The organism is Okeania hirsuta (assembly GCF_003838195.1).
GTDB classification, from domain to species: domain Bacteria; phylum Cyanobacteriota; class Cyanobacteriia; order Cyanobacteriales; family Microcoleaceae; genus Okeania; species Okeania hirsuta.
In genome coordinates this window covers 1-43568 of the sequence record NZ_RCBY01000042.1, presented here as the reverse complement: position 1 = coordinate 43568, position 43568 = coordinate 1, and the positions used below count along the sequence as shown (strand labels likewise).

The 43568-nt window shown below is 35.3% G+C and carries 34 protein-coding genes and 1 pseudogene; 13 read left to right on the top strand and 22 right to left on the bottom strand.

Going from position 1 to position 43568, the window contains the following annotated elements; all coding sequences use genetic code 11:
* Window positions 1-458: 458 nt before the first annotated feature.
* The gene (locus D5R40_RS09960) at window positions 459-1364 is read left to right on the top strand and encodes a vWA domain-containing protein (RefSeq protein WP_124145651.1); all 906 of its coding nucleotides are present in this window, start codon (window positions 459-461) and stop codon (window positions 1362-1364) included.
* A gap of 214 nt (window positions 1365-1578) precedes the next feature.
* Here D5R40_RS09960 and D5R40_RS09955 read toward each other — a convergent pair whose 3' ends face one another.
* The 6 genes from D5R40_RS09955 to D5R40_RS34950 all read right to left on the bottom strand — a co-directional run bounded on the left by D5R40_RS09955 (window position 1579) and on the right by D5R40_RS34950 (window position 11493).
* Window positions 1579-3732, bottom strand: coding sequence for an amylo-alpha-1,6-glucosidase (locus tag D5R40_RS09955; protein ID WP_124154581.1), 2154 nt, complete (start codon window positions 3730-3732; stop codon window positions 1579-1581).
* 531 nt (window positions 3733-4263) lie between these two features.
* Entirely contained in the window at window positions 4264-6030 is a 1767-nt protein-coding gene (locus D5R40_RS09950) for a hypothetical protein (protein WP_338043203.1), read from the bottom strand.
* Between the two features lie 726 nt (window positions 6031-6756).
* Window positions 6757-7164, bottom strand: a complete 408-nt coding sequence (locus D5R40_RS09945) for a glycosyltransferase family 39 protein (RefSeq protein ID WP_124145649.1) — start codon at window positions 7162-7164, stop codon at window positions 6757-6759.
* Window positions 7165-7432: 268 nt separating this feature from the next.
* Window positions 7433-9049: a glycosyltransferase family 39 protein gene (locus D5R40_RS09940; protein ID WP_124154580.1), complete on the bottom strand. Its 1617-nt coding sequence runs from the start codon at window positions 9047-9049 to the stop codon at window positions 7433-7435.
* A 516-nt stretch (window positions 9050-9565) separates the two neighbouring features.
* A complete protein-coding gene (locus tag D5R40_RS09935) occupies window positions 9566-11107 on the bottom strand; it encodes a DUF6798 domain-containing protein (protein ID WP_124154579.1) in 1542 nt (513 codons plus the stop codon).
* 197 nt (window positions 11108-11304) lie between these two features.
* Window positions 11305-11493, bottom strand: coding sequence for a hypothetical protein (locus D5R40_RS34950; RefSeq protein WP_124154578.1), 189 nt, complete (start codon window positions 11491-11493; stop codon window positions 11305-11307).
* 129 nt (window positions 11494-11622) lie between these two features.
* Here D5R40_RS34950 and D5R40_RS09925 point away from each other — a divergent pair, with 129 nt between their 5' ends.
* Both D5R40_RS09925 and D5R40_RS09920 read left to right on the top strand, forming a co-directional pair.
* Window positions 11623-11880: a hypothetical protein gene (locus D5R40_RS09925; RefSeq protein WP_124145645.1), complete on the top strand. Its 258-nt coding sequence runs from the start codon at window positions 11623-11625 to the stop codon at window positions 11878-11880.
* The gene (locus D5R40_RS09920) at window positions 11877-12176 is read left to right on the top strand and encodes a hypothetical protein (RefSeq protein ID WP_124145644.1); all 300 of its coding nucleotides are present in this window, start codon (window positions 11877-11879) and stop codon (window positions 12174-12176) included. The genes D5R40_RS09925 and D5R40_RS09920 overlap by 4 nt, the downstream gene beginning before the upstream one ends.
* A gap of 109 nt (window positions 12177-12285) precedes the next feature.
* On the opposite strand, the gene D5R40_RS09915 is transcribed toward D5R40_RS09920, so the two are convergent.
* Window positions 12286-14055, bottom strand: coding sequence for a hypothetical protein (locus D5R40_RS09915; protein WP_240039002.1), 1770 nt, complete (start codon window positions 14053-14055; stop codon window positions 12286-12288).
* A gap of 1071 nt (window positions 14056-15126) precedes the next feature.
* Here D5R40_RS09915 and D5R40_RS09905 point away from each other — a divergent pair.
* Entirely contained in the window at window positions 15127-15456 is a 330-nt protein-coding gene (locus tag D5R40_RS09905; RefSeq protein ID WP_124154577.1) for a cupin domain-containing protein, read from the top strand.
* 442 nt (window positions 15457-15898) lie between these two features.
* On the opposite strand, the gene D5R40_RS09900 is transcribed toward D5R40_RS09905, so the two are convergent.
* The 4 genes from D5R40_RS09900 to D5R40_RS09890 form a co-directional block, all read right to left on the bottom strand.
* Window positions 15899-17446, bottom strand: a complete 1548-nt coding sequence (locus D5R40_RS09900; RefSeq protein ID WP_124145641.1) for a glycosyltransferase family 39 protein — start codon at window positions 17444-17446, stop codon at window positions 15899-15901.
* A 599-nt stretch (window positions 17447-18045) separates the two neighbouring features.
* Window positions 18046-19020, bottom strand: coding sequence for a lysylphosphatidylglycerol synthase transmembrane domain-containing protein (locus tag D5R40_RS09895; protein ID WP_124145640.1), 975 nt, complete (start codon window positions 19018-19020; stop codon window positions 18046-18048).
* Window positions 19021-19075: 55 nt separating this feature from the next.
* On the bottom strand, window positions 19076-19246 hold the full coding sequence (locus tag D5R40_RS34945; protein WP_161564587.1) for a hypothetical protein: 171 nt from the start codon (window positions 19244-19246) through the stop codon (window positions 19076-19078).
* Window positions 19224-21041, bottom strand: coding sequence for an aspartate kinase (locus tag D5R40_RS09890; protein WP_124145639.1), 1818 nt, complete (start codon window positions 21039-21041; stop codon window positions 19224-19226). The genes D5R40_RS34945 and D5R40_RS09890 overlap by 23 nt, the downstream gene beginning before the upstream one ends.
* A 165-nt stretch (window positions 21042-21206) precedes the next feature.
* On the opposite strand from D5R40_RS09890, the gene D5R40_RS09885 reads away from it, so the two are divergent.
* The 3 genes from D5R40_RS09885 to D5R40_RS09875 all read left to right on the top strand — a co-directional run bounded on the left by D5R40_RS09885 (window position 21207) and on the right by D5R40_RS09875 (window position 24697).
* Window positions 21207-21416, top strand: coding sequence for a hypothetical protein (locus D5R40_RS09885; RefSeq protein ID WP_124145638.1), 210 nt, complete (start codon window positions 21207-21209; stop codon window positions 21414-21416).
* Window positions 21417-21475: 59 nt separating this feature from the next.
* The gene (locus tag D5R40_RS09880) at window positions 21476-22648 is read left to right on the top strand and encodes a zinc-dependent alcohol dehydrogenase (RefSeq protein WP_161564586.1); all 1173 of its coding nucleotides are present in this window, start codon (window positions 21476-21478) and stop codon (window positions 22646-22648) included.
* Between the two features lie 261 nt (window positions 22649-22909).
* Window positions 22910-24697, top strand: a complete 1788-nt coding sequence (locus D5R40_RS09875; protein WP_124154582.1) for a metallophosphoesterase family protein — start codon at window positions 22910-22912, stop codon at window positions 24695-24697.
* A gap of 230 nt (window positions 24698-24927) precedes the next feature.
* Here the strand turns inward: D5R40_RS09875 and D5R40_RS09870 are convergent, their stop codons facing one another.
* Entirely contained in the window at window positions 24928-26085 is a 1158-nt protein-coding gene (locus tag D5R40_RS09870; protein WP_124154576.1) for a DUF819 family protein, read from the bottom strand.
* 510 nt (window positions 26086-26595) lie between these two features.
* On the opposite strand from D5R40_RS09870, the gene D5R40_RS09865 reads away from it, so the two are divergent.
* Window positions 26596-27528, top strand: a complete 933-nt coding sequence (locus tag D5R40_RS09865) for a lipid kinase (RefSeq protein ID WP_124154575.1) — start codon at window positions 26596-26598, stop codon at window positions 27526-27528.
* Between the two features lie 142 nt (window positions 27529-27670).
* Here the strand turns inward: D5R40_RS09865 and D5R40_RS09860 are convergent, their stop codons facing one another.
* The 4 genes and pseudogenes from D5R40_RS09860 to D5R40_RS39380 all read right to left on the bottom strand — a co-directional run bounded on the left by D5R40_RS09860 (window position 27671) and on the right by D5R40_RS39380 (window position 28788).
* On the bottom strand, window positions 27671-28006 hold the full coding sequence (locus D5R40_RS09860; RefSeq protein WP_124145634.1) for a XisI protein: 336 nt from the start codon (window positions 28004-28006) through the stop codon (window positions 27671-27673).
* Complete coding sequence (locus tag D5R40_RS09855; RefSeq protein WP_161564965.1) at window positions 27994-28227, bottom strand: element excision factor XisH family protein; 234 nt, start codon at window positions 28225-28227, stop codon at window positions 27994-27996. The genes D5R40_RS09860 and D5R40_RS09855 overlap by 13 nt, the downstream gene beginning before the upstream one ends.
* Before the next feature lie 218 nt (window positions 28228-28445).
* A pseudogene (locus D5R40_RS09850) lies at window positions 28446-28569 on the bottom strand (element excision factor XisH family protein); the annotation flags it as partial.
* Between the two features lie 87 nt (window positions 28570-28656).
* On the bottom strand, window positions 28657-28788 hold the full coding sequence (locus D5R40_RS39380; protein WP_205127413.1) for an element excision factor XisH family protein: 132 nt from the start codon (window positions 28786-28788) through the stop codon (window positions 28657-28659).
* Window positions 28789-29080: 292 nt separating this feature from the next.
* On the opposite strand from D5R40_RS39380, the gene D5R40_RS09840 reads away from it, so the two are divergent.
* From D5R40_RS09840 to D5R40_RS09830, 3 genes are all read left to right on the top strand, one after another.
* Window positions 29081-29704: a 7-carboxy-7-deazaguanine synthase QueE gene (locus D5R40_RS09840; RefSeq protein WP_124154574.1), complete on the top strand. Its 624-nt coding sequence runs from the start codon at window positions 29081-29083 to the stop codon at window positions 29702-29704.
* A gap of 697 nt (window positions 29705-30401) precedes the next feature.
* Complete coding sequence (locus D5R40_RS09835; protein ID WP_124145631.1) at window positions 30402-30587, top strand: hypothetical protein; 186 nt, start codon at window positions 30402-30404, stop codon at window positions 30585-30587.
* Window positions 30588-30728: 141 nt separating this feature from the next.
* Window positions 30729-31307 (top strand): hypothetical protein, encoded by a 579-nt coding sequence (locus tag D5R40_RS09830; RefSeq protein ID WP_124145630.1) that lies wholly within the window; start codon window positions 30729-30731, stop codon window positions 31305-31307.
* Window positions 31308-31659: 352 nt separating this feature from the next.
* Here the strand turns inward: D5R40_RS09830 and D5R40_RS09825 are convergent, their stop codons facing one another.
* The 4 genes from D5R40_RS09825 to D5R40_RS09810 form a co-directional block, all read right to left on the bottom strand.
* The gene (locus tag D5R40_RS09825; protein WP_124154573.1) at window positions 31660-33420 is read right to left on the bottom strand and encodes a bifunctional serine/threonine-protein kinase/formylglycine-generating enzyme family protein; all 1761 of its coding nucleotides are present in this window, start codon (window positions 33418-33420) and stop codon (window positions 31660-31662) included.
* A 670-nt stretch (window positions 33421-34090) separates the two neighbouring features.
* Window positions 34091-35410 carry a HEAT repeat domain-containing protein gene (locus D5R40_RS09820; RefSeq protein WP_124154572.1) on the bottom strand — a complete coding sequence of 440 codons (1320 nt, stop codon included), beginning with the start codon at window positions 35408-35410 and terminating at the stop codon, window positions 34091-34093.
* Window positions 35411-35926: 516 nt separating this feature from the next.
* Window positions 35927-37351 carry an NADP-dependent isocitrate dehydrogenase gene (locus D5R40_RS09815; RefSeq protein ID WP_124145627.1) on the bottom strand — a complete coding sequence of 475 codons (1425 nt, stop codon included), beginning with the start codon at window positions 37349-37351 and terminating at the stop codon, window positions 35927-35929.
* Window positions 37352-37922: 571 nt separating this feature from the next.
* Complete coding sequence (locus D5R40_RS09810) at window positions 37923-38414, bottom strand: FxLYD domain-containing protein (protein ID WP_124154571.1); 492 nt, start codon at window positions 38412-38414, stop codon at window positions 37923-37925.
* Window positions 38415-38776: 362 nt separating this feature from the next.
* On the opposite strand from D5R40_RS09810, the gene D5R40_RS34940 reads away from it, so the two are divergent.
* A complete protein-coding gene (locus D5R40_RS34940) occupies window positions 38777-38938 on the top strand; it encodes a hypothetical protein (protein ID WP_161564963.1) in 162 nt (53 codons plus the stop codon).
* A gap of 110 nt (window positions 38939-39048) precedes the next feature.
* On the opposite strand, the gene D5R40_RS09805 is transcribed toward D5R40_RS34940, so the two are convergent.
* The gene (locus tag D5R40_RS09805) at window positions 39049-40686 is read right to left on the bottom strand and encodes a flavin monoamine oxidase family protein (RefSeq protein WP_124146079.1); all 1638 of its coding nucleotides are present in this window, start codon (window positions 40684-40686) and stop codon (window positions 39049-39051) included.
* A gap of 35 nt (window positions 40687-40721) precedes the next feature.
* Window positions 40722-42437, bottom strand: a complete 1716-nt coding sequence (locus tag D5R40_RS09800; RefSeq protein ID WP_124154570.1) for a flavin monoamine oxidase family protein — start codon at window positions 42435-42437, stop codon at window positions 40722-40724.
* A 120-nt stretch (window positions 42438-42557) separates the two neighbouring features.
* On the opposite strand from D5R40_RS09800, the gene D5R40_RS09795 reads away from it, so the two are divergent.
* Entirely contained in the window at window positions 42558-43448 is an 891-nt protein-coding gene (locus tag D5R40_RS09795) for a PPC domain-containing protein (protein ID WP_124154569.1), read from the top strand.
* The last annotated feature ends 120 nt before the right edge of the window (window positions 43449-43568 follow it).

Here is a 43568-nt window from a genome sequence, read left to right as displayed (position 1 = left end):
AGGGCATTATTGGGTTTTTAGTCATTTGTCAAAAAAATTAGATGCGTTTTCCCTGCTTCTACGGCAAATCTCTCCCCAATATCTTATGTATAAGTATTCAGCTAGACATGATATTACACCTTCTTTTTTGCTTCTCCTGACTCCTGATCATAAAATCCGGTTATACAATTATCGCACCTGCGCTTCTTTCCTAAAATTTAGACATTTCTTGGAGTATTCCTACTTCTTCGCACCGTTCATATTCTTAAAAGCCTTCCGGACACAATATTAGTAGATATACGGAGTTTTTAAAGATACTGTGAAGATACGCCAAAATGCTTGCATACATCCGTAGTTTGATTTATTTTTATATTAAGCACCTACAAATAATTAATCTCAAACCCTTGTCACCCCGTGAGCTAAAACTTAGTTTATGGAAATGTCTATCAGATTAAAAGTAATTCAAAAATTGAAATATCATGCTTAAAACTTTAGCCAACTTTAGCTCCCTTGCTGCCATAAGTACCACAATGCTTTCAATGGTAGGAGTTCCTGTCGCAACTGCTGTAACAACTGCTGATGTAATCGTGGTCGTTGATGAATCTGGTTCTATGTATAATGAGCACGAATGGCTTGGAAGTATGATTCCAGATCTAGATGAAGCTCTTCAAAATGATGGTGTCACAAACAACCGTTTTGGTCTTGTGGGATTTGGTAGTTCTCTCTCGACGGGTTATTTGGGGCGCTCCATACCTGTAGGTGGGAGCTTTTTCGGTACTTCTGCCCAGTTTGTCACAGCAACTAACACCTTGGTACATCCTGGTGGTTTTGAAGATGGTTATTCTGCAATTGACTTTGCCCTGAGTAATTATTCTTTCCGTCCAGGTGCTGCTGTTAAGATGATCCTGGTAACTGATGAAGATCGAGATAATGGTAACTCTAGCCTTAACTTCACCAACATACTGGCTGCGTTGCAGAGGGGTTCTAGTCCTGATGATGATATTCTCTTGAATACTGTAATTGATGCCAACTTTATCGGCGACGCACTTGGCATAAGTTCTAATGGCAAATCTTATACTGCTGATGGTATGGGTGGATTCAATACGACCCAACTCCCATCCTTAAGTGGTATTGTTACTTCTAGTTTTCGTAACACTCAAATGGACTATGTAGACTTAGCCTTAGCTAGTGGCGGTGCTGTATGGAACTTGAACAAGCTACGAGATGGTGGCTTAAATGCAACCTCTTTTAGTAATGCGTTTATTGACATCAAGGTAGAAGAGATAACTCAATCTCCAGAACCAGTACCAGAACGAACTTCAACTCTAGCTCTAGTAGGCTTGGGTGTTCTTGGATCTATGCTTGGCTTGCCAAAGCAAAAGTAAAGCCTTAATCTAACAAAAATCACACAAAATCATCTGTTCTAGTGAAACTTATACATTGTATGGTCAAACAATCGCTGAGAGTCATTCTATATAAGGGAATTACGTCAATGATTTAAATTTGTGTAAGTCCTATTAACTGAAGTAAAGCAACCTCATAATCTCAGAGATTGCCTTAATTACAAATATTCCTCTAAATACAGTTTCCTTCTGAATTTTAACTAACTTGATGAATTACCGTCCAAGCTCGCAAAACTTCTGCAACACTCCACGCTTGAGCAATACAACCACGGGGTGTCATCGGTTCATTACCATCAAAAATTTCACTGATGCTGCCAATACCATGCACTGTTAAATGCTCTGCCATCGGTTTTAATAACTCCTCAGCTTTTGCTTGGTTGTTATAAACTCGTAGATGCGCTACAGCATAATGACCAATCAACCAACCCCAAACAGTACCTTGATGATAAGCACCATCTCGTTGATAAATATCGCCTCCATAAACACCTTTGTATTCAGGGTCGTCACTAGCTAGACTGCGTAACCCATAAGGAGTCAATAGCTTGTGCGTGCATATATCCATCACTTGTTTTTCCTGCTCTGGAGTTAGTAGAGGTGGGTAACTAAATTTCCCGATCGCTGGTAATGATAAGGCAAATATTTGATTAGGTCGCAAAGCAGCATCATTACCATTGGGTGTATCAAGTACATCGTAACAATAACCTTCCTCTTGATTCCAGAAACGAGCAAAACCCTTTTGCTTAATCAACCTTGCTAACCTTTCATAATCTAGATTATCCTTACCCAACTGTTGGGCAAACTTATCCATGATTTGCAGAGCATAATCTAGATTATCCTTACCCAACTGTTGGGCAAACTTATCCATGATTTGCAGAGCATTATACCAAAGCGCACTAATTTCAATGGGTTTACCAATACGCGGTGTCACTACCCAATCACCTACTTTGGCATCCATCCAAGTAATCTGTGAACCTGCTTCTCCGGCATAAATTAAGCCATCATCAGTATCTAACTGAATATTGTAACGAGTACCTCGACGATAGTAGTCAATGATTTCTGCTAAAATTGGAAACAATTCTACTAAAAGTTGGCGATCGCCTGTAGCTTCATAGTATGCACGAACTGCTTCAAAATACCAAAGTGTGGCATCTACAGTATTATAATCTGGTGTACTACTACCGTCGGGGAAGCGGTTTGGCAACATTCCTTGGTCAACATACTCAGCAAAGGTGAGCAAAATAGACCGGGCGATGTCAAATTGTTTTGTACAAATAGTTAAACCAGGTAAACTAATCATTGTGTCGCGGCCCCAGTCTTCAAACCAATGATAACCTGCAAGGATAGTTTTGCCGTATGGATGTTTGGACGATTTGCGATCGACAATAAATTGGTTAGCTGCTAATACTAATTGGTTTATCCAGTCTGGAGTTGGTTTTGCAGTAGGTTCTGGTTTTGTCTGGGCAAATGATTTCCAGAATTTAACGACTGGATTTTTGACTTCTGAGTTAGATGTTTTGGTAGTGGCAAATTTTTGGATTATTTGTTGTTCGTAATTATGATGAAAAGCTAGTTCTCTCTCGCCATTAGTAGTAGCATTTTCTTTTGTGCTGGCAACTATTGTTAGAGATTTACCTACTTCAATTTGTGCATGAAAAGTAACAGCGTGTAGGTGGTCTTCTAATTCTTGTTGACCGCGATATTTTTCTACTGCTAAGTTAAATCCGTAATACCAATTATTGGCGGGTGTGGATACTAATTTTTTGTCATCTCGATGAGTATCTGTCAGTAGATATAAGGGTGTTGCTTCAGGAAAAGCTCGTATACAGACTCCCTGTTTAATTTTGTCAGTACTGATTTGCCAATCTTGAGCGTTGGTATGATGATGATGATCGCGATGGTTAATTAATGCTTTAATTTCCAAGTTTAAGGGTTGGCTACCATTGCGCAAATTATAATTAATATAGGTGGTGTTTTCTCCTTGCTCCATCCAGATCCGCTTCTCTAATACCACGTCTGCAAATTGAAATTTCCATACTGGTATTGTTCCTTCTAGGTAGAAGCTTTCTGTTTGTTTATAACCTTCTGGGTTTGCTGTGCCATCGGCCCAACGGTTGCAGTAAAGAGGATAGTCTAGACCTTGATAATTGGCAGTTTCGTCTAGTTTTGTTAGCAATAATGTACGCCCTAATGGGGGTTTGAGTGCTGCTATGAGTAATCCATGATAGCGACGGGTTAGGATGTTAGCTACTGTACCAGAAGCGTAGCCTCCAATACCGTTTGTGACTAACCATTCGCGGGATTCAGTTATGTTGAGATTACTACAAGTTTCTCGATCGAAACTGATGACCATAAAATCAAATATTCACAATATATAAGTGCAGAGGTTTTTGTTAAAACCCGATTTCTTTATATCATAAAGGAAGAGGCAAGAAGGAAGAGGCAAGAAGGAAGGAGAAAGGAGAAAAAAGAAGGGAATAAGCAAAATACTAATACTAATTTTCTTAATTTTTTAGACAATCCAGAAGCAATATTTTAGGTACAAAATTCTATTGATTTGAAACTGGTTTGAGTTTCCAACCACACTTATGATTTTTGGTTATATTAGTCAGGGCAAACGCATCTCGTCAATAAACTAGGGGTAATTATCAATAAACCGGGTTTTATTGCGCTTGTTGACAATAGACTTTCAACATATAGTGTCTATAAAATCAAATAAACACTACATATAGGGAACGGCAAAATAAGATGCGTTTGCCCTGGGCGAGTACCACCCAATAACAAAAGTGTATCAGAATTTTTGGTACCGCGCAACCCTAATTCCCTCCCGCGCCGCTTTTTTTTTAGTGCTTAATGCAATGAAAAATCTAGTAATTTCTTTTATTTAAGATTTAAGCTCTAAAATACATTTTGCTTCTAATAAAACTAAGTCTTGAACATCTAGAACTTGACAACTTTTCTGAGCATTTAACAAACTGGGAACTACACCATTTTCCATCTGCATCTTAACTACAGCAGCAGCAGTATTATTTAATTGCCTCAGACGATGATTTTTCGTGACATATTCTAAAGTCAACCCTTGAGAATCTAACAACCAAAAATCAATTCCATATTTTTCAATAAAATTTTGTACCTGTTTTAAATCAGGACTATATTGTGCTTGGATTAAATCCTTAGCTCGTTGTTTTATTTCTCGATAATATCCCTGATGATAAGGTAAAGCATATTCCGAACCTACCAATATTGAACGTTGAGCAAAAGTAGGAATATTATTAGCTTCTAATGCTAAAGAAGCAACCCGAATATCTGAAGGTTGTTGGGCTAAATATTCATAAAGTTGGGGTACTTTTCCCACAACATAATTAGTCACAGGAAAGTTGTTGGTTAAAGCTGGATATAAAAGGAGGAGAATTAGCACTATATATAAGTAAGGGAACAGGGAACAGGGAACAGGGAACAGGGATTTTATAGGATGTGTAATTAATCTTCTATAGGAACTTAATATAGTTTGATTTTTTTCAACTGGTTTTGTTTGGAAGGGATGGTTGAGTAGATGAAATTTGTGCCAGACAAAATCAATTATTAAAGTGAAGGCTATCCCACCAGCTAAAGCCATGATTATTCTGAGACTATGTTGACTGTAACGACTGGGATGATGTAACCGAAATAGTAAAAAGTGAGCAGCTAAAAATATTCCGGTTGATGCTAATAATAATTCTGGTAAAAGGATGATTTTATGAGTGATTTTTTTGGCTAGGGGAAAATATCTTGAGCTTAAGAAGATGAGTAATAATCCTGCCCAAACTTGAGGAGGTAGGAAAGATTGAGATAACCATTCTGGGGGGATAATACCTGAGCGATCGCCTGTTAACCAAAAGTCAAAACTATTATTTGAAAAGAAGGAAGCTCTGCCTCCTGGCCAAAATTCTGGTAATTTTTGAGCTTCAGCTAATGTAACAATCGGACTATATTCGGAAGTATTCAAAGCATAGGGTAAAAGTACGAAAAAACCTGCGGTTAAACCAATAGCTAAAATGATAAATTTTGGGCGACTTCGGAAGTGGAGAAAATCTAAGACTAAGACAGCAAGACAGAGTAAAACTCCTTGGGGATAAAATAATCCGAGCAGAGCGATCGCTACAGCAATTCCTAACCAAGAATGTCTGAGGAAATAGTATAAAAATGCCAAAAATAAAGGATAGAAAAATGCTCTGGGGGTAGCGGAGATTAAGTCATCTTTTAGCCAGAGATTTTGATTCAAAAATAATGTGCTGAGAAATCCGGCGAGTGGCACTGGGAAGATTTCTATTTCTACTCTAAAACAATAGGTAGTTGTGATTAATCCTAATATGATTGGCAGAAATTTATTTAATAGTAAAGGTGGAATGCCTATGAGAGAAAATAATTGATAAAAATAGGTATATCCGGTGGGAGCAACAGATTGAAAATAGTCAGCAATAATATCGTTAGGAAAAAGTTCGGGATTGAGAAATCTTGCCATCCAAAAAACGTGGGAGCGAGCATCATCCTGGACTACATATTCATTACTAAAAGCGGGAATAATTCCTAAAATTCCACAAATTGCTGCTAAACCCAGACTTAAATAAAACCAAAATCTGACTGGAGTGGGTGCAGTTAAAAACTTATGCAAATTAATTTTTCCATAGTCCATAGATAGTTACAAAAAAATAGTTGTCAACTACTAAATTTCTATAAAAACAGCAAAAAAAATTATTTCCAGACAAAAAGTGACGGTACTCTAAAGATAAATTCTGACCTAATATAGCAACCGCCATAACTGTCGCCATAACTGTTAGGAGGCTTGACGCAAGATAAATTCTATTCTGTGTGAGAATTTATTTGATTTTTGATTTTTAGAGATGTCTATTCATTTTGACTCCTGACTTCTAAGAAATAACCTAGTTATTTGTAGCAAATATTTATCAAATTGGTGTAAGACAGAGAAATATTTTTCTCACTGTTCCTTGTTGTAGAGTAGTACCAAAGTTTCTAAAGATTCTATGAAGACAAACACTTCGTATCTATATAAAAATACCATAAGTAAAACTTATAGTAATGAACGTATTTATGTTGTTACACGGTTTTTACTTCTATGAATAATTAATAAAAATCAATATTATTTTGCTAATAAATAAAATTGTGACTCTCAACAATTCAGATATTAAATCTAAAAAACTGGAGAGTATTGTGTATGAATAATTATGTTAATTTGACACTTAGAATCAAGCAAATATGATAATAAAACCGTCAAAGTAAATAAACTATAACCCCGCGCTTCTTGAGCATATAAGACCAAAATTGGAGAAGTTGCCGTCAGAGCGATTGCTACTTCTCCAACTAATGATTTATTAAATAATTATCGGCATAACCAATAAACACAAGGAAATACTAACAAGCTAACTACAGCAGAAAAACTTCTGATTACTTCTATAGAGTTATCAAATAATTTTACCCACCATCTCAAAAGTATAAAATATATGGGAACCTGTTCGGGATTTTCTGTTGCTAAAGAGTTAATGGTACTAATAAAAGTTTTGTTAGAGTCGATATTTAGATATTGTTGTAAATTTTCCTGCTCGACTACACCAGATTTTTTCAGAATGTCAGAAAAATTTTCTTTTGTATAGCCAGCTATTCTTACAGAAGTAATTATCTCATCGTGCCAGTAAACTTTTCGGTCAATATTGATGAATCCGAAGTAGACTCCTAAGATTAAGATGATTATAATTAAGACTCTTAACCAATGAAAGTAAGATTTTTGCATCGAATATTCTGAGGTTTAAGTAATACCATTTCTCAAAAACTTTTCAACCCGTATCTTGAGTAGGGGAGTAGGGAACTAACCCCTAACCCCTCCCAAGAGGGGAAGTAAGGGAGTAGTCAACATAATAATAATTAATGCACTCCTAGGGTGCTAATTATCAAAAAAGTGATAAGGCTAGTGTTAATTACTTAATAATTGAAGTACTACCTAAGTATAGCTTTAATGCATGGTAATTGGTATAAATATTTATCCTGAATAACTACTTGATTTATTTCCGCTGACTCTTTTTTTCTGATGCTTTTAAAATCCAGAGTTCTCCACTGTTATGAACTAATTCTAGTGGGGAGTTTTCTTGTGTTTCTAATCGTGAAATTAAACTCCATTCTGGGCGAAATACAAACACATGACTAAAACCATCAGGAATTTCTGGTATATCACCCACTTCAACAAATTTAAATTTAACTTGAGGATTAAGTAAATAACTTAGAGAAGCTAATCTCAGGGAATGATTACTAATTACAAGTGGGTTGTTTGTTTGGTTAATTATTTTTGCTACTTGAGGGTCATAATAACTACTATATTTATGCCACCAAGTTTCTGCTTGGGAACTAATTCCACAAGATATTACTCCTACAGAAATTAGAGTAACTGTTACTATTTGCCAAAGTTTATATTGAACTTGGTTACTAAAGTTGCTTAAATTAGTAGCCAAAAGATAAGCAACAGATATTTTAATTCCTAAGTAACTGGGGATGAAATAACGAGGAATAGTTGAACGTTGTCCACCAGAGATTAAATCGGGAATTATCAAAGTCATGGGAGTTAATAATATCAAGGTTAAAATGAATATACTTACTGATTTAGGTGCATTCCGACAAATAAAATAAATTGAGTATATGACTAAGACTAAAGTTATCAATAATAGATACGGCCAGATTGTATTGAGACTTAATAAAGCATCATTATCAAAAACAATATTTTTGACATCAAATAATCTTTCTGGAGAGCCAATTTGAATATCAATAAAAGTAAAACCTAAATTAATCAACCATCTTTTCAACAAGGTTAATAAAGGTGCTGCTTGAGATACCCATTTTGTGCCATCGAAATGTTCAATTATTACTATAAACCATGGTAAAAAAATTAAAAATCCAGAAACAGATGCTAAGAGATAAGATTTGAATTTTTTGGTTAATTTTAGTTTTTCGATTAAAAGTATATATGATCCATGACCCAAGGCTAATAATATTGAAAAAAGATGAGTATATAGGGCAAAAATTAAACTTACTGTGTAAATTTGCCAGCTACGTTTAGTGGGGATTTTCATTGCCCGAAGTAAGGCAATACTTGATAATAAAATTGTTACTGTAAATAAACTATAAACCCGTGCTTCTTGAGCATATAATACTGAAATTGGAGAAACTGCCGTCAGAGCGATCGCTATTTCTCCAACTAATGGTTGATTGAACAATTCTCGGCATAACCAGTAAATACAAGGAAATATTAATAAGCTGGTCAAAGCTGAGAAACTTCTGGTTATTGCTACAGAATGACCGAATAATTTTACCCACCATCTGAGTAGTACAAAATAAATTGGTAAATGTTCGGGGTTTTCTGTTGCTAAAGAGTTGATAGTATTAATGACATTTTTATTAGAGTTAGTGCCTTGATACTGCTGGAAAAATTTCCCACTAATTATGCCAGCTTCATTGGTTATATCTTCTAATTCGCCCCTAGTATAACCAGCAATTCTTAAGGAGGTAATTGTTTCATCGTACCAGTAAACTTTGCGGTCAATATTTATGAATCTGAAACATATTCCTAAGATTAAGGTAATGGCAATAAATATTTTTAGCCAAGTAAAATAAGGTTTTTTATAGAACATTAAATCAGTTATCAGTTATCAGTTATCAGTACCTCCTGTAATAAGGAGGCAAGAAAATACGGAATCTTCTTTTTCTCTTTGTCTCATAGGTATGGCTCCGAGACCTCGCCATTCCACCCTACGGAAAGCTGCAAAGAGAAAAAGAAAATACGGAATCTTCTTTTTCTCTTTGTCTCATAGGTATGGCTCCGAGACCTCGCCATTCCACCCTACGGAAAGCTGCAAAGATTAACCGCTTTTTATCCTCTTAAAAGAAGAAGCTTCAGACTCAAATTTTTCGGTGATATATGGTAGATTTTACGTTCAATTTCATTAGGAATTTAAACCTCACTGACTTCTGACTCCTAATAAAGAACCTAGTCTGCTGTAATTATTTTTTTGCTTTCCCTAGATTAATTAGAGATTTTTCAGCATTTTTTGTTAGTAATTTTTTTGAACTTTATCAAACAGGGAATATTTTGTCAATGATAACTGTTTATATAAAGGAAGAAAAGAAGAAAAATTTTTCAATAGTAGCTATTTTTCAATAATTTGATACATCTTATATAAATTATCGATATAAGTTCTTTCTACTCCTGAACATTGAATAGAATCATCATTTTTAATAATTATATGAGTTATCTGATATTTATCAATTAAATTTTGCAAAGCCTGACATTTAGCTATGGCAGAATTATCATAAAACTGCTGTGCCATTAATAATCTATTGTGCCATTCAATAACTTCTGTATCTTTGTAGGGATGAGATTTAAGATTAATCAAAATTGGCGCACCTGTAGCAATTCTAAAATCAACGAATTTTCCAGAAGCGTAAGGAACTAAATATATATCTCCCGCCTGTTTATTTTCTTTGACATATTCCATAATAATTGGCGTATCTTTTTGATTAATAGTTAGCTTTTCTAGTTGTATTCCCACTCCTGACAAGATGAATAGATATATTCCTACTAAAGTTCCAATTTCAAGCAGTTTTTTGTATTTCAGAATTTGAGGATAATATCTCTCAAAAATAACAGCCACAATATAGGCACTTATCATACAAGTAGAAATCGGAACTAAAAAAGCGGAGACTCGCCAAGGAGTAAGAAACGCCAAAGTATTACTGACAGAAATTATTTGAATTATTGTCAGAATAGTTGCTGTGGCAAAGGGAAAAAACAAGATAAAAAATAGTCTATTTTTGCGGAGAAGATAGAGAGCGATCGCTACTACTAAAATTTGTATTGTGGCGGCAGGTTCAGTTAACCAAATATCGGGGAAGGAATGATGGGGAATTCGATTTACAAGTAAACTTTCAGAAATTTGAAAAAGCTCTGGAGATGTGGGTCTAAAAGTAATAGTCATATAACTGACTACTGGTAATACAAAGATAAATGAAACAACACCTATTAATAATGATTTTTTGAGATTATTTTCATTTTTATAAGTGAGAATAAGATAAGCTAAAGTTAGTAAAGCTGCACTAGGGAGATATGTGGGATGAAAGGTTGCAGCTATTCCTAAAGCTAATACTGCCAAAAAAGGTTTTTTTCTCAGAAAGGCATAGATAGAAAAGATAATTAATACTCCAAATGTACAGGGTTGAAAATAGTCACCGAGAATATATTGTTCGGCTAAACCATAGTGGAGATGTACATGAGTTTTAAAGTCAAATATTCTGATTTGTAGACAGTGGATAGTCAGGAGGAGGAGAAAATAAATGAGTAGTTTCAGTCGGGAAGTATTAATTTTGAAAATTATAGAAGCAATGCCAAGTATACTGTAAATGTAGATGCCAAAAATTAGGATGTAATAGAAGTAGAAAAAGTTTTCGTGGAGGTAAGTATAAGTAATTTGAACTAAAAAAGTAAAAGCGGGTAAAGGGTCGAGTGTATTAGCTAACCAATCTTTGTTTAAATAACCAGAACCAGCTTTAGCTAATCCTTGTAAAAATTTAGTATGTTGATTTGAGGTATATAGAGGGTCTTGAGTATAGGAAATTCCGAAAATTAAGCCTAAGATAAAAATTTGAGCTATGGGATTGAGGATTTGATTTTTCAATGTGCTAATTTTCACCATTTCATTACCTTAAAGAAGGAAGAAGTAAAAAGTGGATGGGGATACTGAAAAGTTACTACTTCATGGGATTAACCCTAACTAATTATAGACACTGTGTAGATATAAGGTATTAAATCCAGATAGAATTCATCTAGAAAAGATAATACTAGAAAATTTACAACTAATAACTGAAATAATACCAATTTGAAAAAATAATGCTACAAAAAGGTAGATATCGACCGCGCATGCTTAAAAATAGCCGTTCCAATTAATTTTAGATATTTATATCTATTTTTCCCCCCTTTTTTTTCGATATTTCCTCCTTCTTCCTTCTTCCTTCTTCCCTCTTCCTTCTTTCTTGCTTCTAGCATTTGTAACAAACATTTATCAAAATGGTATAACACCATATTGTAAATTTATTTAGAAGTTAATCTTAATCTCTGTTGCCCAAAAACATAGAACTATATAGCCGATCAAGCGATAAATTTTTGTATAATTTTCAAGAAGTCTACTAAATATTTATCTGATGATAAGCCATGTCAAAAAAAATTAATCTTCCTGAACCTATAGGTTTTATTTTTGCCTTTGTATTAGGATTATATTTGTTATTTGGTTCTGAACTGACAACCCTAAAATGTAAACGCCTCCAGTTAAACCAAAAAGTAACCTGTGAAGTTACTTATTTTGGCTTGCGTGGAAAACGTATTACTGTAATTATTCCAGGACAGCTTCAAGGTACTAAAAAAAGCGAATGGGTCATAAACGAAAGAGTGGATATGGAATATTTCTTTTGACTGAATATGATGAAATTCCAATACAAGAAGCTTTTTCTGCTTCAAGTGAATTAGTAGCTACTCAAAAAGTAGACCGGATTAATAATTTTTTGAATAACCCAGAACAAATGTCGCTTGAAATGCTACAGCATCCTAACTGGTTTATAGTTTTTTGGGGAATTATATTTGTTATTTCGCCTATATTATTTATTGGTACTTATGTTTTAGGTTATGGAGAAAGGAAATCTAGCATCCGGAGAATTCAAAGAGAAATCTCCTACCCTTATCATGAGGATGAAAAATCAGATATAAGTTAGCTAAAAGCAAGTTTAAATTTAACAAAAGAATGGCAAAACTGTAATCTCGATAACGATAAATTAAATATAGAAAAAAGAGGTTGCTAATTTCAGTATTTTTTCTTATTGCTTATTCAAGCAAAATACATTTACTTTCCAAAACCCATAATTTTTCTGTTTCTAAAACCGAACATTTATCTATAGTGCCAACTATGGCAGGGATAGTTCCATTTTGGAGGTTAATTTCAATCTGATTTCCCATTTGATGATACCACTGTCTCAACCAACGATTCTTCAGAACATATTCTGGCATAAATACTTGACGGTCTAAGATTAAAAAATCTATTTCATAAGTATTGATAAAATTCTGAATCAATTGAATATCTGAATGATACTGAGCAAAAATAAATTCTGTAGCTCGTTGTTTAATTTGATTGTAATAACCGAGATGATAAGGAATGGCATATTCCCAGGCAAACAATACCGAACGTTGAGAAAATGTAGGAATATAATCCACCTCTTCTGAAAGAGAAGCAACGAGAATATCTTTTGGTTGTTGAGCAAAAAATTCATAAATTTCTGGAGATTTACCTCTTCGATAATTAAGGTGAGAAAGATTTTTCCACAAGCTAAAATTACCAATAAGTAAAATCCCTAAAAATCCAATAAAAATTAATCCTGAAAATCTTCTAATTTTGTCAGATGGCTGTTGAATTAGCCACTGAAATACGGCATCTAAAATTATGCACAAAACAACGGCAGTTGCTATAGCTAAAATTATCCGAAAACTATAATTTGTGTAACGACTTGGTAAATGTAACTTGAATAATAAAAGATGAGCTGCCACGAATAAAACTACACCAGCAAAAAAAATCTGAACTAACAATTTAATATTCGGTGTTATTTTTTGAATTAAAGGTAGTCTTCTGAGAAAATTTTTTGCCCCATCAAAGTTATAAATTTCTTCTTCTTCCTTCTGCCTTCTGCCTTCTGCCTCCTGCCTTCTGCCTTCTTCCTTCTTCCTTCTTCCTTCTTCCTTCTGAAAAAGTATTGGCAAAAATAATCCAAGTATTAATATGCGAGGCAGAAATAATTGTTGAGGTAAAATGCCACTACGACTGCCGAAGATGAAAAAATCCCAAAAATTTTGTAAGAAAAAAGGACCTCTACCAGCTTGGCCAAATTCTGGCAAAACTTTTGCTTGAAATGCTGTAATTACAGGTTCATAATTACTAGAATTTAAAGCATAAAAGAAAATCACCAACAAACTTAATCCTAAACCTACTCCACTAAAAAGATAATCCTGTGGATTTTTGCTCAGACAAAACCTCCCTTTTTCCCAGTTTAAAAGTCTAATAATTAAAATCAAAGCAGTCAGGATAACATATTGAGGATAAAATAATCCCAACAGAGCGATCGCTACTAAAAATGGAACTAATGATTTTCGTAATAAATAGTATAAAACTGCCAGAAATAAAGGACATAAAAAAGCTCTCGGTGTGCCAGAAGCTATGTCATCTTGAAGCCAGATATTTTGACTTAATAATACTGAGGCCATAAAACCAGCAAAAGGTATGGGTAATATCTGAAAACAAATTCCAAAACAGTAGGCAGCAGTTATTAAACTTAAAGGTAATGGTAATAATTTATTCAGGAACATTGGGTCTATTCCTACTTGGAAAAATAGCCAATAGAAAATTTTATAACCCCATGGTGCAACAGACTGAAAATAATCAGCAATTAAATCATTAGGAAATAATTCTGGGTCGAAAAAACGACGCATCCAAAAAACGTGCTGTCTTGCATCATCTTGCACAATATATTCTCCCCTAAATGCTTGTTTAAGTGCTAGTAAACTATATATTGCTGCGAAGGTTAAGCTGAGAATTAGCCAGAACATTTTCTGATTTGTTTTTGGGGTATTTGATGGGATTAAAATTTGTTTAAGCTTTTGGATATACATGATTTTGTAGTAACGGTGTAGATTCAAAGCGTGCCTTGCTTACAGCCTGCTTCAACCTTATTTTTACTATGTTATATTGATTTATGTTGACTACTCCCCGGACTTAAGTCACGGGGATTCTAAGCAGATACTACGCAACAGGATAAATCCGTGTTGCTCCGTTTCTTCTTAGCTGACCAAAGATATATTCTTTGGGGACAAGTCAAACTTGCCAATACCAATCCTGGCTTTAAAATATAATTGCCGACCATAGTATATGCCCATGTTAGTTAGTTTGTGAGACTGTTCGCACAAGAATGTTAAAATGGGAATTAATTCAGGATTTTTACCTACTAAAACTTGCTGACAACAGTACATTTGAAACGGGCAGACCGAACAGTTATTGTAGGTATTGAAGAAGGAGACAGGAGACAGGAGACAGGAGACAGGAGGAAAATTACATGGGGATTCTAACCCCAAGTAATTTTGAACACCGTGTAGACGGTGGGGTATTAAACCCACAAATAAAATGATAATAACACAGGACAACTAAAGTTGTCTAGTCTAAGCGACTCGCTTGTTTTCATCCCCCGGTTAAAACACGGGGGCCTTCAACGTCGCTTTTCGGTAATTGCTTATCTATAGCGCTACGCACTAGGGAATAGGGAACAGGGAACAGGGAATAGCAAACTGTCACAAATGCATTGTTTATTTGCTAACTCATAATATACAAAGATACATAAGATCCAAACTTTTCAAAAGTATCTATGTATACAAGACTCAAAATTATTTCTCTTAAAAATTAAGCGATAGATACCGATGGCCCACAAACGTAAAAACGTAAATAAGTAATAGGAAAAATAGAGCTACCTTGAAAAGCTTTGAAAAATATGCAAATACTAACTAGGACTCATCAATTTTCTCATCTTTTAGATAGAAAGTCAGATTTATTTGGATGTGTGCGTGTAGGTAATGGATTAGTAAAAAAAATGAAAGTAACCAGTCAAAAAAATGGAGGTTTTAAATTAAATGATACTTTCTAGTGATAGCATTCCCCTAGTCAGAGGATACTGTGGCGCTCTTAGAAAACTTGTATTAGAAGGACTAGCTCAACTTGAATATCTTGTTGTAGATAAAGCAGAAAAGCATTATCATAAGAAGACTACGGAATATTATTATGTACTTGAAGGAACAGGACATATATCTCTTGACGATAATATACAACCTATTAAAAAAGGTGATGTGATTACAATAAAACCTGGGGTAAAACATCAGGCAATTGAAGGTCATACTCCCTTAGAAATTCTTGTAATTCAAGTACCTCCTGTTCAAGGTGACTGTTATATTGTAAATGAATAGCTTCAACTTTGTGCTGAAAGTTCAAAAGTAAGAAAGGGTTGAAAAGGCGTTAGTAAATCTACATCATAATTAAGATATTTGGACTAACCGTAATCAACATCAGAATTATGAATACCCCTTTCATTACTTGCTCCCGAATAACTAATAAACGAAATAATCTGTAGGGACGTTGCATGCAAAATCTCTACCTATTCCTTAAGCACAAAAATCATAGCTAAATTCACCAACACCTTGAAAATTTGTGAGTTATAAAGGGAGTTACCTGAAATTTAAGATATATCCCCCTAGAAATAAATTTTCTACCCCACACTTTCTAGGGTTTTTTAGAATTTTACTTCATACAAATAATTCAAACAAAACTGTATTGTTTCTTTGTTATAGCAAGCAAGGAGTTGGTTAGGACTTATGCGGATGATGAACCTTAGATAAAGAAATGCTTTTCCTACTGTTCCCTGCTATAACTCATATCATATAGATATACATAAGACCCTGGTTTTTCAAAGGTATCCATTCTCAGACCAATTTCATCCAGATAATAATTTAAAAATTTCCTTTCTGCGGGAATATGAGTATGAGAAAATAATAACCAAACTCTTTTATTCCCCCGCAGTTTATCTAAGTCTTTTTCATATCTTGTCATTTCAGCAATTGATAATTCTTGACCGTCATATTTATCTAAGTCATCCACACCAATAATATAATCTCCCTCTTGATAACCATATTTTTCTGCATAATACTGAAACTGATATATACCTCGTTGATAAATATATAAAATGTCTCCTGGTTGCTGATGTTTTTGAATATAATTCAGCACAGGTTTAATTTCTGAATAAGTTCTCGGGTCTTCTATCAAATCAATAGCTTTTGATAAGGGTTTATATAACAATAAGATAACCAATAAAATCCCAATAATTTTTATCGGTCGAGATTTAGGTTTACTCAGAATATAACCTCCACCTGCTGCAATGAGAAAAATTACGAATGGTGTGAGAAATAAAACTAGACGACTCCGAAATGGGTATTGGTGTAAAAAGGATGCTAAAAAAGTTACGAATAATGGAGAAAGTAACAACAACAAAATTTCTTTTCTGCTCAACCAACAAGAAATACAACCTACTAAAAAAAGGATAATAGCTAATCCATCCATCCATTTAGTAAAACCCAAAGGTTTATAGAAAAATTTGCCAAAAGTATCTAACATCCAAACAATATCAAATGGGGAATTAGGAAAACCATCCCCCCAAGAAGTTGTGAGAGTTTCGTTGCCAGTTAAATTTATCAGAGATACAAAATAGAAAATGATAAAACTTAATAACCAACCTGAGTAAATTACTAATAACTGTTTGGTTTGACTAAAGTTTTTCTGCCATAAATTAATTAGTAAAGCACTACCCCCAATACTTGCCAAAATCAAGATAGAAGGATGAGAAAACCAAATAGCGATCGCTCCGAGCAAACCAAATTTAATTATTTGACCAAAGTTCAATTTTGCCTTAACCAAAGGTAGTAATAATAGATATAAAAGGAGAGCGATCGCTACATCACTAGAATATTGTTTTACTTCTGCGGAATAGTAGACTAAGTATTCCAAACTGGCAAACAAAATTAAACCGATAGGAATAGCAGATTTAGGAATCAACTTTTTTGCTAATTCATAAAATACAAACAACGAACCTACGCCACAAATAAAAGGAAATAATCGTAGAGCATACTCGTTATTCCCTAATATCTTAACTGCCAATTTTTCTACCATCAAAAAACCAATTGGGGCACCTTGGTCATAATCCAAAGGTTGGAATAATTCCAAATAAGAACGATTGACAATATTCAAAGCCAAAACCGCTTCATCCGCCCAAAGAGAACGATTAGATAAATATTGAACTAACCTTAAAGCTACCCCAAAAGCAATAATTAAATATGGCAGTATTTGATTTTCAAGGAAAAACTTAAAATCTGGTAAACCAAACTTTTTATCCCTAATAATTTCCATGTTAATTCAAAAGTCAAAAGTCAAAAGTAAGATTTTATAGAGCTACAAAACTTTAATTTTACAGTAATTTACCGAAATTATTGAACATTTAAAGTTGAAAATTATTTGTGACATAGTCAATTCAAAAGTTAAAAGTTAAAAGTTAAAAGTAAGATTTTATAGAGCTACAGAACTTTAATTTTACAGTAATTTACCGAAATTATTTACAGCATATTTCGGGCAAATGAGGTACAAGCTTGAATAGTAAAATCATTGTAGTGCGGGCATCTTGCCCGCGACAGGTGTACCTCATAACAACGGGAAGCGCTTTAACATTTAAAATTTGAAACTATTATACCAATTTGAAAAAAGAATGCTATATTTAAGTGACATTTCAATTATTAAGTAATTAACACAAGCTGAATTTTTTTTCGATAATTATTAGCCATTTATTGTTAATTATTCTTATTTTTACCTCTCCCCTACTCCCTCACTCCCCTACTCCCCCGCTCAATAAAATGTACAAAACATTTATCAAATTGGTATTAGTCAAGCTTTTATCTAGAACTAAAAAAAAGCAATGGCTGATGGCTGATTGCTGATTGCTGACAGCTAAATGCTTACTGAGATTTTCTAATATTCTGCATTTTTTCCATAGCCATTAAATATTGTCCGAAAAATGGTAAACCAGCAATTGCTGGTAATACATAACGGGATGTACAAAGTAATCCTAAAGCTGCTCCAACTTCTGTAGAAAAATAAGGTTGATAAAACAGAATAAAAGCAGCATCACGAGTACCAACTCCAGCAAAAGTTAAAGGTAATAATCCAGCCAAAATTGCTAAGGGAGATAATGCTAAACTTGCCAAAAGTGGAACCGAAACATTTAACGCTAGAGTAAAAAACCAAATTTGTAATAAATGCCCGAACCAGATAAATATTGAAGTAGTAGCAATTTTGGTTAATTGTGCTTTGTCGTGCCAAAAATATCTGTGCATTTCTATCCAAGAATGCTCTAAACTATCAATCTTTGAATCTATTTTTTTCGGAGCAATTTTTCGTGCTATTTGAAAAAATATATTGGTAAATTTGCGAGAAGATAATAATAATAATCCAATAATTAATCCTAAAGTGACTCCGGCAGTCATTACCCAAAATAATAAATCTTTTTCTGGATAAACAATCAATCCAAAAGCACACCATATTAACAAAGAAACTAAATCACAAGCCTTTTCAAATATCACTAGAGAAAGAGATAAACTTCCCTCTAAATGTCCTCTTTGTTTCATAAAATAAGCTTTGACAATATCTCCCATTTTTGAGGGTAATATCATATTTAATACACTGGCAGCTAAAATTAATTGATTTGCTTCTCTAAAATTTAGATAAGATGATGATTTACTCCCTCTTTTTGGCATTAATTGTTGTAACCGCCAAGCAGTTAACATTGTCAATGGCGCTATCATACTAACACTGATTACCATCCATACAGGGTGAGAATTTTGGAATACTTTTATCAGTCCAGTAAAATCAATTTTCCAATAGATAGCTGTCAGAATAAGTAAACTGATAATTATAGAAATTAGTCGTTTCATAAGGGATGCTCAAGTCTTTAACTTAGTCTAAATGTAAGCATTCAGCTATCAGCAGTCAGCTATCAGCTAAATGCTGACCATTTTTTCCATTATTTTCGGATAATAACTTATATCCAGTCCGCCTAATTAGTAATAAAAAACTTTCTTCTTCTCTTCCTTCTTTTTTCCTCCTGACTTCTGACTCCTGACTTCTGACTCCTTCTTCAATATGCTGGAACTTTAACAACCTCACTACCAGATAAACCAAAAGCTTTATGAATAGCTTGCAACGCTTTTACACCATCCTCCTCTTCTACCACACAACTAATTTTAATTTCCGAAGTAGCAATCATCAAAATGTTGATTTGACTTGCTGCCAACGCCTCAAACATTTGTGCTGCTACCCCTGGATGGGCAATCATTCCAGAACCGACTACACTCACTTTAGAAATAGCACTCTCCAACACCACTTCTCCCCAACCAAACTCTAATGCTGCATTTGCCAAAATTTGATATGCAGTTTCTCCCTCTGGTTGGGAAACAGTAAAAGCAATATCACGAGTCAAAACCCCATCCACACTATGACAACGTTGTGACTGAATAATCATATCCACACTAATATTATTCTGCGCCAACAAACCAAATATTTTAGCTGCAATACCTGGGGTATCTGGAATGTAACGCACCGCTAGTCTTGCTTGCTTTATGTCTAAAGCAACTGCTCGCACTGGTGAGGAAACTTCTTCCGACTCAGAAGCAGCAGAGTTACTAGAAATATCTGCAACATCCACATCAAATGCTTGACACAAAGAATGAACTGCCTTTTCACAGTCTTCTGCATCAACCACACAACTGACCTTAACTTCCGAAGTAGAAATCATTAATATATTTACTCCTGCTGCTGCCAAAGTCTCAAACATTTTTGCTGCTACTTGTGGTCGTCCGATCATTCCCGCACCCACAAGACTGACTTTAGCAATAGGTCGCTCTTGTGTTTTGACTTCCGGTTCGCCCAAAGTGGGGTCAGAATTCTTACCTAAAGCAGGTAGTATAGCATCCGCTACCGCTGCCGCTTGTTTCAAGGTATCTTTCCCGACAGTGAAGGCAATATCATTAGTATTACTTTCGTGAATAGACTGAATAATCAAATCTACATCTATATTTTGTACGGCAATACCAGCAAATAATTTAGCTGCCACACCAGGGCGATCGGGAACGTGCAACAGAGAAACTCCTCCTTGGTTAATGTCATATTCCACAGCATCTACAGATTTTGTCAACTCCAAATCTTGCAAAGCACGATGTTGGGGTATTGGGGAAACTACACGAGTACCAGGAGCATCGCTCCAACTAGATAAAACTACTAATGGCATTCCATAATTTCTAGCAATTTCAACTGCCCTGGGATGCAGCACTTTTGCCCCTAAACTTGCCAACTCCAACATTTCATCACAGGTAATGTCTGACATTAACTGTGCTTCGGGTACTATGCGGGGGTCGGTTGTTAAGATTCCAGGTACGTCTGTATATATTTCGCACCTTTCTGCTTGGAGTGCTGCTGCCAATGCAACTGCAGAAGTATCCGAACCGCCTCTACCTAATGTTGTGATTTCCTGGTGGCGAGTCTGACTAATACCTTGAAAACCTGCAACGACTACAACTTCTCCCATTTGGAGATGTTCTTCTATGCGTTCGGTTTGAATATGTAAAATACGAGCGCGGGAATGTTCAGCTTCTGTGACTATTCCTACCTGCGCTCCGGTAAGAGAAATAGCTGGCACTCCCAACTCTTTCAAGGCCATGCTCATCAGAGCGATGGTAACTTGTTCCCCTGTGGATAGTAGCATATCCATTTCTCGACGACAGGGGTTGGAAGAGATTTCGTTTGCTAGTTTAACTAAACCGTCTGTGGTTTTTCCCATTGCTGAAACGACTACTACTACCGAGCGATCGCTGGCTGTTTTAGCAATACGTTGGGCCACTGCTTTAATTCTTTCCACAGACCCGACTGATGTACCACCGTATTTTTGGACTATTAGCATATTGATTTGAGAATTAGACTATTAAAATATAAACTGTATTAATTTAAATTCTTCCATTAAAAGTTGTAAACCGGATTGATTAAAGTGTATCTTTTTATATTTAATTTGGTGTGATAACTTTAATTTCAGAACATTAAGAAAAATTGGCGTTGGTGAAGCGCGTGTATGATATTAATCTTAATTACTCAGGAGTCAGGAGTCAGGAGTCAGGAGTCAGGAGGGAAGAAAGAAGAAGAAAGAGGAATAGAAGGAGAAAGTTTTTTGTTTAGCTGGCGTAAAACGCACGTTAACGTTACGCGACAGGTCAAGGTACCATTCAGGACTGAAAACGCGGAGCGCGGAACGGAGTTCTATCACACTCTGACCCGGACATGATATTATACCTCAAATCACCAACGCCGAAAAATTGTATTAGTTTGACGGAGCAAAACATTATGAACAATCTAATAAACAAAACTGCGACAATGCAAGCGCTCGTTCTGTGGGATCTTGGCAAGTTTGAAGTCCGTGAAGTTCCGAAACCTCAAGTTGGTTCTCATGAAATTCTGTTACGCTCATCAGCAGTTGGTGTATGTGGTTCGGACTTTCACATTTTTTCTGGGGAAAGCAATTTTAATAAGGATAAATATGGTCAACCTATCCCCCTACTCCAACAACCCCAAATTCTAGGTCACGAAATTGTGGGTGTGGTAGAAGAAGTAGGTGTGGAGGTTCAAGATTTGTCTGTAGGCGATCGCGTGGTTCTAGACCAGGGTTTAAATTGTTTGAGTAAAAAGGGAAAATCTCTATGCGAATATTGTCTTACTGGAGATTCCCACCAATGTGAAATTTATCAGGAATATGGCATTACTGGTTTACCAGGAGCTTTCGCTGAATATTTGACAGTTCCTGCTGTGAATGCCATTAAAATAAATTCTGATTTGGAAAGCGTCCACGCTGTCCTCACAGAACCCCTTGGTTGTATGATTCATTCATCAGATGTAGTGGCAAAAACCCGCACCCGCTATAAAATTGGTGCTGAGGAGTTAGAGCGTCGCGTGCAATCAATTCTGATTTTGGGAGCTGGTCCTGGAGGACTTTTATTTACTCAGTACCTACGCAATATCCTGGGATATGAGGGTTTAATTCTGGTCAGCGAACCAAATGCTCGAAAGCGTGAGTTAGTTAAAAGTTTTGGTGCAGATGTCATAGATCCCCAAGAGGTAAATATTGTAGAGGCAGTGAGAGAAAAGACTAATGGACGTTTAGTAGAGTATGTAATTGATGCTTGCGGAAATGGTTTAATTTTTAAATCTATTCCTAGTTTGATTCGCAAACAAGCAACGTTTCTGATGTACGGTTATGGACATGGGGGAGTAGATTTGAGCGTGTTAAACAACTTACAATTTATAGAGACAACATTGGTTTGTGCGACGGGAGGTTCTGGAAAATTCAACGATCAGGGACGCTCATTAACCTACTCTCAAGCACTCCGAGCGCTGGAAGAAAAACAGATAGATGTGTCATCATTGATTACACATCGTTACCACTCCCTGGAAACTATACCACAAGCGTTTATCCATGACCACAAATTGTCGGATTATATTAAAGGTGTGATGGTGTTGTGATCGAGATTAGGATTTAGAAAAACGGGAGTGGGGAAGTAGGGGAGTAGGAAAGAAACTGAAATACATCGTCTTTCTTTTAATTGAAGCTAGCGATAAATTTTTGGCTTTATTCAAAATTGAGATGCACCCTAAATAATGACTTAATAACTCATAGCTGATAGCTGACCGCTGAGCGCTGAATGCTTATACTCATTTTAAACATCTATAATCAAGATGCACTTTCTTGTAGTATTCTTTTTTCAAACTGGTCTAATTATTTCTATGTTTAATCCTCCTCCAGAAATATTTGAGAATCCCAGAGATTATTATCGTAATCCATGGATTTTTGGTATTTTAATTATTGTTGTTATTTTTATATTTATAGTTATGTATTCTCTCGAATCTCCACCCCAATTTTTAACAGATCCATTTCTCCAAGCTCCGACAGAAAATTCTGTACAAGTTGTTTGGTTTACTGAATTTCCTGGCAAAGGTCATTTTGTAGTTTATGGTGAAAATTTGAATCAAGTTATTGAGGCAAATACTACTAAACTTAGTCGTACTAGAGAAGACCAAGATTCTCGCGTAGGAAAACAAACAGAAAAAGGTTTAATTTATCAACAACCTATTATGCGAAATATCTGGCGACATGAGGCAAAAGTTATTGGTTTAACACCTAATATTTCTGTGCCATATAGAATTATTAGCGAAAAGGAAAATGGGGAAAATATGAGGAGCAAAATTTTTACTTTGGCTGCTAAACCTACCCCTGGTAGACCTTTAAAAATTCTCCTAACTTCCGACCATCAATTAAAACCAATGACTTCTGCAAATCTACAAAAAGTCACAGAAACTTTTGATAAATTAGACGCTATTTTTTTTGCTGGAGATTTAGTTAATATTCCCGACCGTGCCTCAGAATGGTTTGATGATAATCGAGGAAATGCTTTTTTTTCTAATCTCCAAGGTAGAGCTAATTATGAATTAGAAAAAGATGGTACAAAAACTATTTATAAAGGTGGGGAGTTAATTCAAAATATGCCTCTTTTTCCAGCAATTGGCAACCACGAAGTTATGGGTATATTTTCCATGAAAACTTCTTTGAATTACCAATTTAGTCAACCCTACCCACGGGATGCTGCATCAGATTTATATAGGCAAAATTCCACAAATATTAATCCTGATATAAATTGGTTAAAAAATAATTCTTTTAATACTTACACTTACCAAGAAATTTTTACCCTTCCTCAAAATGGTTCAGAAGAAAAAAATTACTATGCTGTAACTTTTGGCGATGTACGTTTAGTAGTTTTATATATTACGAATATCTGGAGAGTTCCTCATTTAAGAGATAATGCTAGAGGCAAATATCGGGAACGAAAAAAAGATTTTGATAATCCGGCTGAATGGGGTTATGGCCAGCATATTTTTGAACCTATTAATCAAGGTAGCGAGCAATATAATTGGTTAGAAAAAGAACTGGCAAGTCAGGAATTTAAACAAGCTAAATATAAAGTCGCAATGTTTCACCATCCACCCCATTCTCTTGGTGAAAATATTGCCCCTGCTTATACTAATCCCATACAATTTATTGACCGAGATGAAAATGGCAATATTACGATGATTCGTTATGAATATCCTCAACAAAACGATTATATTATTCGAGATGTTTTACCTTTGTTAGAAACTGCTGGCGTACAGTTAGTATTTTACGGACATTCTCATCTTTGGAATCGCTTTATTAGTCCGAGTGGAATGCACTTTCTAGAAACATCAAATGTGGGTAATAGTTATGGAGCTTATGTAGGAGATAAAAAGCGAAATATACCTTTAGATTACCAGGAAAAATATGCTGAAATTGGTAATCCTAATGGTTTAGAACCGATAATTCCAACCATTGCGCCTTTACTAGATGAAAAGGGAAAACCTCAACCTTATATTGCTAGTAATGATATTACAGTTTTTAGTATTTTTGAGACAGAGACAGGAACAGTTAGTAGTTACTATTTTGATACCAGAAAACCTAATTCTAATGTCGTCAAATTTGATGAATTTAAACTCAGGGAATAGGGAATAGGTAGGGTTTGCCGATCAAATAGCAAAGCATTGACAGATAAAACTTTGAGCAATTTTAGGTCTGGAAAAAGTACCAGCTTTTCGATCAATAGAGCTGAAAAAGTGAGGATTTTGGGGTAACGCGAGGCAGAAAAATTAAGGGACTATTCTTCTGTACGGGCGATTCAGATAGATGCCCCTACAACTCCCAATTCCTCCTGACTCCTGACTCCTTCCCCTATTTTTTAACCCAAAAAATTAGCTAGAGCAACTCCAATAAAAGTAGCTAGAGCATAACCAAAAATACCACAAAGAATGGCAGGAGTTACTAATTGATACCAATTTTTCGCTTTTGCCATAGCAGCAGCAGTAGTAGCACCTCCCAAATTGGCGTTAGAAGCTACAACTAATTCAGCCAATTCTAAGTTTAATAATTTACCACCAAGTAACAGAAAAAGTAAATGAACGGTCAAAATTACCCCAGCGAAAAAAAATAAAACTGGTCCAAATTCTAGAACTTTCCAGATATTAGCACTAGCTCCAATTACGGCAAAAAATATCTGCATTAACAAAGTACCAATTTTGTCTGCTACTGTTAATTTTCCTAAATATTGGGGAAATATTGTGGCTAGAGAAACTATTAAAATAGTGGTGAATAAAATTGCTGCTTTAGGAATACCTAATAAACTAGCAATACTAATGCCTAGTGCACCTGATATTCCACTAATAGCTAATGCTTTACTCATATCTAGAACCGATAATTCTTGTGTGAGTGACTCAGAAAAATTCCTTTTACTTTGTTCTAGGAAGCTTGTATCTTGAGGCAAATTATTACCAGGAAAAAATTGTTTTACCCATTTCAGAGAAGGTAAAGCAAATAAAAGTAGAAAAAACAAAGTCATAGCCAAATTATCTGCTGCTGTTCCTGCAGCTAACAAATCTCCTGAATCTAAATTTAATTCGATAATTTGAGCAGTGGCAAAAAAATTCACAGATCCACCTATATAAGTAGCACAGAAAACTCCAGCTAATTTCCAATCTAACTCGCCTATAGGAATCAAATAATATGCTAGTATAGTTCCCAAAATTGTTCCCAAAGCACCTAAAAAATAAGCAATTAAAACTCGCCCACATTCATGCATAATTTGTAGTATATTAGCTTGAAATAAAAGCAGAGGAATAGAAAAGGGAACCAGAAAAGACCAAACTACATTATAGACAGGAGCATCAATAGGTATAATTCTTAGATTCGACAGAAAAAATGTTACTAGCATAGTTATGACAGCACCAGATATACTTGCACCCCACTTTTTCTGTTCTGACCAAAAACCAATAGTTGCTGCTGAGAGAAGAATTGCCCAAATAGCAAAATTTTGCTCAGGTTGAATCAAACTGTTTGTCATAACCAGTCGAAAATTGTTTTTCAAAGATAACAAAATTCTACAAAAATATGTTACAGCAGTTTCCGAAGTTATGAGGTACATATATTGATACTTTTAGGGAGTAGGGAGTAGAGAGGATGGGAATTAGGGTAGTGAACAAGCAAAAAATATTTACCCCGTCAGTTGTACCGCATTAGTTTGAAATCTGCTGTATACCAATTCCCAAAAATAATGCTATACTTCCAATGCGACTTCAGTTATTAAGTAATAATAATAATTCAGTAATATTTGTAAGGATTATCAGCATTAATCCAAAATATTTTATGCTTTTAAAGCCTACTCCTTACTCCCTACTCCCTACTCCCAAGGAAATGTAGCAAAACTTTTGAGAAATGGTATTAGTAAATGCAATAAATATCTCCTATTTCAGCAATAATATGAAATCCGGTTATAAATTTATCGTATTTGCTACTTCTGATTTCTTACTTAAATCCTTCCTTTTTTTCTTACTTTTAACTTTTGACTTCCTTTATGAATCAAAATCAAATAGAATCAAAAAAAGCTCTTTTATTAATTAATCCCCATGCTAGAAAAGTCACTAATAATTTACATTTAGCTTTAAATTATTTACAAGATTTTGGCTTAGAAGTTATTTGCAAAGAAACTCAATCTCCCCAGGATTTTAACCATTTTATTCAAAACTATAAAAACCAGGTAAATATGGTAATCATTGGTGGTGGAGATGGCACATTAAACTTGGCAGTAGATGCTCTAGTAGAAACAGGTTTACCCTTGGGAATTTTACCATTAGGAACAGCTAACGACCTAGCTAGAACTTTAGGAATTCCTGATTCTTTATTTGAAGCTTGTCGAGCGATCGCTACAGGTAAAAAACGTTATATAGATTTAGGCGTAGTTAATGGCAAATATTTTTTCAATGTTGCTAGTATCGGATTAAGTGTAGATATTACTAACAATTTAACTAAGGAAGCTAAACGTCGATGGGGTGTATTAGCTTATGCTATTACTGCCAGTAAAATGATTTTAAAAAGTCGCCCTTTTACTGCAGAAATTCGCTGCAATGGTGAAACAAAAATAGTTAAAACTCTGCAAGTTGCGGTAGGAAATGGCAGACATTATGGAGGTGGCATGACTATTGCTCACGATGCTACAATTGATGACCAAAGACTAGATTTATACAGTTTAGAAATTAAGTATTGTTGGCAATTTATCGGTATGTTGCCTTCTATATGGCAAGGAAAATATCAAGAAAATTTTGGATTTCGTTTCCTCTCTGGTTCTGTATTTAATGTTTATACCCGCAAACCTCGTCCTATTAATACAGACGGGGAAATTGTTACTTATACTCCAGCACATTTCCAGGTAGTTCCTTTAGCTTTAGCCGTTATTGTACCCAGGAAACTAACAACTGAAAAAGAAAAACTTAACCCTGTAATTGATTAGTGCCGCTACGCGGAAGTCAAAAGTAAGAAGTCAAAATTCAAAAGTAAGAAGGAAATTATAGTGATCAATAGGAGTCAACGATTCAGTAAGTATTTATGATTAATATTTAACTGAGAATTTGACTCTTGATAACCGACTCCAATTAACTCATCCCATACTCGGTAAATTGCCTCATATAGGGGGAATGAAATCCTAAAACAATATCATGTTTGGGAACTCCTAATGTCACTAATTCTTCAGCAAGATCGACCTCGGTTCCGTTGTATTGTATCCAGATTTTTTCGTTAATAATATCGACGTGCATAATACAACCATAAATTCGCCTCCTTTGATGCCAACCCACCCTAAATAATAAATAATTGTCTCCTTCTAGATGAAAAATTAATTCGGTTCTGACATCTTCTAGATCGAGTTTGTATTGCCCGTATTCGGAAATTACTTTTTTAATTGCTTCTCGGTACTTTTCTAGTTTTTCCATTCAATAATTACCTCCATATCTGAATCATAAACTATTAGTTTAATTTCGTTGTATGCGATGGCAGTCTGGATAAATGGTCTGCTAAAAAAATCTCGATTTGCTTCTACAGGAATAGCTAAATAAAGGACGCGGGACGATTTTATTTCTTTCAAAGCTAAACTGTAATTAGGGTTTGCTGAAAAAGTCTTATGGGTAAGGGTAGGAGACAGGAGACAACCCACCCCTAACCCCTCCCAGGAGGGGAAAGACAGGAGACAGGAGAAATGGGAATTATAGAGGAGGTAGGAGGAAGAATAATCAAGGGATTATTCTGCGCAACTATGCGCCTAAAATGCTAATTTTTTGAACAATTACGACATAAAAGCTTGGACTTTTTTTCACTAAAAAATGCGCTCAACCAATATAAGTCAATGCTTTTAGATTTAATCAGCAAACCCTAATTAATAAACTGTCCGACGGCAAGATGGAAATCATAAATTGCCGATTTTCCCAGGAAACTTTTAATCTCAACAGCGATTTTTTGCCCCTCTTTTTCAGCCAGCAATTAATTTTTCTGCACCTAGTGCCGCTACGCGGAAGTCAAAAGTCAAAAGTCAAAAGTCAAAAGTTAAAAGTATTGATTTGTAATTGTTTTAGGATTTTGTAACTGGTCAGTTATTTCCACCATCCTGCACTAGATCGATAAACATTCCTACGTCACCAAGTGGATCGTGAGTTATAGTCCATCCTTCTTTTTCAAGGGCACGTTTGACTGTATCGTGAAAAATATCTTTAGCAGGCATTGTTTAAAGTGTTTCTACTTATATAGTCATTTTAAATAAGAATGAAATACTTTTTCTGCTGAAATTTTTTCTCTTATAGCAATTCCTAAAAAGTGTGAGGTACAAAATTTTAGGCTTGAGGGAAAAGGGAATAGGAAATAGGGAATAGAAAAAAAATCAAAACGAGTGTACCTCATAACTTTGGGAATTGCTATAAAGAAAAGCTTGTCTCAATCTAAACTGAAATGACTAATAAGATTGAATATGTCTATTATTAAAGACTTTTTCAGCAAACCCTATTTATAACTCAAACATGACAGAAAAATTAATAATTCCCATACATGAAACATTCCAAAAAACTATTCAAGGAGAAGGCTATTGGACAGGTACACCAGTAGATTTTATTCGTCTTGCTGGTTGCCCAGTAGGCTGTCATTATTGTGATACTGGTTATGCCAATGGAGGAGTTGATTTACCAAGGCAAATTAGAACTTTTGATGAGTTAATTAATGAGTTATTTTCTCCCAGAGTTGTTATTTCTGGTGGTGAACCTTTTATCCATAAACAGTTACCTAATCTAGTGAACAAAATAGAAGCTACTGGCAGACAAGTTTCTATAGAAACATCCGGTTGCTATTGGCAAGAAATTTCACATCAGACTTGGATAACCCTTAGCCCTAAACAACATATTAGTTCTAAATATCCAGTTGTAAAACAGATGTGGATGCGGGCATCAGAAATAAAATTAGTAATAGAAACTGGTAAAGAGTTAGAATTTTATAGTAAAATTTTACTGGCAAATAATAATATTCCAGTTTTTCTCCAGCCAGAATGGTACAGTCGTAATCTTGCCTTACCATTGGTCCTAGAATTACTCCAAGAATATCCTAATTACCGCCTATCAGTGCAGTTACATAAATATTTGGGAATACAATAATTTATAGTATGAAATTTAGGGATAAAAACCATGTAAAACGTAAGTTTAAACCCAATTAAAATTCAAGAGCATTACATTTTTTTAAGGCTGAGAAGATTTGAACCTAATATCTGTTCTAGAACTTAATAAAGACCTGATTCAAAGTTTGGGACTTGAGTTCGATCCTTCCTACTTATTCCGTCTTTCTTTCCTAAGATCTCTTGCAAAAGTTTTAATTAAATCAATTAAATATATGAAATCAACAATTCCCTATTCCCTATTCCCTATTCCTTGACTTCTGCAAGAAGTCTCTAGAAAATGCTGTACAAACCAGTAAACCCTCAAATTAAAAAAAGCTGTCTATTTATAAAATAAACAGCTAGTTCAGAACTGCAGATGGAGATACACCCTGATAGTTAAATGAAATAGTAGATGCCCCTGATGGATAACTCCTAGATGGACTAATTACCTGATGGTTTAACTCCCTAATGGCTTAGTCTCCACATCCCAAATAGCAGGATTGGGGAGAAAATAGTGATTAAGACTACTAACACCTCACTTCCGGCTTTTGTGATCCATCAGGTCGTGCCTATGCTTCTTTTATAATTGCAGACTGGTTCATCGGAAGACAAGAGGTCTTTTGCAACAACCCACTTTTTACAGGTTGCAGAGCATCGCGAGTCTATCTAAAACAACTAAACAGGGTTCATCTACTACTATGAAACAGAATATTATCATTTTTGGGTTAATGGCCTCCGCAGGCTTGACGTTTTGCCAACTACCAAAGGCCACAGCCTATAATTTGAGGCCATCTACTGAGAGTACCATTGAAAAGAGTCAGATAATTAGTTATGAAGGCACTGATGAAGATGGTGAAACGGAAGAAGTGGAAAATAAAAAATAATCACGAAGGCCGAAATAACTTCCTGGAGACAGTAAAGACAAATTAGAGTGGATATTCAGATATGGGTAGAACTATATGTTACTAATTAGGATTCTACCCTAGATTATCCTTGTATGATGTTCTGATTACTATTATCGAAAAATGATGGACACAACGACTACTACACGAAGAAAAAGGGTTATTACAAGAACTGCAGAAAGAAGACAAGCCACTCCTAAAGAAAGACAATTAATCCATTTGTTAGCTAATCTTGGTTGTAGTTGCGCAAAATATGCCTTCCAACACTCCTCTAGTAAAGGGAAAATACCTCCTGAAGACCGAAAGCATTTGGCAGAGTGGCACTATCTCCGGTTACAGCAAATTCGCCGGGTAGAAAGGAGTCTAGAACCTGTGGCCCAACTTAAGCGTGTTTACTATCGAAGTCAACTCAGTCCCAGATCTCTTAAGTCCCTAAAACTCCTGTGGGCTGAGGAGGACAAACCAAGAGTGAAGAGGGTTGCTCCTGAATTGGATGAGCTATTAAGTTTAGCCCTTAATTTAGGAGATACCCTCAAACAGATATTTCATACTGTTGAATGTGGGGAAAGGGTTTTTTCTAGAACTCCTATACAAGGGGTGGGAGTAGTGCCATTGTGGGTTAATGAGTGGGAAGAGTCCGACTATGATATTAATTTCTTTCCTCCTTCTTTCCCTGATTGGGCTCAAATTGTTGATGACTAAGTTTCTGACACAAATTAAGTCATAAATTCTAGAATTAGAAACTACTATGTTCTAACCAATTCAATATTTGCTATAGTTTTCGGTCAAACTCTCCCATAAAATTTTTGCTAAATATTATCTAAATATTTAGGTGGGGAGAGCTGACAAATTTCGGTCGGGGATTTGAAAGTTACAAAAATTAATTTTTTTCAATAAAATTTTAAATTCCAACTTATCCATGAGGAATTTACCAAGATTTTATTTTTTGTTAATTTTTTTGCCTGTACCTCCAAAAATATTTGTGATATGTCAAGTAAAGCATAGGGATTAGAACATCAAAATAGTCAGTTTTTCCTCTAAAGTCTCTTCATTCCTAAATTGAAAAAATATGAGAAACTGCCACTCTAAAACCTACTGACTTACACTTACTTCTGGGAGTTTTCCAATTTCTATTTGCACTACGACAACCTTTAGAATAATTCAAGTATCCTCCTCCTCTCAACATTCTGTAGTTATAATTGCCATCTTTTTCCCACACATTACTATCTGAAGGAGCACCCTGATAATTATTATGCCAGGGGTCGGCACACCACTCCCAGACATTGCCATGAAGATCGTATAATCCAAAAGCATTGGGTGGAAAACTACCCACATCTGTTGTTTGTTCGCGATAATTTTGTTGTAATGAACAAGCATAAGCTTCTTCGCCATTATAGTTTGCTAGGTCAGTTATTAGACTATTACCAAAGTAAAATAATGTAGTTGTTTCTCCACGACAAATATATTCCCATTCTGCTTCTGATAGTAACCGATAAGTTTTTCCAGTTTGAGCAGATAGCTGACGACAAAATTCAATTGCGTTATACCAAGACACCATTTCTACTGGTCTATTTTCTCCTTTGAAATAAGCTGGGTTTTTGCCCATTATTGCTTGCCACTGTGCTTGAGTAATGGGATATTTGCTAACAAATAAAGGTGTTATTGTAACTTGATGTTGTGGACTTTCTGTTTCCCATTTTTCTGCTGCTGTTTTTGAGGAACCCATTAAGAAAGTATTGCCAGGAATAGATACCATTTCTAGGAAAATATCATTGGCGATATTTTCAATAAATTGTTGAGTTTCCCGTTGCTCTTTTTGGGTTTCAATTATTTCGCCTTTTGGGTTTATTTTGATTGTTAAATATTCAAATTTAAAAGTTTGCAATTCGAGTTCAAAACTAGAATAAACAGTTAGTAATTCGGGAGGAGTGTCGGAAATTATTGGCAGAGTTGCTGGCAAAGTAGAGGGTAAATTAGTTATGACAAATTCTTCTAGTGGTGACAATAAAGTTAACCATTCAGCAACAAATTGAGGCCGTTCTTCTGGCTCTAATTTCATGCCTTTAATAATTGCATCATTGACTCGATCGCTAATTTGGGAATTATATTTTTTTGGTGGAATTAATGGTATTTTTCCTTCTTGTCTGACTTTTGCTGGTGTTGGCATTTCACCTGTCAATAAAACGTATAGAGTTGCTGCTAGAGCATATATATCAGTAAAAGCTCCCCGTTTTGCTCGTCTTTCGTATTGTTCAATTGGTGCAAAATACAATGTACTATCTGTTGTATGAGTTTGTACGCTGCCGCTATTAAATTCTCGTGCTAAACCAAAATCAATTAATACTGCTTCTAAAGTATCTCGACGTAGCAGAATATTTTGAGGTTTAACATCCCGATGCAAAAATCCTTGATTATGTATAAATGTTAGTGCTTCTCCTACTTGTTTAATTAGATGTATTGCTTTACTTTCTGATATAACTCCGTGTTGCTCTTCACGATAAATTCCTAAGTCATCCCCATCTATATATTCCATCACCATGCACCATAATTTATTTTCTTTAAAAAGGCGATGAACTTCTACAATATTGGGATGACGGCATTTTGCTAAACATAAGGCTTCATTTAAAAAATTTTCTTGATGTTTGTCAAAATTGGGTTTACGTTGTACTCGATAATTGAGAGTTTTAATCGCAACTAATTGATTAGAGCTTTGTTCTAAAGCACGATAAGTAATACCGAAACCGCCAATACCAAGCAGGTCTTGAATTATATATTTGCCATTTTGTAGTTGTTTACCTGATTTCCAGTATTTCATTTTATTAATAGGGGATTCAGGATTTTAAGTTATACCATTTTGAAAAAAGAATGTTACGAATAATAAGCATTATTAAAAGACTTTAAAGGAGATGTCCCTTTGACAAAAAAGAGAATTACATAGGTAAAAAATGGTATTGAAGCCATTCCCGTGTGACTCCTGACTTCCCCTCCCAGGAGGGGGAGGGGCGAGGGGTGGGTTGACTCCTCAGAAATATCCTAGTTATTTTTAGCAAAAATTTATCAAATTGGTATTATCCCTGGAATTAGAGCTAAAAATAGGGGCAAATTATACCTCAGATAATCATATAATAACATAGTTTTGACTCAGTTAGTCAATCCAGGATGAAAACTGTTTATCTCAGTGCTTAAATAACTGATAATTAATACTAATTCGAGCCAATAATTTTACTGATTGAAGAAGGAAGAAAGAAGAAATAAGAAGGAAGAAAAAATGGATGGGGATAGTCAACGACCTGCCACTTCCTGTCTACAAAGCCCAACCAATTGTAAACACCGTGTGGACGGTAGGGTATTAAACCCAAAATAAAAAGATAATTTTTCATTTCTCTTGAATACTAATTCCTTCTGCCAAGATAATAAGTTAATAACTCATAGCTGAAGTGCTGACTGCTGAAGTGCTGAATGCTGAATGCTTACCTAACACCTTCTTAATAATTCCATTCAGCAATAGCTGTAGCTATTCCTGTTTTTAACTCATATTTGATGTTTGCTTTTTGAGATAAATAAATAAGTTGTTGATATGCTCTTTCTGAATCTAATTTTTTCAATGCTGCTATACAATGAAGCCTAACACTAGCATCATTTTCTTCTAATAACTGAATGAGATAATCTAGAGCGCGAATATCTCCCAAATATCCCAATGCTAAAACTAAAGAATTTTTGACACGGACGCTTTCTAAAACTGAATTATTACTTCTGAGAAATTCAATCAAAATTTCTGTAGCTTTTGGCTTTAATTCCTGACGCTCAATTTTACCTAATGCTGTAATAATTTCATTAACAATTTGTGGTTGATGTTCAACTGCAACTAATAAATTATCTCCGAGTAAACTTTGTAGATATTCCACAGATACTTGAGTTTCAACCCAACTTAAAGCACGCACTGCATCCAGCTTTAAAAAAACAGGAACATTCGTTGTTTGTAAAAGTTCAAATAAAGCCGTTGCTGCTGTATTTGTACCGATTTTTCCTATAGCGATCGCCACTTGTTGACAAACTTCAAAATTAATATCCCACAGTAAAGGTTGTAGCAACTTCACCAAACTTAATTCTTCGTGTAAATTATCATAAGAACTTAACCCTATTACTGCTTCTTTTCTAACTTGAGCTACTGTATCTTTTAAAGCCGAAATTAAGACAAAAGGCAACCGAGAATCATGGTAATTACTCAAGGCAGTAATAGCATTTTTTCTAACTTCATAATTGCCGTCTTTTACTACAGTTAATAACGGTGTTATGGTGCTAGAAGAATTAATTTTAGCTAAAGCTTTTGTTGCTAATAATCGTGAATCTGGCTTGGCCAATAAATCTGTTAAAATATCAACTGCTGAATCTCCTAAAATTGCCAAAGTATCTGCTGCTATTTCTTGTAAATCTTTCGCCTCTGAACTAATAATTATATTTTTCAGAGCTTCTCGAACTTCCTCACTGTTAAAATCTGCCAATATCCGAGCTACAAACCAACGTCTTTCTAAGTCTAAATCTTCATCTTGAACCATTTCAATTAATGGAGCGATCGCTGGTTTACCAATCTGCTTAAATAGTTTATAAATATCCCATCTTTCTTGAAAATCTCCATTTTTCAGAACTGTTATTGCTAGGTCGAGCACCACATCTAAATCGGCATTTTCTAACCAATCAACACAGGTCTTTTGAGATGCTAATAAAAATTGCTGTAAATACTGATTAACTAAAGACCAATTTTTTTCTTGGCTAGCTGTTTTTGCTTGTTCGAGAAGATTTGACATAACTGAATAATTTTTTAAATATTAAGCTTTAAGATATAGCAATAGATATTTTCAGAAAAGAGAGAACAGGGAACAGGGAACAGAAAAAATAATTGATAATTTATAGATAAGAATTGATTTTATTTTTAATTCTTACGCCTGTGTATAATCGAAGGAAAGGGCGCGGATATATCAAAAGCTAATATGAAATACTAAATCTCCTAGATAACAAAAACTTTCTTCTGCCATATCAGGTATTAGCTGAAAAGTTAATAGTACTAGTGCAGAATTGCGGAAATAATTGACCAGTTACAAAATCCTAAAACAATTACAAATCAATACTTTTGACTTTTGACTTCCGCGTAGCGACACTAGATGAATAACATTTGTACCTATTATTTACCGAATAATTAAGGTTTAAAGCCTCTCCTTTAAAGAAGAAAGAAGAAAAAAATTTCCTTTTAGTCAATCCTCTTCTTTTCAAGGAGAAGTAATTGTTAATTATTACTTATTAATTGTTGAACACCTAACACTTATCTAATCTTTAAAATGTTTGATAATTGCATCAGCAAACTCAGAACATTTTAAAGCTTCTACAGGTGGTTCCATTAACCTTGCCAAATCATAAGTTACTTCACCATTAGAAATAGCAACCTCAAGACCTTTTTTAATCAAATCAGCAGCTTCTTGCCAACCCATATATTCCAACATCATCACACCAGAAAGAATCAAAGAACCAGGATTAACTCTATCTAAACCTGCGTGTTTTGGTGCAGTGCCATGGGTCGCCTCAAAAATAGCACATTCATCACCAATATTAGCACCAGGCCCCATACCTAAACCACCAACAATAGCAGCAGCAGCATCAGATAAATAATCCCCATTCAAATTCATAGTTGCCAGAATAGAATATTCCCCTGGTCTAGTTTGAATTTGTTGGAAAATACTATCAGCAATACGGTCATTTACCATTATTTTATCTTGCCATTTTCCATCCCCATGACTATCCCAAATAGCTCCTAATACATCCTCAACTTCTTGACAGATTTCAGCTTTTTTTTCTGCTGTTAAAGCATCATAACCAGGGTCAATTTTTCGAGCATTTTCTTCACTACTAATATTAGGATTTTCTTCCTTATTAGAAAGAATCCAAGATTCTCTTTCCGTCACACATTCAGTCCGAAATTCAGTAGTTGCTAATTCATAACCCCAGTCACGAAATGCACCTTCAGTGTACTTCATAATATTACCCTTATGCACCAAAGTTACCATTTGTTTTGACTTGGGTAAACGTAAAGCATTTTGGATGGCACGTTTAACTAACCGTTGCGAACCAGTTTTACTAATAGGTTTAATACCGATACCCGAGTCGAGGCGAATTTGCTTTTTGCCATGTTCGGGAGTAGCAGGAATTAATTCTTTGTTTAAAATGTCAATCAACTTACTAGCAATATCAGTACCCTCGCGCCATTCTATTCCTAAATAAATATCTTCGGTATTTTCCCGATAAATAATCACATCTAATTTTTCCGGACTTTTGTGAGGAGAAGGGGTACCTGTGTAATACCTACAAGGGCGAACACAAGCATATAAATCGTTAATTTGACGCAATGCCACATTTAAGGAGCGAATACCCCCACCGATAGGAGTTGTCAAAGGACCCTTAATGGCAATACCGTATTCTTTAATAGCGTTGAGAGTATCTTCCGGCAAATATTGGAAAGTGCCATATTTTTCACAAGCTTCGTCACCAGCGTAAACCTTAAACCAATTGATTTTGCGTTTATCTCCATAGGCAGTAGCGATCGCGGCATCAAAGACTTTTTGAGATGCTGGCCATAAATCTACCCCTGTACCATCGCCCCGAATAAATGGGATAATGGGGTCGTCTGGAACATTAGGTTGACCGTTGCTGAAACTGACTTTAGAACCTGTGGTTGGGGGAGTTATTTTTTCGTACATACTTCGATCGTCTAGACTACAATATTTTTCTTTGTGTCCAGATTATGGATCTATAATTGTATATCTTTAAATATATCTATGATTTTTTTATAATTTAAGTTGAAGTTAAGAAGGAAGAGGGAAGAGAAAAGAAGGGAAGAAAGAGTTTAATTATTTTTGTAGGTTTTTGCCGGATAAAAGTAGCATAAATAGCAGAATTTTGCTATAGCAATTCTCATACTGGTGAGGTACAAAATTTGAGGCTTGAGGGAACAGGGAACACCGGAGCTGGGAACAGGGAATAAAAAGACAAAAAGATAACTGTACCTCACGACCTTGGGAAACGCTATAGTATATTATCTTTGCAAAAGTATATTACTTTTAAAGACTCAAGAAAAATCCTAATGTTGATAGAAAAACAGATGGAGATATTTGAATTACAAAAACAGGCTTACAATTATGCAAATGAATTATAAGTAATTACCTAAATAAACAAAAAAATTCAAGCAACAGAATTTCTAATACTGTTAATTATCACACATCATTTTTGAACTTCTGAATTCTAAATTATGAATTCTAAATTCTGACTTCATTATTCACTCCATTCAACAAAAGTTGTTTCTACTTTAGCTCCTGGGGAAACATTACCTTTAAAAGATGCTACTTTTCCTGGCTCAACCGTACTAGGTTCAGCATAAATAAACCCATTATCAATAATATTTCCAGCATCATCTAATACTTGATAATTTACCTTAATTTGCTTCACAGTTTGACAACTTTGATTAGCAACTTTACCAGTTAAAAAATTACCATCGTAGTTAATATTACTAATCGGTATTTCTGTAGCTTTAACTTTTTCTGATTCTGATTTGCAGCTAACTTTTTTGCTTTCATTAATAGCTTCTCTATCGCCACATAGATTAACTAAATTAATAATTTTTCCCTCTGTAGTTTCCATATAACAAATTGGGTTATCAAATTCAGATTTTTGAGCAAATATATTCACTATATTACTCTGTAATAATTGATCATAAACTCCCCCGTGTAACAATGGTATTAATATAGTAAAATAGAAGTATTTCATAGTAACTATTAATTATATCATGTCCGCTGGGGCGCGTTTGTGTAAAACCAAGGGTGAATGTCTACAGGAAATTTACGTTTTTTCAATCTTTTAAGCCTTCTTCTCTCTTCCTTCTTCCTTACCTTCACGCTTACAATACCGATGCTATCAGACATGATATTACTGGTAAATTTATTTTTACGCTTTTCAGATAGTTTTAAACCACTAATATCAAATCCGCTCGGGTTCGGTATAAAAAATTTTTCATCCTCAGCGCAAATGTGCAAATCTTTCGCGCATTCTCTTCCCTCCTGACTCCTGACTCCTGAGTTTCTATCCTGGGAGGGGGAGGGGCGAGGGGTGGGTTGACTCCTAAGTAGGGTTTGCTGAAAAAGTATTTTAGTAGGGGTAGGAGACAGGAGACAGGAGACAGGAGACAGGAGAAATGGGAATTTAGAGGAAGTAGGAGCGGGCGTTTTGTCTCAAGATTGTTCTGCCCAACTATGCGCCTAAAATACGCTCCATGCATGAGCGTTTTAGACTGAAACAGGCGCACTTTTTTCGTTCCCAAAAAGGCACTTGTCTTTATATGTCAATGCTTTTATATTTAATCAGCAAGCCCTAAGTAATGCGCGATTAATATCATACACCCGCTTCACCAACGCCGCTGACTTCTCATTGCTTCAACACTACCTTTTAAACCTAAATCTTGTAAAATTTCCATAGCAGCTATTTCACCTGTCTGACACCCACCTTCCATATAACCTTGATTTTCTAGAAAAGATGTATGCTCCCCGGCAAAAAATATATTACCCACTCGCTCTCTTTCTACACCATAAAACTTTGTCCACTCCCCCGGTTTGTAACATAAATAAGAACCGTGAGTATAAACTTCTCCTGGCCAATAACTACGAATTGTTCGATCTGACATGGAAATATTACTAATACCAGGAAAAACCTGTTCGAGTTGGGAATTCAATTTTTGAGCATGAATTTCAGGACTACCAGTTCCTATTGCTACACCCTCAGTACCACCAACAAATTGTGTAATCAAACCCATACCTGGATGATAACGACTCTCAGAAGTTTCCCAAGTGTTTTGAAACCCTAAATCTAAATAGATATCAGCTGTAGAATTGTAGCGAGTACGCCAAATTTTTTCTTGATAAGTAGTAGTTAACTTAGAATTAGTTCCGTAACTAGCAGTATCTATAGATAACTTTTTCAAAGGTGGCAAATCTACATTAAGCTGAACTTCTCTTAACAAAGTTAAGGGTAATGTTAGCAAAATTCTCTCATAAGTACGCTCAAAGGTACTATTGCCCGACCTTAATACCACTCGATACCGACCATCAGAAAGATCATTGATCGCCTCTAATATTGTTCCCGTCTCAATAGAATTGGAGACTAAACTTGCCAACTTTTGGGGGATCAGTTCGTTACCTCCCTGTACATTAAAAAGTTGCTCCATAACACCAATAATGCCAAACTTACCTACTTGAGTACCTATTATATAGATTAAATTGAGACTAGACTGCTCTTCCATATTTAGACCGTAGTAAGTTTCATAAGCAGCTTTGACTAGCTGGCGAATTACTGGTGTAGTTTGAGGAATTCGGTCTAAATATTCGGCAATAGAGATATGATCTAGTTCTACTGCTGCCGGAATTTTTGTGGTGTAGTCTTTAAAATTAGCGATCGCTTTAAAATCTCTGTTAATCTGCTCTGCAATTGGTGCAAAGTCTGTGGTAATTTCTGCTAATGAAACCTTGCGACCTTCAAAAAAGTAAGTCTCTTGTGTTTCCAAGTTTTCATCGACTGCCTGCAAATCTACAAGATGTAATCCTAATTCCTCAATCAAACTGCGCAGATAAGTATGCTCGGTGTAGATAAATTCCCCACCAAGTTCAACAGCAAATGGAGTACCTAATGCTTTTTGGCGAGTTCGGATTCTACCTCCTACCCGGTTACTAGCTTCAATCACGTTTACTGGAACTCCCGCTTGAGTTAGACGATAAGCAGCAGTTAATCCGGCAATTCCTGCTCCTACTATTAATACTGGAGTTGTTTGAGATATTGCCCTTTCTCCACCCTTGGACAAAAGGGAAACTTTAAATTTTTGAGCTAAGTCTAAACCACCTTTTAATAAGCGAGTGCAAGCATTCGGAAATTTCCTAGCTTTAGCTTCTTTTACCATTCCTAATAATTCATCACTAGGGATACCAGTTTCTCTTGACATTCTGGCAATAGTATGAGCACGACCTAGTATTGTCATCACCGAAGATTTAGTCATTTTTGAGATCTCATTTTCTACAGTTAGCCTTCTGATTATTTTATTTGTGGCAAATTCCGTTTTTCCCGAACATACTTAGCTCCAGGTAGTCTGCGAGGTTTAGTTTGAATTTCCGACTGTACAGATCGTTTAACTCTTAACGCTTCAGTAGTTGCTATTAAATCCAAATCATCTAAAATTTCTATCGCAGCAACTTCACCACTATCACAACCACCTTCTATCCAACCTTGATATTCCAAAGAAGTATGTTCGCCAGCAAAAAATATATTCCCCACACGCTCTCCCTCCACACCATAAAATTGCGTCCACTCCCCTGGTCTGTAACACAAATAAGAACCACGAGCAAAAGGATCTCCAGGCCAATAACTACGAATTGCTTGGGATGGCATCGCCACGCTACTGATATCAGGAAAAACAAGTTCTAGTTGAGCATTTAACTGTTGAGCGTGGGTTTGAGCAGTAGCAGATCCTATTGCTACACCCTGAGTACCACCAACAAATTGTGTAATCAAACCAGGACCTGGAATGTAACGACTTTCCGCAGTTTCCCAAGTAGCTTGAAATCCTAAGTCTGAAATAACATTACCTCTGGAGTTGTAGCGAGTACGCCAGATTTTTTCTTGATAAGCAGTAGTTAACTTAGAGTTCGTTCCGTAACTAGCAGTATTTATAGATGACCTTTTCACAGGAGGGATATCTACATTAAGCTGAACTTGTCGCAGCACACTGAAGGGTAATGTCAGTAAAATTCGTTCATAAGTGCGGTCAAAGGTACTATGACCCGACCTTAATGCTACTCGATATCGACCATCAGAAAGAGAGTCGATCGCTTCTAGCACTGTTCCTGTCTCAATGGAATTGAAAAGTATATTTGCCAACCCTTGGGGAATTTGTTCGCTCCCCCCCTCTACATGAAAACGTTCATCACTGGTACCAAGAGGTTCAAACTCTCCCGGTTCAGTACCTATTAAAAAGAGTAGATTCAGACAAGACTGTTCTTCAGTGTCGAGACCATAGTCACCCGTGTAAATAATTCGGATTAGTTGACGGACTGTTGATGTAGTTTCAGGAATCCGGTCTAAATATTCGGCGATGGAGATATTATCTAGTTCTACTGCTGCTGGTATAGGTGTGGTATAGTCTTCAAATTCATCGATCGCTTCTAAATCTGCATCAATTTGTTCAGCAACTGGCGCAAAGTCTCTAATCAGTTCTTCTATTGGTACTCTACGATTTCCAATAAAGTAAGTGTCCTGTATTCCTAAGCTCTCATCCACTGCCAATAAGTCTACCAGATTTAATCCTAATTCTTCTGCTATACCACGGGTACAAAAATGATCTGTATCAATGAATTCCCCACCCAATTCCACTGAGAATGGTGTACCTAACGCTTTTTGGGTAGTTAGCATTCTACCCCCTACTCGGTTCTTAGCTTCTATCACATTTACTGGTACTCCTGCCTGAGTAAGGCGGTAAGCTGCAGTTAATCCCGCAATTCCAGCGCCTACTATTAATATAGGTGTTTGTTGAGCCATTGCTCGTTGTCCACCCTTGAAGAAATTAGAAGCTGCCATTGCTCCAGCAAATCCTAAACCACCTTGTAATAAACGACGGCGAGTAGTCCGAAATTTATTACTTTGAGCTTCTCTTACCATTCCTAATAACTCATCGCTGGGAATGCCAGTTTTTTTAGACATTCTGGCAATACCATAAGCGCGACGTAGGATGTTCATTAAAGAAGATTTACTCATAATTAATGTCCCTTAATTTTTAATTATAAATTTTGAATTTAAAGCATACATAAATGAACGATTGTAGTAAGATAACATTGCTTAGGTTGCAATGTAAACTCAAAAATAAACTTTTAAGAAATGTTAACTATTGAAACTCTGTTTGATGAAGGATTTTATTTATTTCAAAACCCCGATGTTGTAGATGAAATTGCTGCGGGTAATTTCAGTAGTGGTTTGGAACATTTTGTGAATGTGGGTCAATTTGAAAATCGCGACCCCAATGCTTTATTTGATACTAGCTTTTATCTCGAAATTAATACTGATATAGCTGCTGCTATTGAGGAAGATAATCTGACGGCAGTGGAACATTTTCTTAGGTTTGGTCAATTTGAATTGCGCGACCCTAGTCCTTTATTTACTAATTTATTTTATAGAGCAAATCCTGATTTTGCTACAACATTAGAGTCAGCAGGATTAACACCTTTTGAACATTTTGTCAGATTTGGTCAATTTGAAAATCGCGACCCTAGTTTTTTGTTTGATACAGATTTTTATCTTGCTCAAAATCAGGATGTAGTGGAGTTATTAAATAATGGTATTTTTAGTAGTGCAATTCAACATTATATTTTAGTTGGTTTGCCAGAAAATCGTTTGAGTACTCCTCCAGATTTTAGAGATGATTTGTTAAATATTAATGCCGATCTTGGTGTTTTGGGAAGTGCAGAATTTAGCAATTTTATTGGAGATGGAAATCCAGTAGATGTTTATAGTTTTATTTTGAATACTCCTAGTAGTTTAGATGTTGTATTAACTGGTTTAGTTGGGGATGCAGATGTGGAGTTAATTGAGGATATTAATAATAATGGAGTGGCAGAAACTTTAGAGGTTTTTGCTGAGTCAAGAAATGTGGGTACTGTTGATGAAATAATAGGTGTTGATTTCTTACCAGAGGGTAATTATTTTGTCCGAGTTTCTGAGTTTAGTGGTCATACAAATTATTCTTTGTTTTTAGAAGCTAGTCCAATTTAGAGTAATTAATCATAATAGGGTGGGTAAATTTTGAGTTATCATCAAGTAACTATAAATTTTTCCTCTTTATTTGCCTGCCCTAAATTTAGTTATAAGTTATTCAGTTGACGAAGGAAACCA

Coding starts and splice junctions, on each gene's coding strand:
- D5R40_RS09800 (WP_124154570.1), bottom strand. CDS start 42,437: ATGAGTAAATCTTCTTTAATGAACATCCTACGTCGCGCTTATGGTATT.
- D5R40_RS09895 (WP_124145640.1), bottom strand. CDS start 19,020: ATGAAACGACTAATTTCTATAATTATCAGTTTACTTATTCTGACAGCT.
- D5R40_RS09875 (WP_124154582.1), top strand. CDS start 22,910: ATGTTTAATCCTCCTCCAGAAATATTTGAGAATCCCAGAGATTATTAT.
- D5R40_RS09945 (WP_124145649.1), bottom strand. CDS start 7,164: ATGCAAAAATCTTACTTTCATTGGTTAAGAGTCTTAATTATAATCATC.
- D5R40_RS09795 (WP_124154569.1), top strand. CDS start 42,558: ATGTTAACTATTGAAACTCTGTTTGATGAAGGATTTTATTTATTTCAA.
- D5R40_RS09915 (WP_240039002.1), bottom strand. CDS start 14,055: ATGTTCTGGCTAATTCTCAGCTTAACCTTCGCAGCAATATATAGTTTA.
- D5R40_RS09860 (WP_124145634.1), bottom strand. CDS start 28,006: ATGGAAAAACTAGAAAAGTACCGAGAAGCAATTAAAAAAGTAATTTCC.
- D5R40_RS09835 (WP_124145631.1), top strand. CDS start 30,402: ATGAAACAGAATATTATCATTTTTGGGTTAATGGCCTCCGCAGGCTTG.
- D5R40_RS09935 (WP_124154579.1), bottom strand. CDS start 11,107: ATGGTGAAAATTAGCACATTGAAAAATCAAATCCTCAATCCCATAGCT.
- D5R40_RS09820 (WP_124154572.1), bottom strand. CDS start 35,410: ATGTCAAATCTTCTCGAACAAGCAAAAACAGCTAGCCAAGAAAAAAAT.
- D5R40_RS09900 (WP_124145641.1), bottom strand. CDS start 17,446: ATGGAAATTATTAGGGATAAAAAGTTTGGTTTACCAGATTTTAAGTTT.
- D5R40_RS09815 (WP_124145627.1), bottom strand. CDS start 37,351: ATGTACGAAAAAATAACTCCCCCAACCACAGGTTCTAAAGTCAGTTTC.
- D5R40_RS09890 (WP_124145639.1), bottom strand. CDS start 21,041: ATGCTAATAGTCCAAAAATACGGTGGTACATCAGTCGGGTCTGTGGAA.
- D5R40_RS09880 (WP_161564586.1), top strand. CDS start 21,476: ATGAACAATCTAATAAACAAAACTGCGACAATGCAAGCGCTCGTTCTG.
- D5R40_RS09805 (WP_124146079.1), bottom strand. CDS start 40,686: ATGACTAAATCTTCGGTGATGACAATACTAGGTCGTGCTCATACTATT.
- D5R40_RS09810 (WP_124154571.1), bottom strand. CDS start 38,414: ATGAAATACTTCTATTTTACTATATTAATACCATTGTTACACGGGGGA.
- D5R40_RS09905 (WP_124154577.1), top strand. CDS start 15,127: ATGATACTTTCTAGTGATAGCATTCCCCTAGTCAGAGGATACTGTGGC.
- D5R40_RS09960 (WP_124145651.1), top strand. CDS start 459: ATGCTTAAAACTTTAGCCAACTTTAGCTCCCTTGCTGCCATAAGTACC.
- D5R40_RS09840 (WP_124154574.1), top strand. CDS start 29,081: ATGACAGAAAAATTAATAATTCCCATACATGAAACATTCCAAAAAACT.
- D5R40_RS34950 (WP_124154578.1), bottom strand. CDS start 11,493: ATGGTGTTATACCATTTTGATAAATGTTTGTTACAAATGCTAGAAGCA.
- D5R40_RS09925 (WP_124145645.1), top strand. CDS start 11,623: ATGTCAAAAAAAATTAATCTTCCTGAACCTATAGGTTTTATTTTTGCC.
- D5R40_RS39380 (WP_205127413.1), bottom strand. CDS start 28,788: ATGCCTGCTAAAGATATTTTTCACGATACAGTCAAACGTGCCCTTGAA.
- D5R40_RS09870 (WP_124154576.1), bottom strand. CDS start 26,085: ATGACAAACAGTTTGATTCAACCTGAGCAAAATTTTGCTATTTGGGCA.
- D5R40_RS09825 (WP_124154573.1), bottom strand. CDS start 33,420: ATGAAATACTGGAAATCAGGTAAACAACTACAAAATGGCAAATATATA.
- D5R40_RS09940 (WP_124154580.1), bottom strand. CDS start 9,049: ATGTTCTATAAAAAACCTTATTTTACTTGGCTAAAAATATTTATTGCC.
- D5R40_RS09885 (WP_124145638.1), top strand. CDS start 21,207: ATGATATTAATCTTAATTACTCAGGAGTCAGGAGTCAGGAGTCAGGAG.
- D5R40_RS09865 (WP_124154575.1), top strand. CDS start 26,596: ATGAATCAAAATCAAATAGAATCAAAAAAAGCTCTTTTATTAATTAAT.
- D5R40_RS09830 (WP_124145630.1), top strand. CDS start 30,729: ATGATGGACACAACGACTACTACACGAAGAAAAAGGGTTATTACAAGA.
- D5R40_RS09955 (WP_124154581.1), bottom strand. CDS start 3,732: ATGGTCATCAGTTTCGATCGAGAAACTTGTAGTAATCTCAACATAACT.